General features: G+C 68.8%; 34 protein-coding genes and 1 rRNA gene. 8 read left to right on the top strand and 27 right to left on the bottom strand.

Annotation, left to right across the window (positions count from 1 at the left end):
• The 3 genes from ACGFH6_RS42535 to ACGFH6_RS42525 all read right to left on the bottom strand — a co-directional run.
• Positions 1–93, bottom strand: a 16S ribosomal RNA gene (locus tag ACGFH6_RS42535); the annotation flags it as partial.
• 575 nt (positions 94–668) lie between these two features.
• The gene (gene tyrS, locus ACGFH6_RS42530) at positions 669–1,973 is read right to left on the bottom strand and encodes a tyrosine--tRNA ligase (protein WP_393396639.1); all 1,305 of its coding nucleotides are present in this window, start codon (positions 1,971–1,973) and stop codon (positions 669–671) included.
• A 59-nt stretch (positions 1,974–2,032) separates the two neighbouring features.
• Positions 2,033–3,070 (bottom strand): App1 family protein, encoded by a 1,038-nt coding sequence (locus tag ACGFH6_RS42525; RefSeq protein WP_393396637.1) that lies wholly within the window; start codon positions 3,068–3,070, stop codon positions 2,033–2,035.
• A 121-nt stretch (positions 3,071–3,191) separates the two neighbouring features.
• Between ACGFH6_RS42525 and ACGFH6_RS42520 the strand changes: the two genes are divergently transcribed.
• Positions 3,192–4,151 (top strand): LLM class flavin-dependent oxidoreductase, encoded by a 960-nt coding sequence (locus tag ACGFH6_RS42520; RefSeq protein WP_393396635.1) that lies wholly within the window; start codon positions 3,192–3,194, stop codon positions 4,149–4,151.
• Here the strand turns inward: ACGFH6_RS42520 and ACGFH6_RS42515 are convergent.
• From ACGFH6_RS42515 to argC, 8 genes are all read right to left on the bottom strand, one after another.
• Positions 4,148–4,825, bottom strand: a complete 678-nt coding sequence (locus ACGFH6_RS42515; RefSeq protein ID WP_393396633.1) for a DNA-3-methyladenine glycosylase — start codon at positions 4,823–4,825, stop codon at positions 4,148–4,150. The two genes, ACGFH6_RS42520 and ACGFH6_RS42515, sit on opposite strands and share 4 nt — an antisense overlap.
• Positions 4,826–4,864: 39 nt before the next feature.
• Entirely contained in the window at positions 4,865–6,280 is a 1,416-nt protein-coding gene (gene argH / locus ACGFH6_RS42510; protein WP_393396631.1) for an argininosuccinate lyase, read from the bottom strand.
• An 11-nt stretch (positions 6,281–6,291) separates the two neighbouring features.
• Entirely contained in the window at positions 6,292–6,801 is a 510-nt protein-coding gene (locus tag ACGFH6_RS42505; protein WP_393396629.1) for an arginine repressor, read from the bottom strand.
• Positions 6,802–6,877: 76 nt separating this feature from the next.
• Positions 6,878–7,813, bottom strand: coding sequence for an ornithine carbamoyltransferase (gene argF / locus ACGFH6_RS42500; protein WP_393396627.1), 936 nt, complete (start codon positions 7,811–7,813; stop codon positions 6,878–6,880).
• Positions 7,810–9,012, bottom strand: coding sequence for an acetylornithine transaminase (locus ACGFH6_RS42495; RefSeq protein WP_393396625.1), 1,203 nt, complete (start codon positions 9,010–9,012; stop codon positions 7,810–7,812). The genes argF and ACGFH6_RS42495 overlap by 4 nt, the downstream gene beginning before the upstream one ends.
• Positions 9,009–9,890, bottom strand: a complete 882-nt coding sequence (gene argB / locus ACGFH6_RS42490; RefSeq protein ID WP_393396623.1) for an acetylglutamate kinase — start codon at positions 9,888–9,890, stop codon at positions 9,009–9,011. The genes ACGFH6_RS42495 and argB overlap by 4 nt, the downstream gene beginning before the upstream one ends.
• Positions 9,887–11,089, bottom strand: coding sequence for a bifunctional glutamate N-acetyltransferase/amino-acid acetyltransferase ArgJ (argJ, locus tag ACGFH6_RS42485; RefSeq protein WP_393396621.1), 1,203 nt, complete (start codon positions 11,087–11,089; stop codon positions 9,887–9,889). Before argJ ends, argB begins: the two co-directional genes overlap by 4 nt.
• A complete protein-coding gene (gene argC / locus ACGFH6_RS42480; RefSeq protein ID WP_393396619.1) occupies positions 11,086–12,117 on the bottom strand; it encodes an N-acetyl-gamma-glutamyl-phosphate reductase in 1,032 nt (343 codons plus the stop codon). Before argC ends, argJ begins: the two co-directional genes overlap by 4 nt.
• A gap of 145 nt (positions 12,118–12,262) precedes the next feature.
• Here argC and ACGFH6_RS42475 point away from each other — a divergent pair, with 145 nt between their 5' ends.
• The 3 genes from ACGFH6_RS42475 to ACGFH6_RS42465 are packed head-to-tail and all read left to right on the top strand — an operon-like array spanning position 12,263 to position 14,289.
• Complete coding sequence (locus tag ACGFH6_RS42475; RefSeq protein WP_393396617.1) at positions 12,263–12,817, top strand: carboxymuconolactone decarboxylase family protein; 555 nt, start codon at positions 12,263–12,265, stop codon at positions 12,815–12,817.
• Positions 12,814–13,737, top strand: a complete 924-nt coding sequence (locus ACGFH6_RS42470; protein ID WP_393396615.1) for an RNA polymerase sigma-70 factor — start codon at positions 12,814–12,816, stop codon at positions 13,735–13,737. Before ACGFH6_RS42475 ends, ACGFH6_RS42470 begins: the two co-directional genes overlap by 4 nt.
• Positions 13,738–13,770: 33 nt before the next feature.
• Positions 13,771–14,289: a GNAT family N-acetyltransferase gene (locus ACGFH6_RS42465; protein ID WP_393396612.1), complete on the top strand. Its 519-nt coding sequence runs from the start codon at positions 13,771–13,773 to the stop codon at positions 14,287–14,289.
• An 88-nt stretch (positions 14,290–14,377) separates the two neighbouring features.
• Here the strand turns inward: ACGFH6_RS42465 and ACGFH6_RS42460 are convergent, their stop codons facing one another.
• The 7 genes from ACGFH6_RS42460 to ACGFH6_RS42430 all read right to left on the bottom strand — a co-directional run bounded on the left by ACGFH6_RS42460 (position 14,378) and on the right by ACGFH6_RS42430 (position 29,573).
• Positions 14,378–20,011, bottom strand: a complete 5,634-nt coding sequence (locus tag ACGFH6_RS42460) for an Ig-like domain-containing protein (protein WP_393396610.1) — start codon at positions 20,009–20,011, stop codon at positions 14,378–14,380.
• A gap of 264 nt (positions 20,012–20,275) precedes the next feature.
• On the bottom strand, positions 20,276–22,489 hold the full coding sequence (locus ACGFH6_RS42455) for a hypothetical protein (RefSeq protein ID WP_393396608.1): 2,214 nt from the start codon (positions 22,487–22,489) through the stop codon (positions 20,276–20,278).
• The gene (locus ACGFH6_RS42450) at positions 22,486–22,629 is read right to left on the bottom strand and encodes a hypothetical protein (RefSeq protein WP_393396606.1); all 144 of its coding nucleotides are present in this window, start codon (positions 22,627–22,629) and stop codon (positions 22,486–22,488) included. Before ACGFH6_RS42450 ends, ACGFH6_RS42455 begins: the two co-directional genes overlap by 4 nt.
• A 56-nt stretch (positions 22,630–22,685) precedes the next feature.
• Positions 22,686–24,236 (bottom strand): gamma-glutamyltransferase, encoded by a 1,551-nt coding sequence (locus ACGFH6_RS42445; protein ID WP_393396604.1) that lies wholly within the window; start codon positions 24,234–24,236, stop codon positions 22,686–22,688.
• A 4-nt stretch (positions 24,237–24,240) separates the two neighbouring features.
• Complete coding sequence (locus ACGFH6_RS42440; RefSeq protein ID WP_393396602.1) at positions 24,241–26,814, bottom strand: phenylalanine--tRNA ligase subunit beta; 2,574 nt, start codon at positions 26,812–26,814, stop codon at positions 24,241–24,243.
• Positions 26,814–27,923, bottom strand: coding sequence for a phenylalanine--tRNA ligase subunit alpha (gene pheS / locus ACGFH6_RS42435; RefSeq protein WP_393396600.1), 1,110 nt, complete (start codon positions 27,921–27,923; stop codon positions 26,814–26,816). The genes ACGFH6_RS42440 and pheS overlap by 1 nt, the downstream gene beginning before the upstream one ends.
• A gap of 126 nt (positions 27,924–28,049) precedes the next feature.
• A complete protein-coding gene (locus tag ACGFH6_RS42430) occupies positions 28,050–29,573 on the bottom strand; it encodes an MFS transporter (protein ID WP_393396598.1) in 1,524 nt (507 codons plus the stop codon).
• Between the two features lie 55 nt (positions 29,574–29,628).
• Here ACGFH6_RS42430 and ACGFH6_RS42425 point away from each other — a divergent pair, with 55 nt between their 5' ends.
• Positions 29,629–30,330, top strand: coding sequence for a TetR/AcrR family transcriptional regulator (locus ACGFH6_RS42425; protein WP_393396596.1), 702 nt, complete (start codon positions 29,629–29,631; stop codon positions 30,328–30,330).
• Here ACGFH6_RS42425 and ACGFH6_RS42420 read toward each other — a convergent pair.
• From ACGFH6_RS42420 to infC, 4 genes are all read right to left on the bottom strand, one after another.
• Positions 30,320–31,138 carry a TrmH family RNA methyltransferase gene (locus ACGFH6_RS42420; RefSeq protein ID WP_393396594.1) on the bottom strand — a complete coding sequence of 273 codons (819 nt, stop codon included), beginning with the start codon at positions 31,136–31,138 and terminating at the stop codon, positions 30,320–30,322. The two genes, ACGFH6_RS42425 and ACGFH6_RS42420, sit on opposite strands and share 11 nt — an antisense overlap.
• Before the next feature lie 28 nt (positions 31,139–31,166).
• On the bottom strand, positions 31,167–31,559 hold the full coding sequence (rplT, locus tag ACGFH6_RS42415; protein ID WP_131367113.1) for a 50S ribosomal protein L20: 393 nt from the start codon (positions 31,557–31,559) through the stop codon (positions 31,167–31,169).
• Between the two features lie 79 nt (positions 31,560–31,638).
• Positions 31,639–31,833 (bottom strand): 50S ribosomal protein L35, encoded by a 195-nt coding sequence (gene rpmI, locus ACGFH6_RS42410; protein WP_133802843.1) that lies wholly within the window; start codon positions 31,831–31,833, stop codon positions 31,639–31,641.
• 84 nt (positions 31,834–31,917) lie between these two features.
• Positions 31,918–32,649, bottom strand: coding sequence for a translation initiation factor IF-3 (gene infC / locus ACGFH6_RS42405; protein WP_393396646.1), 732 nt, complete (start codon positions 32,647–32,649; stop codon positions 31,918–31,920).
• A 280-nt stretch (positions 32,650–32,929) separates the two neighbouring features.
• On the opposite strand from infC, the gene ACGFH6_RS42400 reads away from it, so the two are divergent.
• A complete protein-coding gene (locus tag ACGFH6_RS42400) occupies positions 32,930–33,319 on the top strand; it encodes a DUF1844 domain-containing protein (protein ID WP_393396591.1) in 390 nt (129 codons plus the stop codon).
• 33 nt (positions 33,320–33,352) lie between these two features.
• Here ACGFH6_RS42400 and ACGFH6_RS42395 read toward each other — a convergent pair whose 3' ends face one another.
• Genes ACGFH6_RS42395 through ACGFH6_RS42380 form a run of 4 tightly spaced genes read right to left on the bottom strand, consistent with a single transcriptional unit; the run spans position 33,353 to position 37,270 of the window.
• On the bottom strand, positions 33,353–34,126 hold the full coding sequence (locus ACGFH6_RS42395; RefSeq protein ID WP_393396589.1) for an LLM class F420-dependent oxidoreductase: 774 nt from the start codon (positions 34,124–34,126) through the stop codon (positions 33,353–33,355).
• Positions 34,127–34,185: 59 nt separating this feature from the next.
• Positions 34,186–35,100 (bottom strand): carbohydrate ABC transporter permease, encoded by a 915-nt coding sequence (locus ACGFH6_RS42390; protein ID WP_393396587.1) that lies wholly within the window; start codon positions 35,098–35,100, stop codon positions 34,186–34,188.
• Positions 35,097–35,975 carry a carbohydrate ABC transporter permease gene (locus tag ACGFH6_RS42385; protein ID WP_131516111.1) on the bottom strand — a complete coding sequence of 293 codons (879 nt, stop codon included), beginning with the start codon at positions 35,973–35,975 and terminating at the stop codon, positions 35,097–35,099. Before ACGFH6_RS42385 ends, ACGFH6_RS42390 begins: the two co-directional genes overlap by 4 nt.
• A complete protein-coding gene (locus tag ACGFH6_RS42380) occupies positions 35,975–37,270 on the bottom strand; it encodes an ABC transporter substrate-binding protein (protein ID WP_393396584.1) in 1,296 nt (431 codons plus the stop codon). Before ACGFH6_RS42380 ends, ACGFH6_RS42385 begins: the two co-directional genes overlap by 1 nt.
• An 85-nt stretch (positions 37,271–37,355) precedes the next feature.
• On the opposite strand from ACGFH6_RS42380, the gene ACGFH6_RS42375 reads away from it, so the two are divergent.
• Positions 37,356–38,372 carry a LacI family DNA-binding transcriptional regulator gene (locus ACGFH6_RS42375; RefSeq protein WP_393396582.1) on the top strand — a complete coding sequence of 339 codons (1,017 nt, stop codon included), beginning with the start codon at positions 37,356–37,358 and terminating at the stop codon, positions 38,370–38,372.
• Positions 38,373–38,411: 39 nt separating this feature from the next.
• Complete coding sequence (locus ACGFH6_RS42370) at positions 38,412–39,581, top strand: glycosyl hydrolase (protein ID WP_393396580.1); 1,170 nt, start codon at positions 38,412–38,414, stop codon at positions 39,579–39,581.
• Here the strand turns inward: ACGFH6_RS42370 and ACGFH6_RS42365 are convergent.
• Entirely contained in the window at positions 39,578–40,294 is a 717-nt protein-coding gene (locus ACGFH6_RS42365) for a TetR/AcrR family transcriptional regulator (RefSeq protein ID WP_393396578.1), read from the bottom strand. The genes ACGFH6_RS42370 and ACGFH6_RS42365 overlap by 4 nt on opposite strands.
• Between the last annotated feature and the right edge of the window lie 89 nt (positions 40,295–40,383).

Below are 40,383 nucleotides of genomic sequence, written 5' to 3'. Positions count from 1 at the left end.
TCGTGTACCCCCGAAGGGGCCTTACCGCTCGACTTGCATGTGTTAAGCACGCCGCCAGCGTTCGTCCTGAGCCAGGATCAAACTCTCCGTTGAAAAATATAGACAAACCAACCAAAAAGGCTGGTGAGTCAACACATCGAGTGATCCTTTGAATCAGAAACAAATCAAACTGACTTTGAATCCAGAAATATTTCAAAGGAATCCGCCACAGACAACAAACAACCACCCACCAAAAACAACCCACAAGGAGTCATCCCTAGCAGCAGATCATCCGAAGCCCATGAACGGGGTTAATGCATCTTTCGGCATTGACTTTCGGCACGCTGTTGAGTTCTCAAAAATCGGGCGCACACCGCGTCCGGGCTTCTCAGCCAGGACCCCGGGGCAACCTGCGCTACCTTACCGGATCAGAACCACCGGGTCAAGACCCAATTTTTCTGACCTTCCACCCGCATCCAAGCTACCGCCCCGGGTCAGACGACACGGTTCGGCTCAGCTAGCCTTGGGGGGTTCGGAGCGACCGGCCGCTTTCGCGTCCCGCGCCTCGCTCCAACAAGAAGAACATTACGTGGCTCGCAGGTAGCCGGTCAAATCGGATTCCGGTGGGCTGAATCACACGGCTGTAATTTGCCCTCGGCAACCCAGATGTGGGAGTGGAGCCGGCCACCTCAGCCCTGCGCCGGCGACGCCAGAACCCCTGCAAACGAACGCTTCCCGCGCCGCAGCACCAGCACGCCACCCGGCAGCAGGTCATCCGTCCCCGGCACGTACTCGGCGTCCTTCACCTTCTCGTTGTTCAGGTAGCCGCCACCTTCGGCCACTGTCCGTCGGGCCGCGGACTTGCTCGCGACCAGGCCTGACTTCACCAGCAGGTCGACGTACGTCGGCATCGGTTCGCCGGCGCCGAGTTCGACGTGGGGCGCTTCGCGGAGTGCGGCGACCAGTGTGGAGCCGTCCAGAGACGCGAGCTCCCCCTGACCGAAGAGCGCCTTGGACGCCTCCTGCACCCGTCTGGTCTCGTCCTCCCCATGCACGAGCGTGGTGACGTCCTCTGCGAGGAGCCGTTGGGCCTCGCGGGCCTGTGGGCGTTCGGCTGTCGCCTGCTCGAGCGCTGCGATCTCCTCCGCCGTACGGAACGTGTAGAAGCGCACCAGCTGCATCACATCGCGATCGTCGGCGTTGAACCAGAACTGGTAGAACGCGTACGGCGAGGTGAGCTCCCGGTCCAGCCACACGCTGCCGGACTCCGTCTTCCCGAACTTCGTCCCGTCGGCCTTCGTCACCAGTGGCGTGGCCAGTGCGTGCGCCTTGCCCGACTCAGTACGGCGGATCAGCTCCACACCGGCAGTCAGGTTCCCCCACTGGTCGCTCCCCCCGGTCTGCAGCGTGCAGCCGTAGCGCCGGAAGAGCTCCAGGTAGTCCAGCGACTGCAGCAGCACGTAGCTGAACTCGGTGTAGCTGATCCCCTGCTCCAGCCGGGCCTTCACCACCTCACGGCCGAGCATCCGGTTCACCGGGAAGTGCTTGCCGATGTCGCGGAGGAAGTCGAGCGTGTTGAGGTCCTTGGTCCAGTCGTAGTTGTTGACGATCCGGGCCGGGTTCGGCAGCGCGGTGTCGAAGTCGACGAACTTCTCCACCTGGGCGCGGACCTTCTCGACCCACTGGTGGACGACGTCCTTCGGGTTCAGCACCCGCTCGGAGCTCTCCTTCGGGTCCCCGATCAGGCCGGTGGCGCCACCGACGAGGCCGATCGGGTTGTGGCCGGCGAGCTGGAGGCGGCGCAGCGTCAGGAGCTGCAGCAGGTTACCCATGTGCAGGCTGGGTGCCGTCGGGTCGAAGCCGACATAGGAGGTGATCGGTCCGCTCGCCATGGCCGCCCGGAGGGCGTCGGGATCGGTGGAGTGCGCGATCAGGCCGCGAGTCTCCAGGTCGTCCAGCACCTGGGTACGGCGTTCGGTCCCGCTGTCGGTCACTTGTCTCTCCTCGAGTACGACGGTCAGCTACAAGTGTCCTGTACGACGGGGTGCCGGGGTCAGGTGGGTTCCGGGCGGGTGAGGACGCTGCGGAGTTGCGGACGGAGCGCATGCCCGTCGGGGCCATGGACTGTGGCGGCTGTCGGGCGCTGTGGGTCGTGGGCACCCGGGTCAGGGTTGGGGACGGGCAGACCGTGCGACAGCACCTGCTCAGCAGGCGTGAGCTGACGGATGCCGATCGCACGAACGTGATCCGGGTGCGTCTGCGCGAAGTCGCCGTACAGCTGAGGGTCGTGCTGGCCGTCGTCGCCGACAAGGACCCAGCGGACGTTCGGGAACTCCTTGGCCAGCCGGCGCAGGGCGGTCCGCTTGTGCTCCTGCCCGCTGCGGAACCATCCGGTGTTGGTCGGCCCCCAGTCCGTCAGCAGCAACGGGCCCACCGGGTACCCGTGCCGGGCCAGGAAGCGGGTCAGCGTCGGAGCCGTGTTCCACGCGCCGGTGGACAGGTAGAAGATCGGCGCACCCGGGTGGTCCGCGAGCAGCTCGTCGTACATCTGGGCCATGCCCGGTACGACGCGCCGGGCCTGCTCGTCCCGGACGAACGTGTTCCAGGCCGCGATCATCGGACGCGGCAGCATCGTCAGCATCACCGTGTCGTCGATGTCGCTGACCAGTCCGAAGGTCGCGTCCGGGTCGGGCACGAACACCCGCGCCCGCGCCTGCCGGTCGCCGTGCACGCCGAGGTCGATCTCGTGCCACCCCGGCGGCAGCACCACCGGCACGGTCAGGTCGACGAATCCGCCCCGGTCCGTGACGGCGTCGAACGTCTGCCCGCCCACGGTGACGGTCACCGCCACCTTGGTCGCCGGCGCGGTGACGAAGACACGCCAGCCACGCATCACCTGGTCCTCGTCGTACCGCGGCTGGTTGCGCGGATCGCGACCGAGGACGACCCGGGCCATCACCCGGACGAAATCCGACGTGCCGTAGCCGACGTGCGGAATGATCCGCTCCCGCCAGCCGCGCCGCCGCAGCACCGCTTGCACCCCGATGTTGAACCAGTCCTCGAGACGGGACGCGTAGTGCGGACGGGCCATACTCCGAACCTACCCGGACCAAGGTCCCCTACGCCTGCTCCCCCGGCGGCGCGGGACGACCTTTACCAAACTGCTCGCAAGCCACTGGAGAACTGTCGGAGCCGCCTCCTAAGGTCTTCGCATGACACAGACCTCAGCCGCTGTCGGGATGTGCTTCCCGCGGACATTTCCCGCCGCCCTGGTGACCGACGTGGCCCGCCGCCTGGACACCGGCGGCGCGGACGAACTGTGGATCATCGAGGACTGCTTCTACACGGCCGGACCGTCTCTCGTCTCGGCCGCGCTGACGTCGACCGAGCGCCTCACGGTCGGCCTCGGCATCGTGCCGGCGGTGGCGCGTACGGCGGCTGTCACCGCGATGGAGTTCGCCACGCTGGAGGCGCTCGGCCCAGGCCGATTCCTGCCGGGCATCGGCCATGGCGTGCAGGAGTGGATGGCGCAGATGGGCGTCCGCCCGAAGTCGCCGCTCACCACGCTCGACGAGGTGACGACCACGGTCACCAGGCTCCTCGCCGGTGAGAACGTGAGCTTCCAAGGCAAGGCGGTGTACCTCGACGACGTGAAGCTGGACGCGCCTCCGGCCGTGCCGCCGCCGATCCTGCTCGGCGTGATGGGACCGAAGTCGATGGCGCTCGCGGGCCGCGTCGGTGGCGGCATCGTCCTCGCCGAGCCGGCCACTCCGCCATACGTGCGGCAGTCGGTCGAGTACGCCGGCTCGCCGGAGGGCTTCGTGGTCGCGGTCTTCAGCGCCATGTGCATCCGCAGCGACCGCAAGGTCGCCTACGAGTGGACGGCGCCGTGGCTGGGGTGGCGGATCAACGACAACCACCCCGGGGTGACCGCGCTGCCATTCTTCGCGGACATGAAGAAGCTGTACGACGAGTCAGGCGCCGAAGGTCTCGTGGGGATGCCGACCGACTGGTGGACCGAGATCGGCGCGATCGGGACGCTGGACGACGCGGCCACGCACATCCAGGCGCTGGAAGCGGCTGGGGTGCACCACATCGGTCTGTTCCCGGACCCCGAGGTCGAGCACGGACTCCCCCAACTCGACCACGTGCTGGAGCTGGCGAAACGCTAAGCCCGACGCTTCGGCACGTGCGGCCGGTACGGCGAGACCGTCGGGTCATCGGGGATCCAGAACCGCCAGTTGCGGTCGGCGGCTTCCCGGAGACCGACCCGAGGACCGGTGGACGGCTCGCCGTCGAAACCGGGTCCGGGCAGCAGCTGCACGCTCGACCCCTTGCCCAGCAGGTCGACGCCGTTGTGGTCCCGGCCGATGCCGAGGGCAACGCACAGCCGCGCCGGCCCACGCGCCAGGTCGCGGTCCGGGTTCACCTTCGCACGCTTGACGACCGGCCCCGGCCGAACGCCGGATTGATTGAACTTCACCTGTTGGGTCTCCAGCGGACCGCGACGTACGCGGGCCAGCTCGATGCCCTCGACGATCTCGCCGGCCCGGAGCAGGACGGCTGACGGCTGACCTTCCGGGCCGACGCTGACATTCATGCAGAAGTGCATGCCGTAGGTGAAGTAGACGTACAGGAAGCCCGGCGGCCCGAACATCACCGCGTTGCGCGGGGTCTGACCCCGGTACGCGTGCGAGCCGGGGTCGTTCGGCCCGTCGTACGCCTCGACCTCGGTGAGGCGGACCGCCACAGTGCCCTCGTCGGAGGTACTGCGCAGGACCATGCCGAGGAGCTTCGGAGCCACTTCGAGGACGGGATCCGCGAGCAGCGAGCGGCGTACGGGCATGCGCAGCACCCTAAGCGAACGGGCCGACAGAAACTGCCGTCACCCGAGGCGAGTGCTGTGAGCCGTGACCCGGGCTCGAAGCTCCGCGAGTTGTTCGACGACGCGTTCCTGCGCCGTGCCACCGCGGGTGTTCCGGGAGGCCAGCGAGCCCTCGACTGTCAGCACCGAGCGGACCTCCGGCGTGAGGTACGGCGAGATCGCGGCAAGGTCCTCGTCGGTCAGGTCCCACAGCTCGATCCCGCGCTTCTCGCACTCCTGCACGCACGCGCCGGCCAGCTCGTGAGCGACCCGGAACGGGATCTTCTGCCGGACCAGCCACTCCGCGATGTCGGTCGCGAGCGAGAAGCCCTGTGGCGCCAGCTCCTCCAGCCGCTCGGCGTTGAAGCGCAGCGTCCGGATCATCCCGGTGAACGCCGGCAGCAGCACCTCCAGCGTGTCGATGGAGTCGAAGACCGGCTCCTTGTCCTCCTGCAGATCACGGTTGTAGGCGAGCGGCTGCGCCTTCAGGGTGGCGAGCAGACCGCTCAGGTTGCCGATCAGCCGGCCCGCCTTGCCCCGCGCGAGTTCGGCGATGTCCGGGTTCTTCTTCTGCGGCATGATGCTCGACCCGGTCGAGAACGCGTCGTCCAGCTCGACGAAGCCGAACTCCTTCGTCGCCCAGATGATCACTTCCTCGGCCTGCCGGGACAGGTCGACGCCGATCTGCGCGGTGACGAATGCGAACTCGGCCACGAAGTCACGTGAGGCGGTCCCGTCGATCGAGTTCGCCGACGAGTCGGTGAAGCCGAGCTCGACGGCGACGAACTGCGGGTCGAGGCCCAGCGAGCTCCCCGCCAGCGCACCCGATCCGTACGGCGAGTCGGCCGCGACGCGAGCGTCCCAGTCGGCGATCCGGTCGAGGTCACGGATGAGCGGCCAGGCGTGCGCGAGAAGGTGATGCGAGAGCAGGACTGGCTGCGCGTGCTGCAGGTGGGTCCGGCCCGGCATGGCGACGCCGAGGTGCTTCTCCGCCTGCTCGGCGAGCGTGTTCACCTGCTCCAGCACCAGCCGGCTGATGACGCGGCCGTGCTCGCGCAGGTAGCTCTTGAACAGCGTGGCGACCTGGTCGTTCCGCGACCGGCCGGCGCGCAGCCGCCCGCCCAACTCGGCCCCCAGCCGATCGAGCAGCCCGCGCTCGAGCGCCGTGTGCACGTCCTCGTCGTCCTCAGCCGGCAGGAACTTCCCGGCCAGCACGTCGTCGAGCAGCCCGTCCAGACCGGCCAGCATCGCCGACAGATCCTCGTCGGTCAGCAATCCGGCCCGGTGCAGCACCTTGGCGTGCGCTTTCGACCCGGCGATGTCGTACGGCGCGAGCCGCCAGTCGAACTGCGTCGACTTGCTCAGCGCTGCCAGCGCATCCGCCGGCCCTCCCGCGAACCGTGCACCCCACAGGGCCACACCTTCTCCGGTACTCAACTCACAGTTCCTTACTTGGGTTCGCGGGCTGCCAGGGACAGGAAGCGGGTGGCGAGGGCGGGGCCGCCGGTGGGGTTGCGGGACACGACCATCACCGTGTCGTCGCCGGCGATGGTGCCGAGTACGTCGTCGAGGCCGACGTGGTCGATGGCCGACGCGAAGTACTGCGCCGCGCCCGGCGGGGTGCGGAGGATGACCAGGTTCGCGCTGCCCTCGGCCGACACCAGGACTTCGGACGCGACTCTGGCCAGGCGCGATTCGAAAGCGGCAGCCTCACCGGCTCGCGGCGTACGGTCGCCGCCTTCGCCTGGTACGGCGTACACGAGTTGGCCGGACGAGTCGCGGACCTTGACCGCACCGATCTCGACCAGGTCGCGGGACAGCGTGGCCTGGCCGACGACCAGTCCGGACGCGGCGAGCAGGTCGGCCAGCTCGGTCTGCGATCGCACCGGCTGCCGGCCGAGCAGGTCGACGATGCGCTGCTGGCGCGCCGTCTTCGTGGTCGGTACGACGACGCTCATCCACGTCCTCGCTTCGCTCCGGGCGCGGATGGGACACGAGGCGCGCTGTGCTTGATGATGAACTCGCTTCGCTCGTTCATGCGCCGAAACTCCTCGCCAGCAGCCACGACAGCAGCGCCTTCTGGGCGTGCAGCCGGTTCTCGGCCTCGTCCCAGACGGCCGACTGTGGTCCGTCGATCACGGCCGCCTCGATCTCCTTGCCCCGGTACGCCGGCAAGCAGTGCAGGACGATCGCATCGGCCGCAGCCTTCGACATGAGCTGCTCGGTCACGGCGTACGGGACGAACGGCGCCTCCCGCGCGCCCGCCTCCGCCTCCTGCCCCATCGAGACCCAGGTGTCGGTGGCGACCACATCGGCACCATCGACGGCTGCGAAAGGATCCGCAGTCCAGGCGACCGAGCCACCAGTCTCGGCGGCGATCTCCGCGGCGCGAGCCAGGATGGCCGGGTCCGGCTGGTACTCCGCCGGTGAACCCACCACCACGTGCATCCCGGCCGTCGCGCCACCCAGCAGGTACGAGTGCGACATGTTGTTCGCGCCGTCACCGAGGTACACGAGCTTCAGCCCGGCCGTCGTGCCCTTGTGCTGCCGCACGGTGAGCAGGTCGGCGAGGATCTGGCACGGGTGGAACTCGTCGGTGAGCGCGTTGATCACCGGCACCCGGGACGCGGACGCCATCTCCTCGATCCGGCTCTGCCCGGACGTCCGCCAGACGATCGCCGCGACCTGCCGGTCCAGCACCTTCGCGGTGTCGGCGATCGGCTCGCCGCGCCCCATCTGCGAGGTCTGCGCGTCGATGATCAGCGGTACGCCGCCCAGTTCGGGGATCCCGACCGCGAACGAGATCCGGGTCCGGGTCGAGGTCTTGTCGAAGATCACCGCGACCGTCTTCGGCCCGGCCAGCGGCTGGTGCCCGTAGCGGTCCTGGGACAGCTGCTGTCCGAGCGTCAGGACCTCGTCCTGCTCGACCGGGCTCAGGTCGTCGTCGCGGAGAAAATGCCGGACAGTCATGCCGCCTCCACGTGATCGAGCAGCCCGGGCAGGGCCGCAACGAAACTGTCGGCATCAGCCTTGCTCAGGATGTACGGCGGCGCCAGCCGCAACGCGTTCGGAGTCGGGTTGTTGATCACGAACCCGGCCTCCAGCGCCCGCGCGGCCACCTGGTCCGACACGGGCTGGGTCAGCTCGATCGCCAGCAGCATCCCGCGGCCGCGGACGTCGGCGATCAACGGGTGGTCGAGCGCGATGATGGACGAGGCAAGGTGGTTGCCGACAGCATTCACCTGCGCCAGCAGCCCGTCCCGCTCGATCACGGTCAGCACCGCCAGGCCGGCGATCGCGGCGACCGGGTTGCCGCCGAACGTCGTCCCGTGGTTGCCCGGCTGCAGCAGCTCCGCCGCGGCGCCCAGCCCGATGCAGGCACCGATCGGGATCCCCGCGCCGAGGCCCTTGGCCACCGTCACGAGGTCCGGCGTGATCCCCTCGGTCTCGTACGCGAACCAGGTCCCGGTCCGGCCGATCCCGGTCTGGATCTCGTCGATCCACAGCAGCGCGCCGTGTTCGGAGGTGATCCGCCGCGCGGCCTTCAGGTACCCCGGCGGCGGTACGACGACGCCGTTCTCGCCCTGGATCGGCTCCAGGATGACAGCCGCCGTCTCGTCGTCGACCGCTGCCGCCAACGCGTCGGCATCGCCGTACGGGACGAACTCCACGTCTCCGGGCAGCGGCGCGAACGCCTCGCGGTACGCCGGTTTCCACGTCACCGCGAGCGCGCCCATCGACCGTCCGTGGAACGCGCCGACGGTGGAGACGATCTTGGTCCGGCCGGTCCGCCGGGTGATCTTGAACGCCGCCTCGTTCGCCTCGGTGCCCGAGTTGGTGAAGAACACCTTGCCCGGAGCATCGAACAGACCGAGCAACTTCTCGGCCAGCGCGATCTGCGGCGCGGAGGCGAAGAAGTTCGAGACATGGCCGAGGGTCGCGAGCTGCGACGTCACCGCGGACACCACGAACGGGTGCGCGTGGCCGAGACAGTTCACCGCGAGCCCCCCGAGCAGGTCGAGGTACTTGTTGCCGTCGGCGTCCCACAGGTAGGCGCCCTCGCCCCGCACCAGCACGCGCTTCGGCGCGCCGAACGTGTTCATCAGCGCGCCCGTGTAGCGCTCGGTGAGCGCTGCCTGGGTGCCGTCGACAGTGAGCAGTTCGGTCATGACGGAATCACCTGGGTCCCACTTCCGGCGTCGGTGAAGATTTCCAGTAGCAGCGAGTGCGGCACCCGGCCGTCGATCACGGTCGCCCGGGAGACGCCCGACTCGACCGCGCGCAGGCAGGCCTCCATCTTGGGCACCATCCCGGAGGCCAGCTTGGGCAGCAGCTCGGCCAGTTCGGTCGTGTCGATCTGGGTGATGATCTCGTCGCTGTCCGGCCAGTTCCGGTACAACCCGGCCACGTCGGTCAGCACGACGAGCTTCTCGGCGCCGAGCGCGGCGGCCAGCGCGGCCGCCGCGGTGTCGGCGTTGACGTTGTGCGCCTGGCCGTCCTCGTCGGGCGCGATCGTCGACACCACCGGGATCCGGCCGGCGTCGATCAGGTCGACCACCGCCTCCGGCCGCACGTGCACCACGTCGCCGACCAGTCCGATGTCGACCGACTCGCCGTCAACCAGCGCGGAACGACGTTCCGCGGTGAACAAGCCGGCGTCCTCACCGGACATGCCGACCGCGAACGGGCCGTGCGCGTTGAGCAGCCCGACCAGCTCCCGGCCGACCTTGCCGACCAGGACCATGCCGACGACGTCCATCGCCTCGGGCGTGGTGACCCGCAGCCCGCCGCGGAACTCGCTGTCGATGCCGAGCCGGCCGAGCATGTCGCTGATCTGCGGCCCGCCGCCGTGGACGACGACGACCCGGACCCCGGCGTACCGGAGGAAGACGATGTCCTCCGCGAAAGCCCGCTTCAACTTGTCGTCGACCATCGCGTTGCCGCCGTACTTGACGACCACCGTCTTGCCGTGGAACTGCTTCAGCCAGGGCAGCGCCTCGGTCAGGACCGCAGCCTTCTCCACCGCATCCGCGTGACTGGTGCTCATGAGGAGTACGCCGAGTTCTCTTCGACGTACGCGTGGGACAGGTCGGTGGTGAGCACGGTGGCTGAGGCTGGGCCGGCGTGCAGGTCGATCACGACGTCGATCTCCAAGCCGCTCAGGTCCGCCTCGGACCGGTCGACACCCTTGCCGCCGGCAACGCAGATCGGCGCGCCGTTCAGCGTGATGTCAAGCAGCGACGGGTCGAACGCGGTCGGCGCGTTGCCGACCGCCATCGCGATCCGGCCCCAGTTCGGGTCGGAGGCGAAGAAGGCGGTCTTGCAGAGATTGTCCTCGGCAACGACCTTGGCGGCGGCCAGCGCCTCGGCCTCGGTGGCGGCGTTCCGCACGGTGATGCTGACGTGCTTGGTGACGCCCTCCGCGTCGGCCTGCAACTGCTTCACCAGGTCGGCGGCGAGCGTTGTCAGCGCGGCCTCGAAGGCCTCCGGCGTGACGGTGACTCCGGACGCCCCCGAGCTCAGCAGCAACACCGTGTCGTTGGTCGACGTTCCCCCGTCGACGTCGAGCCGGTTGAAGGTCTTGCCAACCGCGTTGCGCAGCGCGTGGTCGAGGTGCGGCTGATCGAGTACGGCGTCGGTCGTGATCACGCTGAGCATGGTCGCCATGTTCGGCGCGCACATGCCGGCGCCCTTCGCGAACCCGCCGATGCTCCAGCCGTCCGAGTGCTTCAGCACAGCCTGCTTCGGCACGTTGTCGGTCGTCATGACCGCAGTCGCCGCCGCCAGGCTGTGCTCCGGCGCATCACCAAGGGCGGCCACAGCCAAATCGATGCCTGGGATGAGCGACGACATCGGCAGCCGTTCGCCGATCAGGCCGGTCGAGCAGACCCCGATCTCGGCCGCCCCGACCCCGAGCACCTCGGCCAGTTTCTCCGCCGTCTTGTGGGTGTCCTGGAAGCCCTCCGGTCCGGTGCAGGCGTTGGCGCCGCCGGAGTTCAGCACGACGGCCTTCAACTTACCGGCGGTAAGCACCTGCTGGGACCAGAGCACCGGCGCCGCCTTCACCTTGTTGGTGGTGAAGACACCGGCGGCGACGTCGTGTGGCCCGTCGTTGACCACGACGGTGAGGTCCGGCGTGCCGGCCGGTTTGATCCCCGCGATCACCCCGGCCGCACGGAAGCCGGCCGGCGCGGTGACCCCGGCGCTCCGATCGACTTGGGTGGACGGGGTGACAGCAAGCGTCACGGTGCAACTCCGATGAGGGGAAGGGCCAGGGTCTCGTCGAGTCCGGTGGCCAGGTTCATGCACTGCACGGCGCCGCCGGCAGTGCCCTTGGTGAGGTTGTCCATCGCGGCCACGATCACGGCGCGACCGGTGCGCTGGTCGAGCGTGACCTGCAGCTGCACTGTGTTGGCACCGAGGGTGGCCTGCGTCTGCGGCCATTGCCCCTCGGGGAGCAGGTGCACGAACGGCTCGTTGCGGTAGGCATCCCCGTAGGCCTGCCGCAGCGTCGCGAGATCGGTGCCGTCGGCAACCGGCGCGCTGCAGGTGGCGAGGATGCCCCGCGACATCGGCACGAGCACCGGGGTGAACGAGACGCTCACCGGCTGCTCGGCGTACGGCATGAGGTTCTGCTCGATCTCCGGGGTGTGCCGATGGGTGCCGCCGACGCCGTACGCGGAGGCGGAGCCCATCACCTCGGCGCCGAGCAGGTGCGGCTTCGGCGCCTTGCCCGCGCCGGAGGTCCCACTGACCGCGACCACCACCAGCTGACCGGGATCGACAAGGCCCTGCTGTACGGCGGGGAGCAGCGCGAGGGTGGAGACGGTGGGGTAACACCCCGGTACGGCGACCCGGTTCGACCCGCGGAGCTTGTCCCGTTGCCCCGGGAGCTCCGGCAGTCCGTACGGCCACGAGCCGGCGTGCTCGCCGCCGTAGAACTCGACCCACACCTCGGCCTCGGTCAGCCGGAAGTCCGCGCCGCAGTCGATCACGGTGACGTCCTCGCCGAGTTGCTCGGCGATTTCGGCTGACTGTCCGTGCGGCAGGGCCAGGAACACCACGTCGTGACCGGCCAGCGTCTCCGCCGTGGTCTCGACCAGGGTGCGCCCGGCCAGAGGCACGAGCTGGGGGTGGTGCGCGCCGAGCGGCGTACCGGCGTTTCCGCCGGCAGTGAGTGCGCCGATCTCCACCTCGGGGTGCCCGCTCAGCAACCGGAGCAGCTCACCCCCTGCATACCCACTGGCACCGGCGACCGCCACCTTCACGCTCATGTGAATGAGTATGCCATGGCTTGGAAAAATATCCAACCGAGTCCGGTGCGCCGCCCTGTCCATCCTGGCCTGTGACACACGTCATGTCACGGCCGGGTGGGTCCCGCGTGTCCGCAAGGGTGACGACGACCTGAGGGAGGACGGGATGGCCCGGATCGAGCTGGAGCACCGCAAGACGTGGTTCGTGCGGATGGTCGAGTGGAGCAGCCGGAGGATGTACCGCAAGGTGCCGGACCCGGCGAAGGTGGCGCTGCACAACCGGCGGGTGCTGGTGTCGACGATGCTGCTGGAGGGGTCGGCCGCCCGATGGAACAAGCTGGATCCGACACTCAAGGCGCTCGCGGTGATGATGCCGTCGGCGCAGATCGGCTGCAGCTGGTGCATGGACTTCGGCTACTGGGAGTTCCACCACCAGGGTGTCGACCCGGCGAAGCTGCGCGATGTGCCAGGGTGGCGGGACAGCGACGTCTACACGGATCTGGAGCGCGCGGTGATGGAGTACGCCGAGGCGATGACGGTGACCCCGCCAACGGTCACCGACGAGCAGGTCGAGCGCCTGCGCCAAGACCTGACCGACGAGCAGCTGGTCGAGCTCACGGCGCTGGTCTCACTGGAGAACTTCCGGTCCCGCAGCAACGCCGCGCTCGGCCTCACCAGCCAGGGCTTCAAGGAGTTCTGCGAGCTGAGGCCGGCCACGTGACCGATGATCAGCCGGGTCGCGCCGGCGAAGAACTCGCTCGTGAGTTCGACGAGCATCGGGCGGTCCTGGTGGGAGCGGCGTACCGGGTCGTGGGCAGTGTCACCGACGCGGAGGACGTGGTCCAGGAGGCCTGGCTGCGGTGGGCCGCGATCGACCACGGCGACATCCGCGACCCGCGGGCGTACCTGATCCGCATCACCACGCGGCTCGCGCTGAACCGGCTGCGGGAGCAGAAGGCCCGGCGGGAGCAGTACGTCGGGCCTTGGCTGCCCGAGCCGATGTCGCCGGAGCTCGCGGCACCCGACGCGGACCCGGCGGCGGTCGTGGAGCTCGCGGACTCGGTCAGCATGGCGATGCTGGTCGTCCTCGAGACACTCTCGCCGCTCGAGCGTGCGACGTTCGTACTGCGCGAGGTCTTCGATCTCCCGTACGACGAGATCGCGGACACGCTCGGCCGGTCGGAGACCGCGGTCCGGCAACTCGCCCACCGGGCCCGGGAACACGTGCAGGCGCGCCGGCCGCGGCATCATGTCGACAAGGCACGGCACAGCGAGCTGACGGTGCGGTTCATGGCGGCCGCCGGGACCGGCGATTTCGAGCAGGTCGTGTCGCTGCTGGCGCCGGATGCGCTGCTGATCAGCGACGGCGGCGGCAAGAAGAAGGCGGCGCTCCGGCCGATCCGCGGCGCGGCGAAGATCGTCCGCTGGCTGTTCGCGGTGATCGCGGAGAACCCCGACTTCGAGATCCGGATGGGGACGCTGAACGGCGAGACCGCGGCCATCGCGTACGACGGCGACGTACCGGACACCGTGGCCTTCTTCGACATGACCGACGGCCTGATCACCGAGCTGTACCTGGTCCGCAACCCCGACAAGCTCACCGCGGTCCCACCCCGCCACACCCTCGATGCGCAGTCGTAGAGTATCTGCAACTGAGTCGCATCTGGAGGTGGAGTGAAGTACGTGGAGGTCGAGCCGGACGAGGCTCTGGACCCGGCGCTGCGGGCGGATCTGCTGGACACGTGGATCACGGCCACGGATGCCGGTGGCGCGGTCGGCTTCACTGCGCCCGCGCCGGTCGAACAGGTGGCGGAGACGCTGGACGAGGCGCTCGGCCGGGTCGCGGCCGGCCTGGACGTGCTCGGCGTACTGCACAACGGGGAGCGGTACGTCGGGATGGGGCTGCTGGTGACGCGGGGCAGCGCCCTGCAACCGCACTGGCGCACGGTGCTGCGCGTGATGGTCCATCCCCAGCACCAGGGCAACGGTGCCGGCCGCCTGCTGATGGAAGGGCTGCGCGGCTCGGCCGTCGATCTCGGTCTGGAGCAACTCCAGCTGACGATCCGCGACGGCCTGGGCCTGGAGAAGTTCTACGAGCCGCTCGGCTACCGCGTCGTCGGCCGTCATCCGCGCGCGATCCTGGTCGCCCCCGGCGAGTACCGCGACGAGATCATGCTCGTCCAAGACCTCTGACCCAGGTGTCCAGCCGCCGAGTCGTGGCGATCGGTCGCGAATCGGCCGATGAATGAACCACAATCCACGACTCGGCCTGCCCAGAGGGCTAGCGGCGGGAGCGGACCAGGGCGACGAGGGTGGCGCCTAGGGCGGTGAGGAGGGTGCCTAGGGTGACGAGGATGGCTGGTGGGCCGCCGGTGGCGGGGAGTTGGGTGTTGTTGAGGGGTTGCGGGTCGGCCGTGGGTGGGGCTCCCAGGGTGACCTTGACCGGGGCGGTGACTGCGGCACCGGTTGCATCGGTGCGCTGGTACGACACCTTCGCGGTTCCGGTGAAGCCGGCTGCCGGGGTGAGGCTGATGGTGCCGTCCGGAGCGACGGTCCAGGTGCCGGAGGCGTCGGTGACGCGCTTCGTGCAGGTGGTCGAGCCGGTGCGCAGGCAGACCGTCCCCGGATTGATCGCGCCGTCGTCGTTGAGCAGTGGGTTGACCGCGACCGGGTTGCCCGGCGTACCGGTGGCCGTGTCCGCCGTTGCCTTCGCGAGGATCGGCGCTGCCACAGTGACGTCGACAAGCGCCGTGTTCGACGTGCCGTTCGCGTCGGTGACCCGGTAGGCGACGGATCGCGTCGTACCGATGAAGCCCTTGGCCGGGGTGAACGTGATCGTGCCGTCCGCGGCCACCACGAAACCACCCTCGTCCGGAACGGTCACCGCCTTCTTGTCCTGACCGTCCGCCGGATCACGCAGTACGACGGAGTCCGGCGCGAGCGGCGCGGACGCGTCGCCGGGCTTGTCGTTGCCGAGCACCTGGATGACGACGGCCTGGTCGAACCCGGTTCGAGCGCTGTCGTCGACGGTGACCGGACGCACCGGCACCACCGTCACCGTGATCGTCGCGCGCGCCGGGTTCCGGTTGCTGTCCTTCACCTCGTACGCCGCCGACCGCGCCGTACCCGTGAACGTCGCCACCGGACTGAACGTCACCTTGCCCTTGGCAACCGACCACTCCCCTTGCCCGACGACTGTCACATCGTCGACCAATGCGCCAGCCGGACCGACCAAGAGCAAGGTCGCCGGATCCAAGGTCGCATCCGGTCCCGGCTTGTCGTTCGCCAGCGGGTCGACCGTCACCGCCACATGTTGCTTGGTTCGCGCCGCATCCGGCGTCGCCACCGGCCGAGCCTGGACCGTGATCGTCAGGGCGGCCGCACTGATGGTGCCGTTGCTGTCGGCCACCTGATACCCGACCGGCGTCGTCGTACCGGCGAAGCCATCCACCGGCGCGAACCGGATCCCACCCGAGGGCTGGACAGTGAACAGACCTTGCCCCGGCACCTCCAGCGAGGTCACGGCATCGCCGGTCGCCGGATCGAGCAATCGCACCTCGCCGACCGCGAGCGGTGCCGAAGCGTCGCCCGGCTTGTCGTTCTCCAGCACCGCGATGGTCACGGCAGTCTCGAAGGGAGTCGATGCCTTGTCGTCCGCCGCGACGGGCACCACCGGCATCACCGTCGCGGCGACGGTCGCGGTCGCCGAGTTCCGGCTCGTGTCAGCCACCCGGTAGACGATCGAGACGACACCGCGGTACGCCGGGGCCGGATCAACGGTGAGCTTCCCGGTCACCGCATCCACCACGAAGGCGGCCTGCCCGGCGATCATTGCCGTCCGCCCCCAGCGCCCCGTGCTCACGTCGTACACCTGGACGGAGGTCTTCTCCAGCTGAGCAGCCGTACCCGGCCTGTCGTTGCTCAGCGGATCGACCGTCAACCTCACGTTCTGCTTCGTGGCCGCTGTGTCCGCGACCGCCTCCGGCCCCTTGCCGACCGTGAGGAACAGCAGCCCCTCGGCGGTCGACCCGTTGTCGTCGGTGATCCGGTACGTCGCCGGAGTCGTCACCCCCTGGTAGTCCTTGACCGGAGTGAACGTGATCGAGCCATCATCCGCAGCGGTGTAGGTGCCCTCGCCAGGCTGGGTGATGGTCTTGCGATACCCACCGGCCGGATCCTTCAGCACCAGGCTCGTCCGAACCAGCGGCGCCGACGGGTCGCCCGCCTTGTCGTTGGCCAGCACGTCGACCGTGATCGGGTGGTTGTACGGCGTGATGCCCGAATCGTCCACGGTGACAGGCCAGATCGGGGTGACTGTCATCGTCAGCGTCGACGCGGAGAAGTTCCCGTTCGAGTCAGCGACCCGGTAGTTGATCGCCAGCGCCTTGCCACGGAAGGCCGGCAGCGGGTCGAACACCACAGCGCCACTCTGCTGCACGGTGTACGTGCCCTGATTGGCGACCGTGACCTTCTTCAGGTACCCCGCCGTCCGAGCAGCCGGGTCCAGCAGTCCGACCGACGCCGGATCGAGCTCGGCGTCAGTGCCCGGGCTGTCGTTGGACAGCACATTCACGGTCACGGTGACGTCCTGCAGCGTGGATGCAGTGTCGGCGACGGCGACCGGTGGCAGACCGACGGTGATCCACAGCTTCGCCGTCGTCGGCGTTCCGTTGCTATCGGCCACTTGATAGGTCAGCGGCGTGCCCGGTCCGCGGAACGTCGCGCCCGGATCGAAGGTCACCACTCCCCCGGCCGCCGTGTAGACACCCTCGTTCGGGATCGCGACCTTCGGCTTCAACGAGCCATCCGACGGATCGCTGAGCAGCAGAGTCCCCGGAACCAGCGGCGCGGTCGCGTCACCCGGCTTGTCGTTCGCCAGCACCTTGACCGTGACGGTCTTGTCGTACGGCGTTGTCGCCACATCGTCGGCCGCGATCGGAGTGATGGGAGTGATCGTCACCGTGATGGTCGACTTGGTGGCCTGATCGAATCTGTCCGTGACGCGATAGGTCAGGGTGGTCGCCGTACCGGTGAAGCCCGGCAGCGGATCCACGGTGACGGTGCCGTCGGGATTCACCTGGTAGCTGGCCTGACCGGGGATCTTCACCAGCTTCTTGAGCGAGCCGTCGGCCGGATCGAGGAGAGCCAGACTGAGCGGGTCGAGGCCGGTGCCCTGTCCGGCGGTGTCGTTCGCGAGCGGGTCGACGTTCAGCCGGATGTTCTGTTTGCCGGTGGCGGTGTCGGGCTTCGCGGTCGGTGCGGCCGGCTTCGCGATCGTGACGGTCAGCGTCGCGGTGGCCAGCGTTCCGTTCACGTCCGAGACGCGGTAGGTAATCGGCGCCGCGACCCCGGTGTACGTCGGCAGCGGGTCGACCTCGATCTTCCCGTCCGGCTCGACCGTGAACGTCGCCTCGCCGGCGACGACCACCGTGGTCTTCGGCTGATGGGTCTTCGGGTCGAGCAGCCGCACGCTGCTCGGGACCAACGGGACCGCCGGGCTGCCTGCGGTGTCATTCGCCAGCACTGCGACAGAGGCAGTAGTGTCGTACGCCGTACTCGCGGTGTCGTCGGAGGCATCGGGCTGGACCTTGGTCACCCGGACCGCGAGGGCTGCCGTTCCGAGCGCGCCGTTGCCATCAGCGACCTGGTACGTCACCGGCGTCGCCGCGCCGCTGAACGTCCGGACCGGCTCGAACAGGATCCGGCCGTCCGGTTTCGCGGTGTACTTGCCCTGGCCCGGGACGACGACCGACGTCCTCGGCTCGGAACGCGTCGGCGCGATCAACCTCACGCTGCCCGGCACCAACGCCGACCCGGTCGGGCCAGGCTTGTCGTTGTCCAGGACGGGGACGAGCACCGACGCGCCCTGCAGGATCGTGACCGCGTCCGGGTTCGCGACCGGCGGACCGGGGGCGTCGACCGAGACCGTCAGCGACGCCCGCGCCGCGGTCCCGTTCTTGTCCAGCACCTGGTACGTCAACGCCGTACCAACCCCGTGGAAGCCGCGCACCGGACGGAACGTGACCTTGCCATCGGCCACCAAGTACGTCGCCTGCCGCGCGATGGTCACCTGATCGACGAGCTTGTGGCTGACCGGGTCGACGAGTCGCAGGCTGGCGGGATCGAGCGGTGCATCCGGAGAGCCGGGCAGATCGTTGTCCAGCACGGGTACGACGGCATCCGTGTCGAACGGCGTGGACACTGAGTCGCCGTTGGCGGTGGGCGTCACCGGGGCGACGGTGACAACGAGCGTGGACTCGGCGGTCTGCTTGGTGGTGTCGGTGACGCGGTAGCCGATCGACGTACCGACACCGGTGAACTGCGGCTTCGGCACGAAGTCCACGGCGCCGCTGGGCTTGACGGCGTACTCGCCCTCGCCGGGGATGACCACCGTCTTCTTGAATGTCGCGTCGGCCGGGTCACGGAGTACGACGGAGCCGGCGACCAGGGAGACGCCAGGGGCGGCGTGGTCGTTGGCGAGCGGCTTCAGCGCGATGCTGACGTTCTGCGGCGTGGTCGCGGTGTCAGGCGTGGCGACCGGACCGGCGGGCAGCGCGACGCTGACGGTCAGCGTCGCGGTCGCCGTACTGCCGTTGCTGTCGGCAACCCGGTAGGTGACCGGCTTGGCTTTGCCGACGAAGCCCGGGACCGGGTCGACGTCGATCTTGCCGTCGGACCTGGCGACGTACTTGGCCTGGCCGACGACGTTGACCATCTCGACGCACTTGGTGCCGTCGACGAGGCAGAGCGAGCCCGGCTTGAGCGGCGCGTCCGGGTCGCCGGGCTTGTCGTTGCCGAGCACATCGATGATCCGTCCGGTGTTGAACTCGGTCGTCGCGGTGTCGTCGAGCAGGATCGGCGGAGGCGGTGGCGCGATGGTGATCGGGTGGTCCTCGACCTCACCGGCGTCCGCAGCACCGGTCGGTTTCTCCACCTGTGAGTCGTTGTAGCCGATGCGCACCCGCGCGTACGACGCTCCCGCCGTCGGGCGGGCGAGTTTGGTCCAGTTGAGGGTGGCCGCACTCTGACCGGAGGCGAACGTCGTACACGCGCGCTCGGCGGGTTGGAAGGAGCCGTTGCGGTCGACGTCGATCCACGCGCAGACCCGGCCCGCCTTGGACGCGCCGCTGAGGGCGACGCTCGCGGAGTAGGCGGTCGCGTTCGTGCGGAGCGGCTTGAACGTGACGCCGTCGTCAGCCTGATCCGGCGCCTGAAGACCGGTGGTGCCGTTGGCAACGGTCGCGTTGTCCTCGGTCGCGTCCTTGCCGAGGTGTACGTCGCTGAGCACCGACCAGGCAGCGCCGTACGACGCTGCGGCGTCGCCGAAGTCCTCGCCGGTGGACGCGAGCACGGAGAACGCGTCGCCGGAGGTCGGGGTGTTGAACGCCGGGAGCTTCGGGTGCTTGGTGAAGATCGCGGTCACGTCGAAGCTGAGCTTGGTGGCGACGCCGTTGATCCGGACGGAACCGCAGGCGGCGCTTGCGGTGGCGTCGGGGCCGCCGGCGCCGGTCTTGGTGTTGCTGCAGTTCGGGCCGGCGTCATGGTTCGCGGCGGTGATCGTGTCGCTGGTGACGGCGAGATTGTTGCCCTGGCCGACCTTCGTCAGGCTGAGGCCGGCGGTGGTGAGCTTGAGCACCGAGTGCAGCTCGGACTGCGCGGTGGGTTTGTCGCTCACGGTCTGCGTGACCGCGCCGCCGATCCCGGCCAGATGGAGCACCGGGTTGCGGACCGGCTCTGAGAACGCGATCGTCACCGTGCCGCGGTCGCCACAACCTCCGGTGGACGCGCAGGTCCCGGTCTTCACCACGAGATCCTCAGCCGGCGTCGTGCGCGCTATCGGCGGCGCGTACGTGGTCGGCCCGGTCCCCCGCACTCCCGCCGTCGTCGCATCCACCAACTCCGTCGGCCCCGTCACGGTGATCGTCTGCTTCAGTCCCGACCCAGGCATCACCGCAGTCGCCGAGTCCCCCTGCACGAAAGGCGCCGAAGGCACTTCATAGGCGGTTGCGTCCACGCACGGCAGGGCCAGCAGGCCCAACACCAACAGAATGGATGCGCCCGGTCGCGTCGCCCGCATGTGCAGCCCTCCCGAGCAATCACGTTTCCGCATGCTTCGGCCGCGGGGCGGGCGGGCCAGCGTAGAAGTAACGGCCTACGCTGGCCCAATGTTACGGGCTAATCACTCTCCGAGGTCGTAGATCCGGACCTTGCCGATGCTGTGTCGCAACGTGGCCAGCCGGTCGAGCTCGGTGGACACGGTCCCGTCGCGGGCGTCGGCGTACAGCCAGCGGACGTCGTACTCGTCGCGGAGCCGGCGGAGGCGGTCCGGCGTCGGCGTGGCGAGGGCCTCGGTGGTGAGCGTGACTCGCTCGGGCCAGGGCGACGGCTGCTCGATGTACCGGTGGCCGCCGGCACCCTGCTCGGCCATCGCCTGGTTCGTGTACGCCCAGCCCTCCATCAACGTCCGGCGACCAGCGATACCACTGACGAGATAGCCGCGGGCATCACAGCCGGGCGTCTGCGGTCCGGCCGGTCGACACCAGGTGTTCGTGGCAACGACATCGGTCGGCGCGGAGTGCTTCTCGAGCCACAACGCCGCCAACGTCTCGTCCCGATACACCCACCAGTGAGGCGCCCGGTTCGTCTGCGACTTCTCGGTGTCCCCATGCGTCGCGCTCTGCAGGAACGAACTGATCGGCGAGATCGCCAGCAGCATCAGTACGACGAGCAACCCGCCACCCGCCTGCCGGAAGAACAGTCGCCACACCAGCAGCAGCACGACCGTCAACGCCAGTACGACGAGCAGCACGCGCGTGCTCAGCCACAGTTGACGGCCCGGCGAAGCGGCCGGCACACCTCTCGCCCACACCAGCAGACCAGCACAGACCACCGACACGATGAACGCCGTGACCGCCACCGGGATCGGCCGTTCGGCCGCACGCACACTGACGGCGGCGAACCATCCCGCTGCCGCCAGACTGAACGGCGCGGCGGTGTAGATGAAGTAGGACTCGCTCACCGACGGATGGTCGATCAGGAGGTACCCCGCCCAGCCGGCGATCATCGCACCGAGCAGGAACCACGCGACCGGATCCCGCCGGCCCGCGACGCCGAAACCGGCCCACGCCATCGCCTGGAGCGTGAGCAGTACGGCGAGTACCAGCGTCAGCGTCCCGATCACCGCACCATGCGCCAGCCCCGGCAGGATCAGACCGCCCTCCCCCGGTGGCGTCGTATCACCGGTCGCGGCCGTGTAGACGGGCAGCGACTTGAGGACCGCAAGGAACTGCAGGCTCGAACCATTGGTGCTCCCGGCAACCGTCAGCAACGTTCCAACGCCGACCGCCACGAGCACGACACCGGCGACGATGATCCGCCGCGGCACCCGCCGGGTCGTCACGAGCAGGAACACCGCGGCCAGCCCGACGCCCGCGACAAGCAGCGGCAGCACCGTCGGCTTCGACCCACCGCCGACGATCGCGACCGCGATCGCGACCACCCACAACCAGCCCCCGGCGTTCCTGAACAACAGCTCGATCAGCAACACCGCCGCGGTCACACAGGCGACCAGCCCGAACGTCTGCGAGGGACTCAGGAAGCTGACCGGCGGCGCCAGATTCACACTCGTGTCGAAGAACAAGTACAACTGCGGCGCGGCCAGGGCGATGGCCGCGAGCAGGCCGGTCCACCAGGTGCGACTCACGGTCCGCGCCAGCGTCGCGCACACCAGCAGTACGACGACCAGCCACGGCAGCAGCCACAACCGGAACAGCACGATCATCGGCGTCAACCGGGTGATGTCCACGGCCCCGGCCATGTCGGCGTCCGCGAACCAGTGGTACTCCAGCCGCTCCCCCACCACCTGCGGCAACTCCGGCGGCACCGACCGCGTCAACTCGTTCACCAGTGACAGGTGGTAGAGCAGGTCCGGGTAGTACGCCGACCCGTCCGGCGGCATCGGGTGGTACGCCAGCACGCCGACGGTGGTCGCGCCGACCATGACCGTCGCCGACACGGCCAGTGCCCAGGTCCACGCGACGGGCAGTGGCTTCGGGTCGGCGATACGCCAGCACTCGCGCAGGCGCCGTACCGAGACGAAGGCGATCAGCACCAGCAAGGGCCAGATGATGAGCCAGCGCTGCCAGCCGAGTGCGGTGAACAGAGCCCAGCCGATCAGCTGCCAGGTCGCACCGACGACGGAGCCGAGGCCGAGGTCCTCCGCCCAGTTGCCCGTACTACGCCAGGCCGCGCGCAGGAGGAGAGTGCCCGGGAGTGCGATCGCCAGCGCGAAGTAGACGGCGTACTTGACGATGGGGCCGGGTCCGACGTCGACCGAGAGCAGCCCGATGACCGCGACCAGGAACGGCAGCAGCCAGGGGAGGGACCGCTTCATCGGTGGTGTACCGATTCCTGATGTCCTTGGTAGCTGATCCCGAGTCCGTTCAGCAGCGGGTGCATCCGCTCGAAGGGGATCGGCAGCACCTCTTCCTCGTCGTACATCGGTACGACGACGGAGAGCTCAGGGTCCGGCATGGTCTGCAGACCTTCCAGTTCGAACGGCCGAAGGGATGACCTTACTCAAGACGCGCTCAGGTCGGCGGCGAGATGGCGACCCCGCCGGTCCGCCGCGGATCGCCGACCGCGACCAGCCCGTCGGCCGGATCCCAGAACGCGGCCGCGACACCGCCGAAGTACATCGAGTGCGGCGGCATCGGCCGGGTCGGCAGCGAGGTCGTGCCGGACACCGGGAGGTCGTCCTCGTAGTCGACCACCACGTCCTGCCGGACCCGCACGTGCAGCCGCGGGTGCTCGACGGCGTCGGCCAGCGGCAGGCCGCCGTGCGTGTAAAGCGCGTACACCTGGGCCAGCGCGGTCGGGATCCGGTCCGATCCGGGTGAGCTGATCGCGAGCACCGCGCCGTCGCTGTCGCGGCGGGCCACGCTCGGCGCCATGTTGGAGGTCAGCCGTGTCCCGGGCGCCAGGCTGTGCGGTCCGCCGTGCAGCAACTCCTGCTCACCGAGCGCGTTGTTCAGCCAGATGCCGGTGCCTGGTGTCAGTACGCCGGATCCGTAGCCGGACGAGACCGTGATCGCGCAGGCATCGCCTTCGTCGTCGACCACCGAGACAGTCGCCGTACTGGGTGAGCTCAGTGCACGCAGGTCACCAGCCGCGGCGAGATCCAGCAGCTTCTTGCTCTCCAGCTGCCGCAGGTCCTCCCCGTCGAGCTCCGCGAGCCGTTGCCCGAGTACGGCGTGCTGCACCTCGACGAGCCGCTCGAGCTCGGACTGGTTCCAGCTGCCGTCCGCGGGTACGCCGTCGAGCAACGCGAGCATCGCGGCGACGGCCACTCCCCCGACGGCCGGTGGCGGGTTGGTCGCCAGCCGCCACCCGTTCTGCCGGACCATCAGCGCTGGGCGTACGACGGCCTCGTACGCCGCCAGGTCCTCGGCAGTCAGGATGCCGTCGTTCTCGGCCATGTCGTGGATGAGCAGCTGGGCGAGCTGACCGGTGTACATGGTCTCGGCGCCGTCGCGGGCGATGAGTTCGAGCGCTTCGGCCAACTCGGGGATCACCAACGTGGTGCCGGCCTTGATCACCGAACCGTCTTCCTCGTGCACGACCCGATGGCTCGGGTGGTGCCAGCCGAAGATGATCTCGTGGGTGAAGCCGAGGTAGTAGCCCGACGTCCGGCTCAGCGGGAACCCGTTGCGGGCGACGTCGATCGCGGGCTGGACGACCTCGCGCCAGGGCGCCTTCCCCGATCGGCGATGGGCCAGGTCGAGTGCCTTCATCCCGCCGGGAGTCGCGACCGACCCGTGGCCGACGGTCGTCGTCGTTCCGCCGCCGTAATCGGTGGTGACGTCCCAGACGCCCTGGCCGAACCGCTCCGCGGGCAGACCGCGGCCGGGCATCTCCACCCAGCCGTCGATGGTGACGGCATCGCCGCCGGCGACCTGCAGGGTGACGAAGCCGCCCGAGGCCGGCGAGACCACGCCGATCTCGTTCACCATCGTCACCAGGGTGGCCGCGATCGCGGCATCCACCGCGTTGCCACCCTCGGCCGCGACCCGGACCCCCGCGTCGGCCGCCGCCAGGTTGGGCGCGGCGACCGCCACCCGCGGGTGCCCCGGCCCGGCCATACGACTAGCCGACCCGCTGGACGGCGCCGAAGCGATCGACGGCGACCTGGACCGCGGCCTGCCGCGCGTCGGCCACCTCGTTCTCCTTCAGCGTCCGGTCCGCCGCCCGGAAGCGCAGCGCGAACGCGAGCGACTTCTTGCCCTCGCCGATCTGCTCGCCGGTGTACAGGTCGAACAGCCGGACCGACTCCAGCAACTCGCCGGCGCCCTCGACCAGCGCCGCCTCGACCTCCGCCGCGGCCACGTCGGCTGGGACGATCAGCGCCACATCCTCCTTGGCCACCGGGTACGACGAGAACGGGTGTGCCGCGATCGACGCCGGGCCGGCCGTGATCAGGGCCTCCAGGTCGAGCTCTACCGCACTCGACCGCGCGGGCAGCCCGAACGCCTGACACACCTTCGGATGCAGCTCACCGGCATGACCGACGACCTTGCCGTCGACGGAGAACTCCGCACACCGGCCCGGATGCCACGGTGCCTGCTCGCCGTTGCGCACCTTCGGCTCGACGCCGACGGCCGATGCGATGGTCCGGGCGAGCTGCACGGCGTCGGCCCAGCCGACCGGCTGACCCTTGCCCCACCAGCCCGTCGGCGTCCGCGCACCGGTCAGCACCACCCCGACGTGCAGCGGCTGGTCCGGGAGCGCGTCGTTCAGGGTCTGGATCTCGGCGTCGCTCGGGCGCTGCTCGACCGGCAGCAGCGGCGCCGGCTTCGACTCGCCCTTCGGCAGGAACACCAGACCGGTCTGGAAGATGGCCAGATCGGTGGCGCCACGGCCGACGTTGCGCTCGGCGGTCCGCAGCAGCGTCGCCAGCAGCATGGTCTGCATCGACGGCTCTTCGTCGGAGATCGGGTTGACCAGCTTGACCGTCGTACGACGCGGGTCGTCGGCGGGCAGGCCCATCGCGTCGAAGTCCGCTTCACCGGTGAACGGGTAGGACACGACCTCGGTCAGGCCGGCGCCGACCAGCGCGGTGGCGACCCGGCGGCGACGGCGCTGCGCCACGGTCAGACCCTGACCACCCGGCGCGGACGGCAGGATCGACGGGACGTTGTCGTAGCCGAACAGGCGGATGACTTCCTCGGCGAAGTCGTTCGGATCCTGCAGATCCGGCCGCCACGACGGCGGCGTCACACTCAACAGGTCGTCCCCGGCGAGCTCTCGCCCGTCGACCGTGGTCACGCCGGCCTCGGCCAGCGCCGAGGCGTGAGCGCCGGCCGCCAGCGGGGTCGCCACGGCGTCTGCGGCGGCCGGTGCCACCGTGCAGCCGACCGACTCCAGGTGGCGGACCGTCTCCCCGAGCGTGATCGGGGCACCAGCGACGCGGGCAGCATGGTCGGCCCGGATCGTCGCCGGCTCCGGCAGTGCGTGGGTGTCGACGACGGTTTCGTCGGCCTCGATCGTGCCGCCGGCCAGGTCGGCGAGCAGGTCGGCGACGCGCTGAGCGGCGTACCGCGGCAGCAGCGGGTCGACCTCGCGCTCGAACCGCCGGGACGCCTCGGACGACAGCTTGTGCCGCCGCGACGCGCGCGCGATCACGATCGGGTGGAAGTGCGCGGCCTCGATCACCACATCGGTGGTCGCGTCCGAGATCTCGGTGGATGCACCACCCATCACCCCGGCGACGCCGATCGGGCCGGAGTCGTCGGTGATCAGCAGGTCCTCGGCGTCCAGCTCGCGGGTCTGGTCGTCCAGCGTCATCAGCTTCTCGCCGGCGGTCGCCCGGCGTACGACGATCTCGCCGCTCAGCCGGGCCTTGTCGTAGCCGTGGATCGGCTGACCGAGCTCGAGCATCACGTAGTTGGTGATGTCGACGCCGATCGAGATCGGCCGCATCCCGGACGCGAGCAGCCGCTTCTGCATCCAGCGCGGCGACAGCGCCTTCGGGTCGATACCGGTCACCGTGCGGGTGACGAACACGCTGCACGCCTCGGGGTCGTCCACCCGCACCGGGTAACCGCCCTGGCCCGAGCCGGTCAGCGTCAGACCGGCCGGATCCTTGAGCTCCACGCCGTACGCCGTGGCCGCCTCGCGGGCGACGCCACGGATCGACAGGCAGTAGCCCCGGTCCGGCGTGACCGCGATGTCGAGTACGTCGTCGCGCAGGGCCAGCAACTCGATCGCGTCGTCACCCGGCACGGCCTCACCCGGCTCCAGGACGACGATGCCGTGCGAGCCGTCGTCACCGAGACCGAGCTCCGAGCTGGAGCAGATCATGCCGCTGGAGACATGGCCGTACGTCTTCCGCGCGGAAATCGCGAACCCGCCCGGCAGCACCGCACCCGGCAGGACGACGACGACCAGGTCGCCGACCTCGAAGTTGTTCGCACCGCAGACGACCCACTGCGGCTCGTCCTTGCCGATGTCCAGCGAGCACCAGCGGATCGTCTTGCCGTTCTTCTGCGGCTCGTCCTCGTACGTCAGCACCTTGCCGACCACCAGTGGCCCGGTCAGGTCCGACTCCTCGACGGTCTCGACCTCGAGGCCGGCCCGGATCAGCTTCTCCCCGACATCGCGGCCGGTGACCTCGGCCGGGAGGTCGACGTACTCACGAAGCCATGACAGTGGGACCCGCATCAGATCTCCATCCCGAACTGGCGGCTGAACCGCACGTCGCCCTCGACCATGTCCCGCATGTCCTCGACCCCGTTGCGGAACATCAGCGTCCGCTCCAGGCCCATCCCGAACGCGAAACCGGAGTACCGGTCGGTGTCGATGCCGCAGGCCTGCAGGACGCGCGGGTTCACCACGCCGCAGCCACCCCACTCGATCCAGCCCTCGCTGCCACAGGTGCGGCACGGGCGGTCCGGGTTGCCGACGGACGCGCCGCGGCAGACGAAGCACTTCAGGTCCACCTCGGCCGACGGCTCGGTGAACGGGAAGAAGTTCGGCCGCAGCCGGGCCTCCAGGCCCTCGCCGAACATCGAGACGACGAAGTGGTCGAGCGTGCCCTTCAGATGCGCGAGAGTGATGCCCTCGTCCACCACCAGGCCTTCGACCTGGTGGAAGACCGGCGTGTGCGTCGCGTCCAGCTCGTCGGTGCGGAACACCCGGCCCGGGACGACCACGTAGATCGGTGGCTTGCGGGTCAGCATCGAGCGCGCCTGCACCGGCGAGGTGTGGGTCCGCAGCACGGTCCCGGAGCCGGCCGGCTCGACGAAGAAGGTGTCCTGCATCTGCCGGGCCGGGTGGTCCGGCTGGAAGTTCAGTGCGTCGAAGTTCAGCCACTCGGCCTCGACCTCGGGGCCTTCGGCGACGTCCCAGCCGAGCGCGGTGAACACGTCGGCGACCTGCTCCGAGATCAGCGACAACGGGTGCCGCGCGCCGAGCTCCGGGGTGTGCCAGGGCAGCGTCGCGTCGACCCGCTCGGTGGCGAGCATCCGCTCCTCGTGCTCGGCCTCCAGTACGGCGAGCCGGCCGGCGAAGGCCTCGTTGATCGCCTTCCGGGCCGCACCGATCCGCTGCCCGGCCTCCTTGCGGGCCTGCGGCGGCAGCGCGCCGATCTCCCGGTTGGCGAGCGCGATCGGCGACTTCTCTCCGAGATGCGTGCCCTTCGCGTCCTGCAGCGCGGCCAGATCGGCCGCCTCGGTAAAGGCCTGCAGCGCCTCGTCGCGGGTCCGCTCCACCTCTTCGGCGTGCAACGGCGTCACTTCGACCGGGTCGTAATCAGTGTTGGGACCGGACATGGCTCGCTCTCGATTCGGAACTTCTGCGGATTGCAGTCTAGGAACCTTGACCCGCCAAGCGTGAATCGGCTGTCCATCCAGCGGCGACCCGCCCCGGCGCTGGAGTGCCGGGGCGGGGTACCGGGATCAGGAAGGTGTGTCCGCGGTCGCTGCCGGCACCGGCTCCTCCGGCGCGTTGTCGCTCCGGCGCCTGGGCAGGACGAGCAACGCGACCACGGCACCGGCCAGGGCGCCGATCCAGCCGACCGTCATCGAGATCGACATCGCCTTGGTGAAGGCGGTGCGTGCGCCGTCCAGGAAGTCCGGGCCGAGGGCGATGGTGTCCGCGATCGACTTGCGGGCCGGTTCCGGGACCGAGTCCGGCAGGGACGAAGAGTAGGCGGCCGCCAGGACACTGCCCAGTACGGCGACCGACAGAGCGGCACCGGTCTGCTGGACAGTGTCATTCATGGCCGAACCGACGCCGCGGTGGTCCGGCGGGACCGCCGACATCAGCAGCGTGTACGCCGCGGGTCCGGCCAGACCGCCGCCGACCCCCATGACCAGCAGCCCGACGATCAGCAGGCCGTAACCGGTCGAGTCGGACACCTGGGTGAGGATGCCGAAGCTTCCGGCGATGACCGCCAGACCGATCACGATCAGCGTCCGGTCCGCCAGTTTCTTGCCGAGTGTCGCCCCGAGACCGTTGAACACCGTGGCCGCGACGGCGTACGGGATCAGCGCGAGGCCGGCCTTCAGCGGGGTGTAGCCGAGGACGAACTGCAGGTACTGCGTCAGCGCGAGCAGCAGTCCGCCGGCGGTGAACGAGAGCAGCACGATCGAGAAGCTCGTGCCACTGAAGTTGCGGTCCCGGAAGAGCGCGAGCGGCACCATCGGGTGCTCACTTCGCTTCTCCCACAGGGCGAACCCGGCCAGACCGATCACACCGACCGCCAGCCCACCGAGCACCTTCGCCGAGCCGATCCCGTCGGCCGGGATCGAGATGATCGCCCAGACGATGGCGGCCATGCCGATGATCGACAGCACCGCACCGGCCGGGTCGACCTCCCGGGCCGGTCCACGCGACTCGGGGATCAGAGCGAGGGTGCCGATGATCGCCAGGATTGCGATCGGCACGTTCAGCAGGAAGATCGAGCCCCACCAGTAGTGGTTCAGCAGCACTCCGCCGACCGTCGGACCGGCGATCACACCGACCATCGCGACCATCGACCAGCCGGCCATCGCCTTGCGCTGCTCCTCCGGCGGGAACACCGTGAACAGCAGCGACAGCGTGCTCGGCATCAACAGCGACCCGCCGACACCCATCAGCCCGCGGCAGGCGATCAGCTGCCACGGCGTCTCGGCCAGCGTGGCCAGGACCGAAGCCACGCCGAACAGTGCGAGGCCGAGCAGCAGCATCTTCCGCCGGCCGAACCGGTCGGACAGGCTGCCCGCAGTCAGCAGCAGGCCGGCGAACGCCAGGATGTAGGCGTCGATCACCCATTGGATGTCCGCCGGTGTCGCGTCGAGATCCCGCATCAGCGAGGGGATCGCCAGGTTGAGCACGGTGTTGTCGACGACGAGCACCAGCAGGCACAAGCACAGGATCATCAGGATCCACCAGCGTCGCGGATGACCGGTCGCGGTGGACTCGAACGGTGTACTAGTCACTCGCACACTGTACGACAAGCTCGTACAGTGTGCGAGTCCTGAGTAGCATGGCGGCATGAAGGAACCGATCTGGACCCGGGAACGCAAGGCACCGCCGCGCGAGACTCTCAGCCGGGAGCAGATCGTGAAGACCGCGATGGCGATCCTGGACTCCGAAGGCGTGACCGGGCTGAGCATGCGCAAGCTGGCGGCCAGGCTCGATGCCGGCGCGACCAGCCTCTACTGGCACGTGCCGACCAAGGACGACCTGGTCGACCTGCTCATCGACGAGGTGTGGGGCGAGATCGACGTCCCCGAGCCGGAGCTGGCCGGGTGGCGGAGCGGGGCGATGCTGTTCGGGCACAGCCTGCGGTCCGCGGTGCTGCGGCATCCGTGGCTGCCCGAGGTGATGTACACCCGGCCGAGCCTCGGCCCGAACGCGATGTCGCTCGGGTCCCGCGGCCTGGTGCTGTTCGAGGCGGGCGGCTTCGCCGACCGCGACATCGACCTGGCGATGAGCAGCGTGATGTCGTACGTCCTCGGCACGGTCAGCGCCGAGGTCGCCACCCGCGAGATGGTCCGCAAGTCCGGCAGGTCCGAGGAGACCTGGGTCAGCGAGATGATGGAGCAGGCTCAGGCCGTGGCCAGTGAGTACCCGGAGATGCAGAAGTCGGTCCGCCGCCGGACCTCGCTCGGTCTCGACTCCAGCCTCACCGAGAACTTCGTGTTCGGCCTCGACGCTCTCCTCGACGGCCTCGCGACCCGCGTTACGAAGTAGCGGTACGCCGCTGGGCGCGGGCCGACGCGTAGAGGCAGACGGCCGCGGCGGTGGCGAGGTTGAGCGACTCGGCCCGGCCGTAGATCGGGACCTTCACCGAACGGTCGACGATCGCGTCGAACCCGTCGGGCAGTCCGTGCGCCTCGTTGCCGAACAGCCAGACGGTGGGCTTGGCGAGGGTGCCGTCGTCGATACAGGTGTCCAGGTCGCTGGCGCCGTACCCGTCGGCTGCCAGCACCTGCAGGCCGTGATCACGCCAGGCTTTGACGGCTTCGTGGATGTCGACGTCGGTCGTGATCGGCACGTGGAAGATGCTGCCGACGCTGGCCCGGACCGCCTTCGGGTTGTGCGGGTCGACGGACTCCGACGACAGTACGACGGCATCCGCCCCGGCTGCGTCCGCCGTCCGGATCAGGGTGCCGACGTTGCCGGGGTCCCGGACCTGCACGCCGGCCGCGACCAGCTTCGTGGTGGGTCCCAGCTCCAACTGGACGTTGACGAGCGAGCAGACGGCGACCACGCCCTGCGAGGTGACCGTCTCGCTGAGGGCTTCGATGGCGGCCCGGTTGACCTCGAACCACGCGACGCCCGCGGCGCCGGCCAGGTCGCGCAGATCGCGATGCCGGGTCGCGACGTCCGGTTCGGCGTACACCTCGAGGACGAGTTCGCGATGTTCGAGCGCCTCGCGGACCGCTTGCGGGCCCTCCACCAGGAACCGGCCGGACTTGCGCCGGAACGCACGTGTGGCGAGCCGCCGGGCCTGCTTGATCCGCACGGACTGTGCGGTCAGCAGACCAGGGCTCGCCACTCGAGTGCTACTTGAGAAGGGTGGTGGATCAGGCCGCGGCGTCGCTCTTCGGCGCGTTCACGTCGGCCGGCAGGGCGGCCTTGGCCACCTGCACCAGCGCGGAGAACGCGGCCGGGTCGTTGACGGCCAGGTCGGCGAGGATCTTGCGGTCCACCTCGACCTCGGCCAGCCGCAGGCCCTGGATGAACCGGTTGTAGGTCAGGTCCTCGGCCCGGACCGCAGCGTTGATCCGCTGGATCCACAGCTTGCGGAAGTCGCCCTTGCGCGCCTTGCGGTCACGGTAGGCGTAGACGAGCGAGTGGGTGACCTGCTCCTTGGCCTTGCGGTACAGCCGCGAGCGCTGGCCGCGGTAACCGCTGGCCTGCTCGAGTACGACCCGGCGCTTCTTGTGGGCGTTGACTGCCCGCTTCACGCGTGCCATGAGGTGTTACTCCTTGTATTTCTGCGCCGGAGACGGACTGGGCCCACTCGGCGGGGATGTTCGGGGGGAAGGGCGGTGCTCAGATGCCGAGAAGCTTCTTGGCCTTCTTCGCGTACGACGGCGCGACCTCGACGGTGCCGCTCAGACGGCGCTTGCGCTTGGACGACTTCGCCTCGGCGAGGTGGCGGATACCGGTCTGCTCGCGGCGGACCTTGCCCGAGCCCGTGATCCGGACGCGCTTCTTCATCCCCGAGTGGGTCTTCATCTTCGGCATGGCTATGTACTCCTGTTGTTCTTTCGTTGACTCGAACTCGGTGCCGTGCTCCGGCTGTCCTCACGGCCGGCCGGAGCAATCACGTCACTCCGGGTCGAGGTTGTCTGCCGGACCCTTCGGCTTCTTCGTGGAGCCGGCGGCTCGCTCGGCCTCGTGCGCCTGAACCTGCTCGGCGCGCTCGGCGCGCTCCGCCTGGTGCTCAGCCTCACGCTCGGCCTGCTTCTTCGCCTTCTCGGCCTCCACGTCCACGCGCGCCTCGGACTTCTTCTTGTGCGGTCCGAGCACCATGATCATGTTCCGGCCGTCCTGCCGCGGCGAGGACTCGACGAAGCCGAGCTCGCTCACGTCCTCGGCCAGCCGCTGCAGCAGCCGGAAGCCGAGCTCCGGGCGGGACTGCTCACGTCCGCGGAACATGATGGTGATCTTGACCTTGTCACCGGCACGCAGGAACCGGACGACGTGACCCTTCTTGGTCTCGTAGTCGTGCGGGTCGATCTTCGGCCGAAGCTTCATCTCTTTGATGACCGTGTTGGTCTGGTTCCGGCGGGACTCGCGCGCCTTCTGCGCGGTCTCGTACTTGTACTTGCCGAAATCCATCAGCTTGCAGACCGGAGGCCTTGCGGTCGCAGCGACCTCGACCAGGTCGAGGTCGGCCTCCTGTGCCAGCCGAAGTGCGTCCTCGATCCGGACGATGCCTACCTGCTCACCGTTCGGTCCGACCAGTCGCACCTCGGGAACGCGGATGCGCTCGTTGACGCGCAGTTCAATGGTGATGGGTCCTCCTGGGTTGTGCTCGTTTCGGTGCCACCTCGTGATCGCGGTGAGAGCCCGGGAACGACAAAGGCCCTCGTGCGATTCACACGAAGGCCCAATTCCCAGATCGACGACGCCCCAACCCCTCCGGGTGGTACGCCGTACGATCGCTTCGATTCTCCGGATGTCCTCCAGAATCTCTCAGCGTGACCGGGACCCGCCGACTGTGCATCGACTGGGTGGGAGGTGGCCCTCCGCTTAGACTTGAACCTCTGGATCGCCTCGAGTATTCCGCTCAGGGGTCACCATCAGACCAGGTCGGTCGCCGTGTAAGAGTAGCAGCATGACCGACTCAGGTGCCACTTCGCAGTCCGGCCCCACGCCCGACCCACTGTCGACGGTGTCGCGCGACATCGCCGACGTACCCAGCGTGGAGATCATCTCGACCGCTGCCCTCCACCTGATGAGCGCCGCCGCCGTCAACCTCGGCCTCGCCGAAGACCTCCCCGACCACAAGGACCTCGACGAGGCCCGCTCCCTCATCGACGCACTGGCCGGCCTCCTCGACGCCTCGGCCCCCAGCCTCGGCCACCACCACGCCGCTCCCCTCCGCGACGGCCTCCGCTCCCTGCAACTCGCCTTCAAGGAATCCTCGACCGTCCCCGACGAGCCAGGCCAGGGCCCCGGCGAGAAATACACCGGCCAAGTCCACCCAACAGCTGCCGGCAGGTAACCCGTTACGAGTCCTCGGGGGCGAGGATGAGCGTCAGGCGTTCTGTTCGTCGCGCCAGGCGATCCAGCGGCGGATGGTGTCGAGGTCGTAGTCGGGGCCGCTGGTGGAGACCGTGAACAGGCTGACGCCGAGCTCACGCAGCGGCGGACCGACCTGCCACGGATCGCCGCCGACATGGACGGAGCGCTCGATCGTCGCCGGGTCGCGGCCGATCTCGGCGCAGTACCTGTCGAGCAGACCGAGCTTTCGCACCAGGTCCTCGCCCTCGGCGAAGGTGTTCCAGATGTCGGCGTGCCGGGCGACGACGCGGAGCATCTTCTGCTCGCCACCACCGGCGATCAGGATCGGCATCGGGCCGACCGGCGGCGGGTTCAGCGCGGCGAGGCGCTTCTCGATCCGCGGCAGGGCATCGGCGAGTTCGGCCACCCGGCGCCCGGGGGACGGGAACTCGTACCCGTACTCGAGGAACTCGCGTTCCTTGAAGCCGGCACCGATCCCGAACACGACCCGCCCACCGCTGATGTGGTCGACGGTCCTGGCCATGTCCGCCAGCAGGTCAGGGTTGCGGTAGGTGTTGCAGCTGACCAGAACCCCGAGGTCGATCCGGGACGTCTGCTCGGCCCACGCGGCGAGAATCGTCCAGCCTTCGAAGTGCTTGCCCTCGGCCACCTTGCCCAGCGGGAAGAAGTGGTCCCAGGTGAACAGGATGTCCGCGCCCAGGTCCTCGACCTCGGCGGCGGCCCGGCGGATCGCGGCGTACTCGGCGCGCTGCGGTGCCACCTGGGCACCGATGCGGACTGGTCTCATGGAGGTACTCCCTCAGCTGCGGTACGTCTCCTACCCGATCATGCTGACTGACAGGAAGGTCAGCCCTTGACGGCGCCTTCTTCGACGCCCTTGAAGAAGAAGCGTTGGAGGGTCGCGAAGACGATCACGATCGGGATGAAGGCGATCATGGTGCCCGCGGCGATGAGGCGAGGGTTGTTGCTGAACGTGCCGGACAGGTACTGCAGTCCGACGGTCAGGGTGTACTTGTCCGGGTCGGTGAGCACGATCAGCGGCCAGAGGAAGTCGTCCCACGCGCCGATGAACGCGAAGATCGCCACCACGCTGATGGTTCCGCGCACCGACGGCAGCCCGATGTAGACGAACCGCTGCCACGCATTCGCGCCGTCCACGATCGCCGCGTGATCGACCTCGATCGGCAGCGACCGGAACGCGTTGTACATCAGCAGCACGTTCAGGGCGCCGATCATGCCGGGCAGCGCGACGCCGAACAGCGTGTTCGCCAGTCCGAACTCCCGCACCGTCACGTACTGCGAGATGATCGTGACCTCACCCGGCAGGACGAGCGTGGCCAGGAACAGCCCGAGCACCAACTTGCGGCCGCGGAACTGCAACCGGGACAACGCGAAGCCGGCCAGCGACGCACCGAGGACATTGCCGCCGACCACGAGTACGGCGACGACCAGCGAGTTCCGGGCGTAGTCCCAGACCGGGATCGTGTCGGTCACGGCCTTGTAGTGGTCGAACGTCGGCTGGGCCGGCAGCAGCTTCGGGATCCGGGTGTAGATGTCCTCCCCGGATCCCTTCAGCGACGTGGACAGCTGCCACAGGAACGGCCCGATCGTGATCAGCAGCACGAACACGAGCAGCAGGTACCGGACCACCTTCTCCCGTGGCGAGACGGTGTTGAACCCGAAGGATCCGCGACGGCGACCGGCCGGAGGACCCGAAGACTCCTTGACCACAGGCCGCACCGGATCAGTCACTGTGGTCATGCTTCCGCTCCTCGACGGTTCAGGCGGGCCAGCACCAGCATCGGTACGACGGTGACGAAGAACAGCACGATCGACAGCGCCGACGCGTACCCGAGGTTGCCCTCGAAGCCCTGGCTGTACTGCTGGATCAGCATCACGACCGAGTTGTCCCGGCCACCGGGACCGCCCTTGCCACCACTGAGGATGAACAACTCCGAGAACACCCGCAGCGCCGACACCGAGATGAGGATCGAGATCAGGATCATCGTCCCGCGCACCCCCGGCACGGTCACGTAGAAGAACCGGCGGACCGGTCCCGCTCCGTCGACCGCGGCCGCCTCGTGCAGTTCACGCCCGACGTTCCCGAGGGCGGCCAGGTAGATGATCATGTAGTACCCGAGCCCCTTCCAGATCGTCAGACTGATTGCGCTGAGCAACAACAACCACTGGTCGGACAGGAACGGCAACGGACCGGAGATGACCCCGAGCTTCTCGGCCAGTCCGTTGACCAGACCGCGATCGTCGAGGATCCACTGCCAGATCAGCGCCACCACCACGGCCGAGGCCACCACCGGCGTGTAGAAAGCGGTCCGGAAGAACGTGATCCCGGGCAGCTTCTTCTCCACCAGTACGGCGAGCAGCAGCGGGAAGACGGTCAGGAACGGCAGGCACACCACCATGTAGATGACGCTGTTCAGCAACGCCCAGCGCAGCTGCTCGTCGTGCAGCAGGGTCTCGAAGTTCTTCAGCCCGACGAAGGTGCCGCCGCCGATCGGCCTGGCGTTCGTGAACGACAGGATGACGGTGTTGATCGACGGCCACAGGTTGAACACCAGCAACCACGTGAGTGCTGGGATCACCAGCACCCACGGGGTGAACCAACGGTTGTACCGCATTACTGGGTGAGAAGCTGGTTGGCCTTCGCCACCGCCGCGTCGAGGGCCGCCTGCGACGACATCTTGCCGGCGATCGCGAGCGAGATCTGCTGACCGATGAAGTCGTTGGTCGCGCCGCTGATCACCGGCGGCTGCAGCACCTTCGCCTTGGCCAGCGACTCGAACGCGAGCACCTTGGCGTCGCTCTCCGGCGTACCGTCACTCTTCGAGAAGTACGGGTCGGACGCGGACGCCTTGGTCGACGGGAAGATGTTCACGATCTTGGCGAACGCGGCCTGGTTCTCGGCGTTGGTGACGAAGCGGGCCAGCGCGATCGCGGCCGCCTGGTTGTTGGTCTTGGCCGACACCGACAGGCCCTGCACGTACAGCGGCGGGGTGTCCAGCGCGGGCGACGGGACGACCTTGCCCTTCAGCGACGGGTTGTCCTTCTGGAAGTCCTGGATCGCGTTGCCGCCGCCGGTGGTCCAGGCGACCTTGCCCTGGGTGAAGAGCTTGGAGTTGCCCAGGTACTCCTGGGTCAGGATGTCGCGGGGCAGGTAGCCGGCCTTGTAGGCGTCGCGGTACTTGTCCAGCAGCGCGGCGGCCTCCGGGGTGTTGAAGACGAACTTCGTGCCGTCGTCGGACAGGATCTTCACGCCGGCGTTGGTGAAGTCACCGATGCCGGGCAGCCGGCTCATCAGGTACTCCTTGCCGCCGGTCTTGTCGTGCATCACCTTGGCGGCCGCGAGCAGTTCGTCGAAGGTCTTCGGCGGGTTCTTCACATCGAGCCCGGCCGCGGCGAACTTGGTCGCGTTCCAGTAGTCGATGTCGGTGTTCAGGTACCACGGATAGCCGAACGTGCCGTCCATGCCCTGGTACTGGTACGCCTGGACGCCGCCCTCGACGTACTCGTCCTTGATCTTCGGGTCGGCGGCCGCGACGTCGAGCAGCATGTTCTGCTTGGCCAGCGAGAGCGCGAAGTCCGGCGGGAGATTGGTGACGTCGGGCAGCTGACCGGCCGACGCCTGGCTCAGCACCTTCTTGTCGTAGCCGTCGCCCGGCTGGTCCAGCCAGGTCACCTTGGTGCCCGGGTACTTCGCCTCGAACGCCTTGATCACACCTTCGACGTACGAGGTGAACTTCGGCTTCAGGGCCCAGGTCTGGAAACTCACTTCGCCGGTCACCTGGGCATTGGCGTCGACGGTCGGCTTGGCGCCGCTACTACTGGAGTCGTCGGACGAGCCGAGGCCACAACCGGCCAGAGTGAGAGCCGCGGCGGCAAGAGCTGCCACCGGAGCCAGACGACCTCTACGCATGGATTCTCCTGGGTTTGATAAACCGGTATAGCTCCTGCACTATCCACATCGTAGAATCCGCTGTCAAGGGTGGAGGAGGTGCCAGATGGCCAGACCGACGATCGCCGACATCGCGATCCGCGCGGGTGTGTCCAAGGGGGCGGTGTCGTTCGCGCTGAACGGGCGGCCGGGGGTCAGTGACGCGACCCGGGAGCGGATCCTGAAGATCGCCGAACAGATGAGCTGGCGGCCGCACAGTGCGGCGCGGGCGCTCGGCGCGTCCCGGGTCGACTCGGTCGGGATGGTGATCGCCCGGCCGGCCCGCACGCTCGGCGTGGAGCCGTTCTTCGCGCACCTGCTGTCCGGCGTGCAGTCCGGCCTGTCCGCGGAGTCGATCTCGCTGCAGTTGCTGATCGTCGAGGACACGGCGACCGAGGTCGAGGTGTACCGCCGGTGGGCCTCGGAGCACCGGGTCGACGGCGTGATCCTGGTCGACCTGAAGGTCAAGGACCCGCGGATCGACGAGCTGAAGGCGCTCGAACTGCCGGCCGTGGTGATCGGCGGACGCGGCGGCAAGGGCGCGCTCGCCTCGGTCTGGGCCGACGACCGTGACGCGATGCTGTCGATCGTGGAGTACCTGGCCGCCCTCGGCCATCGCCGGATCGCCCACGTCGCCGGTACGCCGCTGTTCCAGCACACCGTGCGCCGGATCAAGGCCGTCCGGGACGCGGCGCCGCGACTCGGCCTGGTCGACGCGCCGTCGCTGACCACGGACTTCAGTGACGCCGAAGGCGCGGCGACGACCCGCAAGCTGCTGTCCCAGGCGAACCGGCCGACCGCGATCGTCTACGACAGCGACGTGATGGCGGTGGCCGGCCTCGGGGTGGCGATGGAGATGGGCGTCTCGGTGCCCGGCGACCTGTCCATCGTGGCCTTCGACGACTCGATCCTGACCCAGTTGATGCACCCGGCACTGACCGCGCTGTCGCGCGACACCTTCGAGTTCGGGCGGCAGGCGGCCGAGGTACTGCTCGAGGTCATCGCCGATCCCACCCGGATCGTCAACCGCCGCACCGCCGACCCGGTCCTCACCGTCCGCGAGTCCACCGCTCCCCCGGCGTAAACTTGGCGCTACGCCCTAAACCGATTTAGCATCCTCTGTATGCTCTCGGATCCCGTCACGCCCCGGTTCGGTGCGAACCACGTTCCGTCGGCCGGGTGGTTCTACAGCTGGCTCGACTACGACGGCGACGCGGTACGGCGGGACTTCGCGGATCTGGCCGGGATCGGGCTGGACCATGTCCGGGTGTTCCCGGTCTGGCCATGGATCCAGCCGAACCGGGCGATCATCCGTGAGCAGGCGATCGAGGATCTCCTGGACACGATCGACGCCGCCGCCGAGCACGGGCTGACCGTGGCGGTCGACCTGATCCAGGGCCACCTGTCCAGCTTCGACTTCCTGCCGTCCTGGGTCCTGACCTGGCACAAGACCAGCCTGTTCGAGGATCCCGTGGTTCGCGACGGCCTGACGACGTACGTCGACACCGTCGGCCGCGCGGTCGCGACCCGGCCGAACGTCTTCGCGATCACGCTCGGGAACGAGGTCAACAATCTCTGGCCGGACAGCGCGACCACCCCGGAGACGTCGACCGGCTGGGCGCAGGACCTGCTGACCACGCTGAAGAAGGCGGCACCCGACGTACTCGCACTGCACTCGGTCTTCGACGACGCCTGGTACAAGGCCGACCACCCGTTCCACCCCGTTGATGTCGTGGAACTGGGTGACCTGAGCACTGTCCACTCGTGGGTTTTCAACGGGGTCTCACGAGTGGACGGTCCCCTCGGGCCGGCCACACTCAGCCACGCGGACTACCTGGTCGAGTTGGCCGCGGCGACCTCGCTCGACCCACGACGACCCGTGTGGCTGCAGGAGATCGGCGTACCCGGGCCGGACATCCCGGTGGACCTTCAGGCCGAGTTCACCCGGCGGACGGTCGACCTGGTCATCCAGAACCCGGCACTGTGGGGCGTCACCTGGTGGTCATCCCACGACATCGACCGCAGGCTGCTCGACTTCCCTGACCGCGAGTACGACCTGGGTCTGTTCACCGTCGACCACCAGCGGAAGCCGGCCGCACAGGCCCTCGCGGACGTGATCGCCGAGGCACGAGCGAAAGGCGTACAGGCGCAACCGGCGACCAGCACCCTCACGGCACCGGCCAACCTGCGCACGGAGCCGCACCGTCGTCCGGAAGTTGCCCCCGGCAGCGAATTCCACCGGCGGTGGGTCGCCGCGCGCGCCAACGGTCCCGTCCGGATCGTCCTGCCTTAGGACCTGCGGTTGATCAGGACCTCGATGCCGTCCAGGATCCGGGTCAGCCCGAACTCCAGGTCGTCGTCGAGGCCGTCCTCGTACTCCTGATTGGTGTAGAGCGCGGTCAGCATCGGGTAGCCACCCTCCATCAGCCGCGGCACCAGGAACCGGCCGACCTGCTCGGCCTGGACGGGCGTGTCCACGGCGGCCCCGAGCTGCCGGGCCAGAACGCCGTAGTTGCGGGCATATCCGTCCAGGAGCATCAGGCAGCCGAGCATGTCGTGCTGACTGAGTCCAGTGCCGTCGAGGGCTTGGAGCATCGCCTCCATCCAGCGCATGACGTTCGGCGTCACGGGCGCGCCGCGAATCGGGATGTCGAGCAGCCAGGGGCGTTCGGCGTACAGCTCGACCTGCGCGGTGACCCACGCGGTCGCGGCCTCCCGCCAGCCGGGCGGCAGCTCGGGCGGCGGACCGACAGCCTTGTCCTGGACCAGCACGATCAGCTCGTCCTTCGACCGCACGTAGCGGTACATCGCGTTCGTACTCACGCCGAGCCGGGCCGCGATCCGCTGGAGCGACACCGCCTCGAACCCGTGACTGTCGCCGAACTCGATCCCGGTCGCCACGATCTGCTCGACCGACAACGCCGGCTTCGGCCCGCGCCGCTGCACCGGCTGCACGCCCCAGGACAGGGCGAGCCCCGGCGGCAACTCCCCGCGGCCCTCGGTCATGCCCTCCATCTTCGCGCATCACGGCCCCTGCCCAGAGGGGTGCTAGCACCACCCCTGAAACGGGTCCTGAGCACCGGGCGGACGAAACT

Source organism: Kribbella sp. NPDC049227, assembly GCF_043197265.1.
GTDB lineage: Bacteria > Actinomycetota > Actinomycetes > Propionibacteriales > Kribbellaceae > Kribbella.
Note: the sequence above shows the minus strand (reverse complement) of the source record. Positions and strands in the feature narration are given on the sequence as shown.

Bases quoted from the DNA above. Each gene is read 5' to 3' on its own strand.
- ACGFH6_RS42425 (WP_393396596.1), top strand. From the start codon at position 29,629: ATGAAGGAACCGATCTGGACCCGGGAACGCAAGGCACCGCCGCGCGAG.
- pheS (WP_393396600.1), bottom strand. From the start codon at position 27,923: ATGTCCGGTCCCAACACTGATTACGACCCGGTCGAAGTGACGCCGTTG.
- argF (WP_393396627.1), bottom strand. From the start codon at position 7,813: ATGACTGTCCGGCATTTTCTCCGCGACGACGACCTGAGCCCGGTCGAG.
- ACGFH6_RS42385 (WP_131516111.1), bottom strand. From the start codon at position 35,975: ATGCGGTACAACCGTTGGTTCACCCCGTGGGTGCTGGTGATCCCAGCA.
- ACGFH6_RS42445 (WP_393396604.1), bottom strand. From the start codon at position 24,236: ATGGCCGGGCCGGGGCACCCGCGGGTGGCGGTCGCCGCGCCCAACCTG.
- ACGFH6_RS42400 (WP_393396591.1), top strand. From the start codon at position 32,930: ATGACCGACTCAGGTGCCACTTCGCAGTCCGGCCCCACGCCCGACCCA.
- ACGFH6_RS42495 (WP_393396625.1), bottom strand. From the start codon at position 9,012: ATGACCGAACTGCTCACTGTCGACGGCACCCAGGCAGCGCTCACCGAG.
- ACGFH6_RS42515 (WP_393396633.1), bottom strand. From the start codon at position 4,825: ATGCCCGTACGCCGCTCGCTGCTCGCGGATCCCGTCCTCGAAGTGGCT.
- ACGFH6_RS42365 (WP_393396578.1), bottom strand. From the start codon at position 40,294: ATGACCGAGGGCCGCGGGGAGTTGCCGCCGGGGCTCGCCCTGTCCTGG.
- ACGFH6_RS42455 (WP_393396608.1), bottom strand. From the start codon at position 22,489: ATGAAGCGGTCCCTCCCCTGGCTGCTGCCGTTCCTGGTCGCGGTCATC.
- ACGFH6_RS42395 (WP_393396589.1), bottom strand. From the start codon at position 34,126: ATGAGACCAGTCCGCATCGGTGCCCAGGTGGCACCGCAGCGCGCCGAG.
- argC (WP_393396619.1), bottom strand. From the start codon at position 12,117: ATGAGCGTGAAGGTGGCGGTCGCCGGTGCCAGTGGGTATGCAGGGGGT.
- argB (WP_393396623.1), bottom strand. From the start codon at position 9,890: ATGAGCACCAGTCACGCGGATGCGGTGGAGAAGGCTGCGGTCCTGACC.
- rplT (WP_131367113.1), bottom strand. From the start codon at position 31,559: ATGGCACGCGTGAAGCGGGCAGTCAACGCCCACAAGAAGCGCCGGGTC.
- ACGFH6_RS42440 (WP_393396602.1), bottom strand. From the start codon at position 26,814: ATGCGGGTCCCACTGTCATGGCTTCGTGAGTACGTCGACCTCCCGGCC.
- ACGFH6_RS42520 (WP_393396635.1), top strand. From the start codon at position 3,192: ATGACACAGACCTCAGCCGCTGTCGGGATGTGCTTCCCGCGGACATTT.
- ACGFH6_RS42505 (WP_393396629.1), bottom strand. From the start codon at position 6,801: ATGAGCGTCGTCGTACCGACCACGAAGACGGCGCGCCAGCAGCGCATC.
- ACGFH6_RS42390 (WP_393396587.1), bottom strand. From the start codon at position 35,100: ATGACCACAGTGACTGATCCGGTGCGGCCTGTGGTCAAGGAGTCTTCG.
- ACGFH6_RS42475 (WP_393396617.1), top strand. From the start codon at position 12,263: ATGGCCCGGATCGAGCTGGAGCACCGCAAGACGTGGTTCGTGCGGATG.
- ACGFH6_RS42370 (WP_393396580.1), top strand. From the start codon at position 38,412: ATGCTCTCGGATCCCGTCACGCCCCGGTTCGGTGCGAACCACGTTCCG.
- ACGFH6_RS42375 (WP_393396582.1), top strand. From the start codon at position 37,356: ATGGCCAGACCGACGATCGCCGACATCGCGATCCGCGCGGGTGTGTCC.
- ACGFH6_RS42525 (WP_393396637.1), bottom strand. From the start codon at position 3,070: ATGGCCCGTCCGCACTACGCGTCCCGTCTCGAGGACTGGTTCAACATC.
- ACGFH6_RS42380 (WP_393396584.1), bottom strand. From the start codon at position 37,270: ATGCGTAGAGGTCGTCTGGCTCCGGTGGCAGCTCTTGCCGCCGCGGCT.
- ACGFH6_RS42450 (WP_393396606.1), bottom strand. From the start codon at position 22,629: ATGCCGGACCCTGAGCTCTCCGTCGTCGTACCGATGTACGACGAGGAA.
- rpmI (WP_133802843.1), bottom strand. From the start codon at position 31,833: ATGCCGAAGATGAAGACCCACTCGGGGATGAAGAAGCGCGTCCGGATC.